Source organism: Microbacterium sp. NPDC079176 (assembly GCF_040686675.1).
GTDB lineage: Bacteria > Actinomycetota > Actinomycetes > Actinomycetales > Microbacteriaceae > Microbacterium.
Window position 1 is genome coordinate 278,780 of the sequence record NZ_JBFBLM010000006.1, and the last position, 56,164, is coordinate 334,943.

At 65.5% G+C, this 56,164-nt stretch carries 55 protein-coding genes (2 of these 55 cut by a window edge); 37 read left to right on the forward strand and 18 right to left on the reverse strand.

Going from position 1 to position 56,164, the window contains the following annotated elements; all coding sequences use genetic code 11:
* The 3 genes in view from smc to AB0P11_RS16260 are tightly spaced (at most 44 nt apart) and all read left to right on the forward strand, a layout consistent with a single transcriptional unit that may run on beyond the window.
* Positions 1–427 carry the final stretch of a chromosome segregation protein SMC gene (gene smc, locus AB0P11_RS16250; protein WP_363522980.1) on the forward strand. Its footprint begins 3,113 nt before the window's first position, so 427 of the gene's 3,540 nt are visible here — the last part of the coding sequence; its start codon lies beyond the left edge, outside the window; the stop codon is at positions 425–427.
* 24 nt (positions 428–451) lie between these two features.
* Positions 452–1,324 carry a signal recognition particle-docking protein FtsY gene (gene ftsY, locus AB0P11_RS16255; protein WP_053095919.1) on the forward strand — a complete coding sequence of 291 codons (873 nt, stop codon included), beginning with the start codon at positions 452–454 and terminating at the stop codon, positions 1,322–1,324.
* 44 nt (positions 1,325–1,368) lie between these two features.
* Entirely contained in the window at positions 1,369–1,869 is a 501-nt protein-coding gene (locus tag AB0P11_RS16260; RefSeq protein ID WP_053095921.1) for a DUF2004 domain-containing protein, read from the forward strand.
* A 16-nt stretch (positions 1,870–1,885) separates the two neighbouring features.
* Here the strand turns inward: AB0P11_RS16260 and lipA are convergent, their stop codons facing one another.
* Positions 1,886–2,875: a lipoyl synthase gene (lipA, locus tag AB0P11_RS16265; RefSeq protein WP_053095923.1), complete on the reverse strand. Its 990-nt coding sequence runs from the start codon at positions 2,873–2,875 to the stop codon at positions 1,886–1,888.
* The gene (gene lipB / locus AB0P11_RS16270) at positions 2,872–3,525 is read right to left on the reverse strand and encodes a lipoyl(octanoyl) transferase LipB (protein ID WP_363522983.1); all 654 of its coding nucleotides are present in this window, start codon (positions 3,523–3,525) and stop codon (positions 2,872–2,874) included. Before lipB ends, lipA begins: the two co-directional genes overlap by 4 nt.
* Before the next feature lie 93 nt (positions 3,526–3,618).
* On the opposite strand from lipB, the gene AB0P11_RS16275 reads away from it, so the two are divergent.
* Both AB0P11_RS16275 and ffh read left to right on the forward strand, forming a co-directional pair.
* A complete protein-coding gene (locus tag AB0P11_RS16275; protein ID WP_053095926.1) occupies positions 3,619–4,239 on the forward strand; it encodes a TetR/AcrR family transcriptional regulator in 621 nt (206 codons plus the stop codon).
* Positions 4,240–4,252: 13 nt separating this feature from the next.
* Positions 4,253–5,806, forward strand: coding sequence for a signal recognition particle protein (gene ffh / locus AB0P11_RS16280; protein ID WP_053095928.1), 1,554 nt, complete (start codon positions 4,253–4,255; stop codon positions 5,804–5,806).
* A 9-nt stretch (positions 5,807–5,815) separates the two neighbouring features.
* Here the strand turns inward: ffh and AB0P11_RS16285 are convergent, their stop codons facing one another.
* Positions 5,816–6,724 (reverse strand): EamA family transporter, encoded by a 909-nt coding sequence (locus AB0P11_RS16285; RefSeq protein ID WP_056278667.1) that lies wholly within the window; start codon positions 6,722–6,724, stop codon positions 5,816–5,818.
* Between the two features lie 78 nt (positions 6,725–6,802).
* On the opposite strand from AB0P11_RS16285, the gene AB0P11_RS16290 reads away from it, so the two are divergent.
* Complete coding sequence (locus AB0P11_RS16290; RefSeq protein ID WP_363522986.1) at positions 6,803–7,738, forward strand: LysR family transcriptional regulator; 936 nt, start codon at positions 6,803–6,805, stop codon at positions 7,736–7,738.
* Positions 7,739–7,740: 2 nt separating this feature from the next.
* Here AB0P11_RS16290 and glpK read toward each other — a convergent pair whose 3' ends face one another.
* The 3 genes from glpK to AB0P11_RS16305 all read right to left on the reverse strand — a co-directional run bounded on the left by glpK (position 7,741) and on the right by AB0P11_RS16305 (position 11,839).
* The gene (gene glpK / locus AB0P11_RS16295) at positions 7,741–9,255 is read right to left on the reverse strand and encodes a glycerol kinase GlpK (protein WP_053095934.1); all 1,515 of its coding nucleotides are present in this window, start codon (positions 9,253–9,255) and stop codon (positions 7,741–7,743) included.
* 29 nt (positions 9,256–9,284) lie between these two features.
* The gene (locus AB0P11_RS16300) at positions 9,285–10,037 is read right to left on the reverse strand and encodes an MIP/aquaporin family protein (RefSeq protein ID WP_053095936.1); all 753 of its coding nucleotides are present in this window, start codon (positions 10,035–10,037) and stop codon (positions 9,285–9,287) included.
* 92 nt (positions 10,038–10,129) lie between these two features.
* A complete protein-coding gene (locus tag AB0P11_RS16305; RefSeq protein ID WP_053095938.1) occupies positions 10,130–11,839 on the reverse strand; it encodes a glycerol-3-phosphate dehydrogenase/oxidase in 1,710 nt (569 codons plus the stop codon).
* Between the two features lie 100 nt (positions 11,840–11,939).
* Between AB0P11_RS16305 and AB0P11_RS16310 the strand changes: the two genes are divergently transcribed.
* Positions 11,940–12,911, forward strand: a complete 972-nt coding sequence (locus AB0P11_RS16310; protein ID WP_053099094.1) for a sugar-binding domain-containing protein — start codon at positions 11,940–11,942, stop codon at positions 12,909–12,911.
* A 2-nt stretch (positions 12,912–12,913) separates the two neighbouring features.
* Here AB0P11_RS16310 and AB0P11_RS16315 read toward each other — a convergent pair whose 3' ends face one another.
* A complete protein-coding gene (locus AB0P11_RS16315; RefSeq protein ID WP_053099095.1) occupies positions 12,914–14,065 on the reverse strand; it encodes a glutamate--cysteine ligase in 1,152 nt (383 codons plus the stop codon).
* 209 nt (positions 14,066–14,274) lie between these two features.
* Between AB0P11_RS16315 and rpsP the strand changes: the two genes are divergently transcribed.
* Genes rpsP through trmD form a run of 4 tightly spaced genes read left to right on the forward strand, consistent with a single transcriptional unit; the run spans position 14,275 to position 16,280 of the window.
* Positions 14,275–14,709: a 30S ribosomal protein S16 gene (gene rpsP / locus AB0P11_RS16320; RefSeq protein ID WP_053095939.1), complete on the forward strand. Its 435-nt coding sequence runs from the start codon at positions 14,275–14,277 to the stop codon at positions 14,707–14,709.
* 6 nt (positions 14,710–14,715) lie between these two features.
* Positions 14,716–14,946, forward strand: coding sequence for an RNA-binding protein (locus tag AB0P11_RS16325; protein WP_053095941.1), 231 nt, complete (start codon positions 14,716–14,718; stop codon positions 14,944–14,946).
* The gene (gene rimM, locus AB0P11_RS16330; protein ID WP_053095943.1) at positions 14,939–15,550 is read left to right on the forward strand and encodes a ribosome maturation factor RimM; all 612 of its coding nucleotides are present in this window, start codon (positions 14,939–14,941) and stop codon (positions 15,548–15,550) included. The genes AB0P11_RS16325 and rimM overlap by 8 nt, the downstream gene beginning before the upstream one ends.
* Positions 15,551–15,569: 19 nt before the next feature.
* Entirely contained in the window at positions 15,570–16,280 is a 711-nt protein-coding gene (trmD, locus tag AB0P11_RS16335) for a tRNA (guanosine(37)-N1)-methyltransferase TrmD (RefSeq protein ID WP_053095944.1), read from the forward strand.
* Here the strand turns inward: trmD and AB0P11_RS16340 are convergent.
* Complete coding sequence (locus AB0P11_RS16340; RefSeq protein ID WP_363522991.1) at positions 16,277–16,849, reverse strand: histidine phosphatase family protein; 573 nt, start codon at positions 16,847–16,849, stop codon at positions 16,277–16,279. The genes trmD and AB0P11_RS16340 overlap by 4 nt on opposite strands.
* An 88-nt stretch (positions 16,850–16,937) precedes the next feature.
* On the opposite strand from AB0P11_RS16340, the gene AB0P11_RS16345 reads away from it, so the two are divergent.
* Entirely contained in the window at positions 16,938–17,675 is a 738-nt protein-coding gene (locus AB0P11_RS16345; protein ID WP_285362930.1) for a class I SAM-dependent methyltransferase, read from the forward strand.
* Entirely contained in the window at positions 17,672–18,148 is a 477-nt protein-coding gene (locus tag AB0P11_RS16350; protein ID WP_053095948.1) for a pyrimidine dimer DNA glycosylase/endonuclease V, read from the forward strand. The genes AB0P11_RS16345 and AB0P11_RS16350 overlap by 4 nt, the downstream gene beginning before the upstream one ends.
* Here the strand turns inward: AB0P11_RS16350 and map are convergent.
* On the reverse strand, positions 18,128–18,910 hold the full coding sequence (gene map, locus AB0P11_RS16355; protein ID WP_363522994.1) for a type I methionyl aminopeptidase: 783 nt from the start codon (positions 18,908–18,910) through the stop codon (positions 18,128–18,130). The two genes, AB0P11_RS16350 and map, sit on opposite strands and share 21 nt — an antisense overlap.
* A 121-nt stretch (positions 18,911–19,031) precedes the next feature.
* On the opposite strand from map, the gene AB0P11_RS16360 reads away from it, so the two are divergent.
* From AB0P11_RS16360 to AB0P11_RS16425, 14 genes are all read left to right on the forward strand, one after another.
* Positions 19,032–19,520 carry an MFS transporter permease gene (locus AB0P11_RS16360; protein ID WP_072591208.1) on the forward strand — a complete coding sequence of 163 codons (489 nt, stop codon included), beginning with the start codon at positions 19,032–19,034 and terminating at the stop codon, positions 19,518–19,520.
* A 179-nt stretch (positions 19,521–19,699) separates the two neighbouring features.
* Positions 19,700–20,047 (forward strand): 50S ribosomal protein L19, encoded by a 348-nt coding sequence (rplS, locus tag AB0P11_RS16365; RefSeq protein ID WP_053099097.1) that lies wholly within the window; start codon positions 19,700–19,702, stop codon positions 20,045–20,047.
* Between the two features lie 118 nt (positions 20,048–20,165).
* Positions 20,166–20,900 (forward strand): signal peptidase I, encoded by a 735-nt coding sequence (gene lepB, locus AB0P11_RS16370; protein ID WP_053095952.1) that lies wholly within the window; start codon positions 20,166–20,168, stop codon positions 20,898–20,900.
* Complete coding sequence (locus AB0P11_RS16375; protein ID WP_053095954.1) at positions 20,897–21,556, forward strand: ribonuclease HII; 660 nt, start codon at positions 20,897–20,899, stop codon at positions 21,554–21,556. The genes lepB and AB0P11_RS16375 overlap by 4 nt, the downstream gene beginning before the upstream one ends.
* Before the next feature lie 47 nt (positions 21,557–21,603).
* On the forward strand, positions 21,604–21,930 hold the full coding sequence (locus AB0P11_RS16380) for a DUF2469 family protein (protein WP_042541663.1): 327 nt from the start codon (positions 21,604–21,606) through the stop codon (positions 21,928–21,930).
* A 101-nt stretch (positions 21,931–22,031) separates the two neighbouring features.
* On the forward strand, positions 22,032–22,394 hold the full coding sequence (locus AB0P11_RS16385; RefSeq protein WP_363522997.1) for a YraN family protein: 363 nt from the start codon (positions 22,032–22,034) through the stop codon (positions 22,392–22,394).
* Positions 22,391–23,920, forward strand: coding sequence for a YifB family Mg chelatase-like AAA ATPase (locus AB0P11_RS16390; protein ID WP_082586578.1), 1,530 nt, complete (start codon positions 22,391–22,393; stop codon positions 23,918–23,920). Before AB0P11_RS16385 ends, AB0P11_RS16390 begins: the two co-directional genes overlap by 4 nt.
* The gene (locus tag AB0P11_RS16395; RefSeq protein ID WP_363522999.1) at positions 23,917–24,489 is read left to right on the forward strand and encodes a DNA-processing protein DprA; all 573 of its coding nucleotides are present in this window, start codon (positions 23,917–23,919) and stop codon (positions 24,487–24,489) included. Before AB0P11_RS16390 ends, AB0P11_RS16395 begins: the two co-directional genes overlap by 4 nt.
* Before the next feature lie 11 nt (positions 24,490–24,500).
* Positions 24,501–25,952, forward strand: coding sequence for a site-specific integrase (locus tag AB0P11_RS16400; RefSeq protein WP_363523001.1), 1,452 nt, complete (start codon positions 24,501–24,503; stop codon positions 25,950–25,952).
* Between the two features lie 182 nt (positions 25,953–26,134).
* Positions 26,135–27,772, forward strand: coding sequence for a hypothetical protein (locus tag AB0P11_RS16405; RefSeq protein ID WP_363523003.1), 1,638 nt, complete (start codon positions 26,135–26,137; stop codon positions 27,770–27,772).
* Positions 27,757–29,946: a site-specific integrase gene (locus AB0P11_RS16410; RefSeq protein WP_363523005.1), complete on the forward strand. Its 2,190-nt coding sequence runs from the start codon at positions 27,757–27,759 to the stop codon at positions 29,944–29,946. Before AB0P11_RS16405 ends, AB0P11_RS16410 begins: the two co-directional genes overlap by 16 nt.
* Before the next feature lies 1 nt (position 29,947).
* On the forward strand, positions 29,948–30,373 hold the full coding sequence (locus AB0P11_RS16415; protein ID WP_363523007.1) for a hypothetical protein: 426 nt from the start codon (positions 29,948–29,950) through the stop codon (positions 30,371–30,373).
* A 338-nt stretch (positions 30,374–30,711) separates the two neighbouring features.
* Positions 30,712–31,980, forward strand: coding sequence for an ATP-binding protein (locus AB0P11_RS16420; protein WP_363523008.1), 1,269 nt, complete (start codon positions 30,712–30,714; stop codon positions 31,978–31,980).
* Between the two features lie 237 nt (positions 31,981–32,217).
* Positions 32,218–32,913, forward strand: a complete 696-nt coding sequence (locus AB0P11_RS16425; protein WP_363523009.1) for a site-specific integrase — start codon at positions 32,218–32,220, stop codon at positions 32,911–32,913.
* Between the two features lie 173 nt (positions 32,914–33,086).
* On the opposite strand, the gene AB0P11_RS16430 is transcribed toward AB0P11_RS16425, so the two are convergent.
* From AB0P11_RS16430 to AB0P11_RS16450, 5 genes are read right to left on the reverse strand one after another with little or no spacing between them, the layout of a single operon-like run.
* Positions 33,087–34,082: a bile acid:sodium symporter gene (locus AB0P11_RS16430; RefSeq protein ID WP_363523010.1), complete on the reverse strand. Its 996-nt coding sequence runs from the start codon at positions 34,080–34,082 to the stop codon at positions 33,087–33,089.
* Positions 34,079–34,612 carry a signal peptidase II gene (locus AB0P11_RS16435; protein ID WP_363523011.1) on the reverse strand — a complete coding sequence of 178 codons (534 nt, stop codon included), beginning with the start codon at positions 34,610–34,612 and terminating at the stop codon, positions 34,079–34,081. Before AB0P11_RS16435 ends, AB0P11_RS16430 begins: the two co-directional genes overlap by 4 nt.
* A complete protein-coding gene (locus AB0P11_RS16440; RefSeq protein ID WP_363523013.1) occupies positions 34,609–35,217 on the reverse strand; it encodes a cadmium resistance transporter in 609 nt (202 codons plus the stop codon). Before AB0P11_RS16440 ends, AB0P11_RS16435 begins: the two co-directional genes overlap by 4 nt.
* Positions 35,217–37,133 (reverse strand): cation-translocating P-type ATPase, encoded by a 1,917-nt coding sequence (locus AB0P11_RS16445; RefSeq protein WP_363523067.1) that lies wholly within the window; start codon positions 37,131–37,133, stop codon positions 35,217–35,219. The genes AB0P11_RS16440 and AB0P11_RS16445 overlap by 1 nt, the downstream gene beginning before the upstream one ends.
* Positions 37,130–37,489 (reverse strand): metalloregulator ArsR/SmtB family transcription factor, encoded by a 360-nt coding sequence (locus AB0P11_RS16450; RefSeq protein WP_363523015.1) that lies wholly within the window; start codon positions 37,487–37,489, stop codon positions 37,130–37,132. The genes AB0P11_RS16445 and AB0P11_RS16450 overlap by 4 nt, the downstream gene beginning before the upstream one ends.
* A 109-nt stretch (positions 37,490–37,598) precedes the next feature.
* On the opposite strand from AB0P11_RS16450, the gene AB0P11_RS16455 reads away from it, so the two are divergent.
* The 9 genes from AB0P11_RS16455 (at position 37,599) to AB0P11_RS16495 (ending at position 46,065) form a co-directional block, all read left to right on the forward strand.
* Complete coding sequence (locus tag AB0P11_RS16455) at positions 37,599–37,910, forward strand: thioredoxin family protein (protein WP_363523017.1); 312 nt, start codon at positions 37,599–37,601, stop codon at positions 37,908–37,910.
* A gap of 407 nt (positions 37,911–38,317) precedes the next feature.
* Positions 38,318–38,599 carry a metal-sensitive transcriptional regulator gene (locus AB0P11_RS16460; RefSeq protein ID WP_363523019.1) on the forward strand — a complete coding sequence of 94 codons (282 nt, stop codon included), beginning with the start codon at positions 38,318–38,320 and terminating at the stop codon, positions 38,597–38,599.
* A gap of 31 nt (positions 38,600–38,630) precedes the next feature.
* Complete coding sequence (locus AB0P11_RS16465; RefSeq protein WP_363523021.1) at positions 38,631–38,960, forward strand: cation transporter; 330 nt, start codon at positions 38,631–38,633, stop codon at positions 38,958–38,960.
* Between the two features lie 139 nt (positions 38,961–39,099).
* Entirely contained in the window at positions 39,100–41,136 is a 2,037-nt protein-coding gene (locus AB0P11_RS16470) for a heavy metal translocating P-type ATPase (RefSeq protein ID WP_363523069.1), read from the forward strand.
* Between the two features lie 51 nt (positions 41,137–41,187).
* The gene (locus AB0P11_RS16475) at positions 41,188–41,649 is read left to right on the forward strand and encodes a DUF6153 family protein (protein ID WP_236571366.1); all 462 of its coding nucleotides are present in this window, start codon (positions 41,188–41,190) and stop codon (positions 41,647–41,649) included.
* A gap of 82 nt (positions 41,650–41,731) precedes the next feature.
* Entirely contained in the window at positions 41,732–42,331 is a 600-nt protein-coding gene (locus tag AB0P11_RS16480) for a DUF305 domain-containing protein (RefSeq protein WP_363523023.1), read from the forward strand.
* A 60-nt stretch (positions 42,332–42,391) separates the two neighbouring features.
* Positions 42,392–43,258: a sialidase family protein gene (locus AB0P11_RS16485; protein ID WP_363523025.1), complete on the forward strand. Its 867-nt coding sequence runs from the start codon at positions 42,392–42,394 to the stop codon at positions 43,256–43,258.
* 538 nt (positions 43,259–43,796) lie between these two features.
* Positions 43,797–45,584, forward strand: a complete 1,788-nt coding sequence (locus AB0P11_RS16490) for an SIR2 family protein (RefSeq protein WP_363523027.1) — start codon at positions 43,797–43,799, stop codon at positions 45,582–45,584.
* Between the two features lie 169 nt (positions 45,585–45,753).
* Positions 45,754–46,065 carry a hypothetical protein gene (locus tag AB0P11_RS16495; RefSeq protein WP_363523029.1) on the forward strand — a complete coding sequence of 104 codons (312 nt, stop codon included), beginning with the start codon at positions 45,754–45,756 and terminating at the stop codon, positions 46,063–46,065.
* Positions 46,066–46,247: 182 nt separating this feature from the next.
* Here AB0P11_RS16495 and AB0P11_RS16500 read toward each other — a convergent pair whose 3' ends face one another.
* The 3 genes from AB0P11_RS16500 to AB0P11_RS16510 form a co-directional block, all read right to left on the reverse strand.
* Positions 46,248–46,406, reverse strand: coding sequence for a hypothetical protein (locus AB0P11_RS16500; RefSeq protein ID WP_363523031.1), 159 nt, complete (start codon positions 46,404–46,406; stop codon positions 46,248–46,250).
* 370 nt (positions 46,407–46,776) lie between these two features.
* The gene (locus AB0P11_RS16505; protein WP_363523033.1) at positions 46,777–50,517 is read right to left on the reverse strand and encodes a hypothetical protein; all 3,741 of its coding nucleotides are present in this window, start codon (positions 50,515–50,517) and stop codon (positions 46,777–46,779) included.
* An 828-nt stretch (positions 50,518–51,345) separates the two neighbouring features.
* A complete protein-coding gene (locus tag AB0P11_RS16510) occupies positions 51,346–52,122 on the reverse strand; it encodes a hypothetical protein (RefSeq protein WP_363523035.1) in 777 nt (258 codons plus the stop codon).
* 553 nt (positions 52,123–52,675) lie between these two features.
* Between AB0P11_RS16510 and AB0P11_RS16515 the strand changes: the two genes are divergently transcribed.
* Positions 52,676–53,119 (forward strand): helix-turn-helix transcriptional regulator, encoded by a 444-nt coding sequence (locus AB0P11_RS16515; RefSeq protein ID WP_363523037.1) that lies wholly within the window; start codon positions 52,676–52,678, stop codon positions 53,117–53,119.
* Positions 53,120–53,220: 101 nt separating this feature from the next.
* Here the strand turns inward: AB0P11_RS16515 and AB0P11_RS16520 are convergent, their stop codons facing one another.
* On the reverse strand, positions 53,221–56,164 hold the 3' portion of the coding sequence (locus AB0P11_RS16520; protein WP_363523039.1) for a DEAD/DEAH box helicase family protein. 146 nt of this gene lie beyond the right edge of the window; the window shows 2,944 of its 3,090 coding nt (coding positions 147–3,090); its start codon lies beyond the right edge, outside the window; its stop codon occupies positions 53,221–53,223.

A 56,164-nucleotide genomic window follows, 5' to 3' on the forward strand; every position in this document is an offset into this window, starting at 1 on the left:
CGGAGAGGTCTTCCCGCTGCTGTTCCCCGGCGGATCCGGAAGCATCTCGCTCACAGATCCCGAGAACATGCTCACCACGGGCATCGAGGTGTCGGTGCGTCCGGTCGGCAAGAAGATCGAGCGGCTCTCCCTGCTCTCGGGAGGTGAACGCTCCCTCGCCGCGGTCGCGCTGCTCGTCGCCATCTTCAAGGCGCGCCCGAGCCCCTTCTACATCCTCGACGAGGTCGAGGCGGCGCTCGACGACGCCAATCTCGGCCGCCTGCTCACCGTGTTCGAGCAGCTTCGCGAGAGCTCGCAGCTGCTCGTCATCACCCACCAGAAGCGAACCATGGAGATCGCGGACGCTCTCTACGGTGTGTCGATGCGTCAGGACGGCGTCTCTGCGGTCGTCGGGCAGCGCGTGGGCGACCGCGCGGCCGCCGTCTGACGGCGCTACCCGTAGGCTGGAGTCATGGCGGAGAAGTCGTGGTCCCTCACTCGCGCGCTGCGCGGGATGTTCGTCAAGCCCACTATCGACGAGACGACGTGGGAGGACCTCGAGACCGCCCTCATCACGGCTGACTTCGGTCCCGACATCAGCGAGAGGGTCGTCGAGGAGCTTCGAGAGAAGGTCGAGCGCTACCGCACGACCGATCCGCAGGATCTCCAGCGGATGCTGCGCGAGACGCTCGAGGAGCACTTCGCGAAGTTCGACACCACCCTGAAGCTCACCGAGCGACCGGCGGTCGTGCTCGTCGTGGGCGTCAACGGCGTCGGCAAGACCACGACGATCGGCAAGTTCACCAAGTTCCTCCGCGGGTTCCAGCGCAGCGTGGTGGTCGGCGCAGCCGACACGTTCCGTGCGGCGGCCGTCGATCAGCTCGCCACCTGGGCGCAGCGCGGGGGAGCGGCGATCGTCCGTCCCCAGCAGGAGGGCCAGGATCCGGCATCCGTCGCCTACCAGACGATCGAGTTCGCCCAGCGTGAGGGCATCGAGATCGCGATCATCGACACGGCCGGTCGTCTGCACACCAAGGGCGGGCTGATGGATGAGCTGGGAAAGATCCGTCGCGTGATCGAGAAGCAGGCGCCGATCAGCGAGGTCCTTCTCGTGCTCGACGCGACGACCGGGCAGAACGGAGTGATGCAGGCCGAGGCCTTCCTCCAGCATGCCGGCGTCACCGGTCTCGTCCTGACCAAGCTCGACGGATCGGCGAAGGGCGGTTTCGTCCTCGCCGTGCAGGAGCGCACCGGCATCCCCGTCAAGCTCCTCGGGCAGGGCGAGGGCATCGATGATCTGACCGGATTCACCCCCCATGTCTTCGTCAAGTCGCTCGTCGGCTGACGACGGGACTACCGCCGCGAGCACGAGGCTGGTTTCATAGCGTTATGGCGATCGAACACGACTACTTCGGACTCCTGTCCTCAGGGCCCGACGGCTCGATCTTCTGGTCCGAGACGGTGGAGCTCGGTGACCAGAGCGTCACCGTCGACCTCACGGCTCCCGACCAGGACGATGTCTCTGCCGACGCGCTCGACATCGCCGCTTCGCTCATCGCGGGGATCGAGAACGTCGACGCGGTCTCGCGGCGGGGCATGCTCGCGGAGGTCGACGATCGCACGAGCGAGGTCACCGAGTACATCCTTCAGCAGCAGGAGGCGTATGGTGACGAGCTCGAAGACGTCCTCGTCGACGTGAGCGGTGACGCCGCCGTCGACATCATCCGATCGCTCCGGCTCATGAGCATGACGATCCTCGCCGACGAGCACGGTGGGTCCGAGCCCTTCGCCGTGTTGGAGTACGCGCTCGACGCCACCACCACCGACGACGTCCTGCTCGTGAACCTCGGCTCCGACGGCAGCGTGCAATCCGTGATGAGCGCGGACTGACCGTTCCCGCCTCAGTTCAGACGGCTTGGGCGAAGCCGAGGTCTGCACTCTCGGCGATGTGCGCCAGGTGCGGCGGGATCTCGCGTCCTTTCGACACCATCGACTGCGCCCACAGCCGGCCGGCGCGGTAGGACGAGCGCACGAGGGGGCCTGCGAGCACGCCGAGGAAGCCGATCCGCTCGGCCTCCTCCTTGAACTCCACGAACTCCGTCGGCTTGACCCAGCGTGCGACAGGCAGGTGACGAGGAGACGGCCGCAGATACTGCGTGATGGTGATGATGTCGCAGCCGGCGTCGTGCAGGTCGTTCAGCGCCTGGACGACCTCCTCCGGTTCCTCGCCCATTCCGAGGATGAGGTTGGACTTGGTGATCAGTCCCGCGTTGCGTGCCTGGGTGATCACATCGAGCGAGCGCTCGTACCGGAATGCAGGGCGGATGCGCTTGAAAATGCGCGGCACGGTCTCGACGTTGTGGGCGAAGACCTCGGGGCGTGCGTCGAAGATCTGGCCGAGGAAGGCCGGATCGGCGTTGTGCTCGTTGGCGAGCAGCTCTACTCCGGTGTTCGGGTTGAGCTCGTGGATCTTCCGGACGGTCTCGGCATTCAGCCAGGCTCCGGTGTCCGGGAGGTCGTCGCGGGCGACGCTGGTGACCGTCGCATAGCGGAGGTTCATCCGCACGACGCTCTCGGCGACCCGGCGCGGCTCGTCCGTGTCGTAGGCGTCGGGCTTGCCGGTGTCGATCTGGCAGAAGTCGCACCGACGGGTGCACTGCGACCCGCCGATGAGGAAGGTCGCCTCTCGGTCCTCCCAGCATTCGAAGATGTTCGGACACCCCGCCTCCTGGCACACGGTGTGGAGGTCCTCGCTCTTCACCAGCGAGTGGAGTGCGGTGTACTCGGGCCCCATCTTCGCCTTCGTCTTGATCCATTCCGGCTTGCGCTCGATGGGCGTCTCGGCGTTGCGGATCTCGAGGCGGAGGAGCTTGCGTCCCTCGGGTGCGGCGGTCATCTGGAGGCTCCTACACGGTCGGCGGTCGAGTAATCGGCGAGGAAGGCGGCGGACACGGAGGCGCTGATGTCGGCGGGGGAGACGTCAGCACCGACGACCTCGCTCACCGTCGTCACGCCCGCGTCGGTGATCCCGCACGGGATGATGCCGCCGAAGCCCGCGAGAGTGTTGTCGCAGTTGATCGCGAAGCCGTGCATCGTGACGCCCTGCTGCACACGCACCCCGATCGCCGCGACCTTGTCCTCCGAGAGCGGGCGGCGGACCCATACGCCGCTGCGTCCCTCGACCTGGTACCCGTCGACGCCGAGCGGACGGAGCACGTCGATCAGGATGCGCTCGAGGCGGCGGACGTGAGCGACGACGTCCATCGGCTCGGGCAGTCGGACGATCGGGTATCCCACGAGCTGGCCGGGGCCATGCCAGGTGATCTTCCCGCCGCGGTCGACGTCGATCACCGGAGTGCCGTCGTGGGGGCGCTCCTGCGGCTCGGTCCGCTTGCCGGCGGTGTACACGGCCTCATGCTCGAGGAGGATGAGCGTGTCCGGACGGGTGCCGGACACGACGTCGGCATGGATGCTGCGCTGCAGATCCCAGCCCACGGTGTAGGGGACGTACGTCGGGGCGAGACCCGCCGTCAGTATCTCGAGCATGGAGACCACTCTCGTCAATAAATGGATTGCGTCTAAGAATACTCCTCCGCACTGACGGCGGCGCGCCGCAGCGACGCGCGGTAGCGTGTTGACATGAGCAGCACGAGCCGAGCAGGGCGGCCGAAGGCGTCTTCGCGGGAGACTCTCGCCGAGGCTGCCTGCGAGCTGTTCCTGGAGCAGGGGTACGACGCCACCTCGGTCGCCGACATCACCCAGCGAGCCGGAGTGAGCCGCTCGAGCTTCTTCAACTACTTCTCGTCGAAGAGCGACGTGCTCTGGTCCGGTCTCGACGACCGCATCGGTCGTGCGGTCGAAGATCTGGTCGCGGTGCACGAAGATCGCGACGGCGCGCACGTCAGACGCATCCTCTCGGCTCTCGTCGACGACTTCGCACCCGACAGCCTCGCACTCGCGATCAACAACTCGTCCGCGATGGGGCTCGACGACGAACTCGAGCAGGACGCCGCACGGCGACAGGCGCGCCTGGCTGCGACCCTCGCCGATCTCGCCCGGCGCTCCGGCGTCCCCGCGCTCACCGCCGACATCGCGGCAGCGACGTGGGCCGCCGCGGTTCTCGCTGCGGTGCGAGCCTGGGCCGAGAGCGGCGCAGGTCGCGGTTCGGTCAGCGATCGATTCGCCGACGCTGTGCGCGCGATCGCGCGGTTGCCGTGGACCGCGGCAGCGAGCGCGGAGAACGGGTCAGGATTCGCGTAAACTCGGTGTCACCATGGCTACCTTTGGCACGCTCTCCGATCGGCTCACCGAGACCTTCCGCAACCTTCGCACGAAGGGAAAGCTCACTGCGGCCGACGTCGACGGCACAGTGCGCGAGATCCGGCGCGCGCTGCTCGACGCCGACGTCGCTCTCACGGTCGTCAAGGACTTCACCGCGAAGGTGCGCGAACGTGCCCTCGGCGACGAGGTCAACAAGGCACTGAACCCGGCCCAGCAGGTCGTGCAGATCGTCAACGAGGAGCTCGTGCAGATCCTCGGAGGCGAGCAGCGTCGTCTCCAGTTCGCCAAGACCGCGCCGACGGTCATCATGCTCGCAGGACTCCAGGGTTCGGGTAAGACGACGTTCGCGGGCAAGCTCGCGAAGCAGCTCGAGGGGGAGGGGCACACTCCTCTGCTCGTCGCGGCGGACCTCCAGCGCCCGAACGCCGTGAACCAGCTCCAGGTGGTCGCCGAGCAGGCCGGTGCCACCGTCTACGCACCCGAGCCGGGCAACGGCGTGGGCGACCCGGTCAAGGTCTCGCGCGACGGCGTCGAGCATGCGCGACGTCACCAGCACGACGTGGTCATCATCGACACCGCCGGACGCCTGGGCGTGGATGCCGAGCTCATGAAGCAGGCATCCGACATCCGCAAGGCCACCGACCCCGACGAGGTTCTCTTCGTCATCGACGCCATGATCGGCCAGGATGCGGTGAACACCGCTCGTGCGTTCCAGGAGGGTGTCGACTTCACCGGCGTCGTGCTGTCGAAGCTCGACGGAGATGCCCGCGGTGGTGCGGCGCTGTCCGTCGCCTCCGTGACCGGACGCCCGATCATCTTCGCATCGACCGGTGAGCGCCTCGAAGACCTCGAGCCGTTCCACCCCGATCGCATGGCCAGCCGGATCCTGGATCTCGGCGACATCCTCACCCTCATCGAGCAGGCCCAGCAGGCCTTCGATGAGGAAGAGGCCGTCAAGATGGCCGAGAAGCTCGCGACCGAGCAGTTCACACTCGAAGACTTCCTCGACCAGCTTCAGCAGATGAAGAAGATGGGATCGATGAAGAAGATGCTGGGAATGCTTCCCGGCATGGGGCAGATGAAGCAGCAGCTCGAGGACTTCGACGAGCGCGAGATCGATCGCACCGAGGCGATCATCCGCTCCATGACTCCCGGTGAGCGCCGCAATCCGAAGGTCCTCAACGGCTCGCGTCGCCTGCGTATCGCCCGCGGTTCGGGAATGACGGTCACGGATGTCAACCAGCTCGTCCAGCGCTTCGATCAGGCCGCGAAGATGATGAAGACCGTCGCGCGCGGTGGCACCCCGAACATCCCCGGCATGGGGTCGATGCCCGGCATGGGCAAGCCCGGCGCGTCGTCGAAGCGCGGCAAGAAGGGCAAGTCCTCCGGCGGTTCACGTTCGGGCAACCCCGCCAAGCGCGCCGCCGAGAACGCCGGCCTCGCTCCGACGTCGACTCCGACGGGTTCGGGTTTCGGTCTCGGGGGCGCGAAGGCGCCGAGCGAAGCCGACCTCGCGGAGATCCAGAAGCTCTTCGGCAAGAGCTGAGGCGTCCCTTCAGAGTCGGCGCGCGGGCAGCGCCGGTTCGGGAACACGTGACGACCGGCGGGGTCGCCGGAGCGCGGTCAGCTGTCCTCCGACGAGGGCGACCAGGACGAGAACGACACCGACGACCTGAGCCGTCGTGAACCTCTCGCCGGCGACGAGTGCGCCCAGCAGAGTCGCCACGACGGGGGAGAGCAGAGCGAGCAGCCCGGGTGCGATCACCGGCAGCTGCTGGATGCCTCGAAACCACAGTATGTAGGCGAGCAGGCCGCCCACCGATCCGAGCCAGACGTACCCGAGCGCTGCTCCGCCGTCGACGGTCGGGGGAGTGCCTTCGAACAACAGGGCGAGGGGCAGCAGGACCAGCCCGCCCGCAGTCAGCTGCCACCCCGCGTAGGCGACGGCCCCCACGCCTGCCGGGCGCCCCCAGCGCTTGGTGAGGATCATGCCCACCGAGGTCGCAGTCACCCCGCCGAGTGCCGCCAGGATGCCGAGGGCATCGAGCTGGGCTGCTGGTCCGAGCACGACGAGAGCGACGCCTCCGGCACCCACGGCGGCAGCGATTGCCGTGACAGGGCGGATGCGGTCTCCGAGCAGCAGAGCACTCAGTCCGAGGATGGTCAGCGGTTGGACACCCGCGACGGCGGCGGCGACTCCGCCGGGCAGCCTTTCCGCGGCGATGAACAGGAGCGGGAAGAATGCGCCGATGTTGAGGGTTCCGAGTGCGAGAGATCTCAGCCACCAGGCTCCGCGCGGCAGAGCGCGACCGATCGCCAGTGCGACGAGTCCCGCAGGAAGCGCGCGGAGGAGTCCTGCGAAGAGGGGATGACCGGTCGGGAGCAACTCCGTCGTCACGAGGTAGGTGGTGCCCCACGACAGAGGGGCCAGCGCGGTGAGCAGCAGCAGGGCGAGGCGGTTCATTCCTTCAGCCTGAATGCCCATTAGCCATGAGTCCAACGCATGGTTCTCACCTGACACATGAACTGCGATCATGAATGCATGGATCTGCAGCAGTTGAGATACGTCGTCGAAGTCGCGTCGTCCGCCAGTTTCACGCGCGCCGCCGAGCGCTGCTTCGTGACGCAGTCGGCGCTGAGCCACCAGATAGCTGCTCTCGAGCGGGAACTCGGGCAGCGGCTGTTCGTCCGATCGAGCCGCAGCGTACGCACCACCGAGGCGGGTGAGGCATTCCTCGTCCATGCGAATCGGGCGGTCAGAGCAGCGCACGATGCGCGTGACGCTGCGGCTGCCACGGCCGGCCGCGTCGTGGGCACCCTTCATCTCGGTGTCATCCCCACGGGCAGCGCCGTCCCTGTCCCGCAAGCGATCGCACGGTTCCGCGCCGCTCATCCGGATGCCGCGGTCGAGCTCACGGTCGGCAACAGCGACACGCTGGTGGAGGCCGTTCGGCGCGGCGACCTCGATGTCGCTCTGCTGGGACTGCGAGAGGGCGTCGAGCCTCGGAGCGTGACATTTCGTGCACTCGCCCGCGAACGCCTTGTCGTCGCGGCATCCCCTGCTCACCGCATCTCCGGGCATGTCGGCGTCAGCCTCGCCGACCTCGCGGATGAGGTCTTCGCGGACTTTCCCGCGGGCACATCTGGCCGCGCCCAGGCGGACGCTGCCTTCGCGGCAGCCGGCATCACACGTGACGTGCCCTTCCAAGCGGACTCGTCTGAGCTGATATTGGGTCTCGTCTCCCAGGGGCTCGCGATCTCACTGCTGGCACCGGGGGTGATCGCTACGTCGTCCTTCGACGTCGCGGCGGTCGATCTCGTCGATGGTCCCGTACGGGTTCAGTACGTCGCCTGGGACGATCGCGCCCCGCGCAACGTCACGTCCGCCTTCCTCCGCGTCGTCGAGTCGATGACGTCGCGCCGGAATGATGAAGCGGGCCCGGAGGAATCCTCCGGGCCCGCCCACTCAGGTATCTGAGGTCACTTCACGTCTTCGTCGACCCAGTCCATCGACTTGCTGACGGCCTTGCGCCACAGACGCAGCTGGCGATCGCGCTCTCCGTCTTCCATGGAGGGCTCCCAACGGCGGTCCTCCTGCCAGTTGGCGGAGAGATCGTCGAGTCCGTTCCAGAATCCGACGGCGAGACCGGCCGCGTAAGCGGCGCCGAGCGCTGTCGTCTCCGCCACGACGGGGCGAACGACCGGCACACCGAGCACATCGGCCTGGAACTGCATGAGCGCGTCGTTCGCGACCATCCCGCCGTCGACCTTGAGTTCCGTGAGGTCGACTCCGGCATCCGCGTTGACGGCGTCGAGCACGTCGCGGGTCTGGAATGCGACCGCCTCGAGCGCTGCGCGAGCGATGTGATTCTTGTTCGCGTAGCGGGTGAGGCCCACGATGGCGCCGCGGGCGTCCGGACGCCAGTAGGGCGCGAACAGACCGGAGAACGCCGGGACGATGTACACGCCGCCGTTGTCGTCGACCTGCTTCGCGAGTTCTTCGACCTCGGGAGCGGAGCCGATGATGCCGAGCTGGTCGCGCAGCCACTGGATCAGGGATCCGGTGACGGCGATCGAGCCCTCGAGCGCGTAGTGCGTCGGTCCGTCGCCGAGCTTGTAGCCGACAGTGGTGAGCAGGCCGTTCTTCGAGTGGACGATCTCCTCACCCGTGTTGAAGATCAGGAAGCACCCGGTGCCGTAGGTGTTCTTGCTCTCGCCCGTGTTGAATGCGGCCTGGCCGAAGGTCGCGGCCTGCTGGTCGCCGAGGATGCCGGCGATCGGCGTCTCGCGCAGCAGTGACGAGTCCTCGGCTGCGCCGTAGACCTCGGAGGAGGAGCGGATCTCGGGCATCATCGAGCGGGGAACGCCGAACGCCTCGAGGATGTCGTCGCGCCACTCGAGCGTCTCGAGATCCATGAACATCGTGCGCGAGGCGTTGGTGACGTCCGTCACGTGAACGCCGCCGTCGACACCGCCGGTGAGGTTCCAGAGCACCCAGCTGTCTGTCGTGCCGAAGACGAGGTCGCCGGCATCCGCCTTCTCGCGAGCGCCCTCGACGTTCTCGAGGATCCAGGCGATCTTGGTGCCGGAGAAGTAGGTGGCGAGGGGGAGGCCCACGATGGGCTTGAACCGCTCGACCCCGCCGTCGGCCGCGAGGCGGTCGACGATCTCCTGCGTACGGGTGTCCTGCCAGACGATGGCGTTGTAGACGGCCTTGCCGGTGGTCTTGTCCCAGACCACAGCGGTCTCGCGCTGGTTCGTGATTCCGACCGCGGCGATGTCGTGGCGCGTCAGGTCGGCGCGACTCAGTGCGAGTCCGATGACCTCCTGCACGTTGCGCCAGATCTCAGCGGGGTCGTGCTCGACCCAGCCTGCCTTGGGCAGGATCTGCTCGTGCTCCTTCTGACCGGTCGCGACGATGCTGCCCTTCTTGTCGAAGATGATCGCGCGGCTGGAGGTGGTGCCCTGATCGATGGCGATGATGTAGTCGGCCATTGTGTTCTCCTTTGAAGTCAGGTTCGGGTTCAGGCGAGGTTGAGCAGTACCGGCGCAGCGACGGCGGCGAGGACACCACCGATGAGCGGACCGACGACCGGGACCCACGAGTAGGACCAGTCGCTGGAACCCTTGCCCTTGATCGGGAGGATGGCGTGGGCGATGCGGGGGCCGAGGTCACGTGCCGGGTTGATCGCGTATCCGGTCGGTCCACCGAGCGATGCACCGATGGCGACCACGACGAGCGCGACGGGAAGGGCGCTGAGCGGGCCGAGGCCTCCGGGGACGCCGATCTCGATGTCGCCGTAGTCAGCGAACGCGAAGACCGCGAACACGAGGACGAACGTGCCGATGACCTCGGTGACGAGGTTCCAGCCGTACGAGCGGATCGCGGGACCGGTCGAGAAGACGCCGAGCTTGTTGGCGGGGTCGGGCTCCTCGTCGAAGTGCTGCTTGTAGGCCAGCCAGGTGAGGATCGCACCGACGATCGCGCCGAGCAGCTCAGCACCGGTCGCGACCGCGAACTGAGAGAAGTCGATCTTGCCTGCGACGAGAAGGCCGATGCCGACAGCAGGGTTCAGGATGGCGCCGGAGTAGGCGGAGGCGAGGACACCCACGAAGACCGCGAGACCCCATCCCCAGTTGACCATCAGGAAACCGCCGCCGAAGCCCTTGTTCTTGGCTAGCGCGACGTTGGCGACCACACCACATCCGAGGAGGATCAGCAGCGCTGTGCCGACGAACTCCGAGAGGAAGTAGAGACCGAGATTCACTTCAGTCATGTCTTCATTGACCTTTCTTGAGTGCCAGGGCCCCTTAGCCCTGGCACTTGTTGGGAATTACACCGCGTGGAGGGCGGTGTTCGGATGTCTCGTCAGCCGCGTGCGCGTGACGAGATCTGGAGTCCATGGCGTTCGTTCAGCAGCGCCCGCGTCTGCTCGAGTTCGGCATCGTGCCGTGCGCGATCCCAGTCGAGCAGAGGAGACAGCGCGTCTGCAAGCTCTTCGAGCACATCCGCGTCGGCGTTGCCGGTGAAAGCGATGCTGGTGCGGCGCAGAACGACGTCCTGCAGTCGCGCGACCATCTCGTTCTCGACCATCCATGCCAGCTCGCGCGTCGAGAGGTCGCCTCCGACCAGAGGCGCGTCGTCTCCCTGCTCGATGAACTCCCAGACCTGCGCGGCGCGGGTTCCGTATCGGGCGAGAAGACGCTCGGCGCGATCGCCGGCTCCGGGCAGGTTCTCCTGGATCCAGATGCGACGTGCCTTCTCGGTGCGCGGGAAGTCACGGCCTCCGCCGATGGCGCGTCCGGCGGTGGACACGGTGCGGGTGCGACCGATCAGACCGAGCACCACATCGGAGAGCGATTCGCCGAGGGCTCGGAAGGTGGTCCACTTGCCTCCGACGAGACTCACGAGAGGGGCGGCACCCTTCTCGTCGACTTCGATGCGATAGTCGCGAGAGACGAATCCCGGCGCGGTGTCCTCGTGCCGGGGGAGCGGACGGATCCCCGAGAAGTTGAAGACGATCTGCTCGCGGGTCACGTCGATCGTCGGGAAGACGTGGTGGATGAGGTCGAAGAAGTAGTCGATCTCCTCCTCGGTGCACACCGGGACCTCGCGGGGGTCTGCATCGATGTCGGTCGTTCCCACGAGAACGCGACCCTTGAGCGGGTAGATCAGGACGATGCGACCGTCGGAGTGCTCGAAGAAGATCTCGCGTCCGCGCGTCGCCTCGAGGAGCTCGGGGTGGTCGAGGACGATGTGGGATCCCTTGGTGCCGCCCATGAAACGCGTGTCGTTGCCCAGCGCGTCGTTGGTGAGATCGGTCCACGGACCGGATGCGTTCACGACGACATCGGCGGTGACGGTGAACTCGGTCCCGCTCTCACGATCGCGGAGGACGACCTTCTCGCCGTCCCGCGCGATCGCCTCGACGTAGTTCAGTGCGACGGCGCCGGGGTGTGCGGCGCGTCCGTCCTGCAGGACGTCGAGCGCGAGGCGCTCCGGGTCGTGCATAGACGCGTCGTAGTAGGTGGCCGTGTACTTGATGTTCGGGTCGAGCGAGGGGAGCTCGGCGAGCGAGCGCTTGCGGCCCAGGAACCGGTGACGGGGCACCATGCCGCCGTCGCGGGAGAACGTGTCGTAGATCGTCAGTCCGACCTTGATCAGGAACGCTCCACGCTCCTGGGGCTTGCCGCTCTTGTGCGTGAGGAAGCGCAGGGGAGCGGACAGGATGCCGGAGAAGGTCGAGTAGATGGGGATCGTCGTCTCGAGCGGCTTGACGTAGTGCGGGGCGATCTTCAGCAGACCGTTTCGCTCTTCGACCGATTCGCGCACGAGTCGGAACTCGCCGTTCTCGAGATAGCGGATGCCGCCGTGGATCATGTGGCTCGACGCCGCCGACGCGCCGGAGGCGAAGTCGCCTCGCTCGACGAGCAGTACGTCGACGCCCTGCAGCGCCAGATCACGGAACGCGGAGATCCCGTTGATCCCGGCTCCGATGACAAGGACGCTCGTGCGTCCGGACTCACGGACGGCGCGGACTGCCGCGCGTTCCGGTGATGAGTGTGTCGACTCGATCATCTTCGACCCTTCTCTGTGCGTGCTCCCAGCTTCGACCTGATCGCCCACCACGCGCAAGCCTGTTGCACATATGTGCAAAGATCGACTCGAGGAGGTCGTCATGCGCCAGTCTGACGCGGGATCGCGCGATTCCAAGCTGATCGCCGCGCTCACCGCGGCACAGCTCTACTACATGCAGGACAAGACCATGGAGGTGATCGCGCAGGAGCTGAAGACCTCGCGATCATCGGTGTCTCGCCTGCTCAGCTTCGCCCGCGAGAGCGGACTCGTGGACATCCGCATCAATTCGCCTCTCGAGCGACTCGGCATGCTGGAGCAGCGCATCCGGGACAGGCATCGCCTCGTGGCCCACGTCGTGCCCATCCCCGAGATCGTCAGCGAGGTCGAGAGGCTCGAGCGGGTGGCCCTGACCGCAGGGCGACTGCTGTCGCAGTTCGTCGACTCGAACATGATCGTGGGTGTCGCGTGGGGATCCACGATCAGCGCGGTCAGTCGTGGTCTCACGCAGAAGGAGACGCACAACACGACGTTCGTGCAGTTGAACGGTGCCGGGAACACGCAGACCAGCGGGGTCGAGTACTCGAGCGACATCCTCCAGCGCTTCGGCAGCGCGTTCGGTGCGCAGGTGCAGCAGTTCCCCGTGCCCGCGTTCTTCGACGATCCCTCGACGCGCGAGGCGATGTGGCGAGAGCGGAGCACTCTGCGGGTGCTCGACCTGCAGTCGAAGATGGACATCGCCGTGTTCAGTCTCGGCTCTCCGGCCGCGGAGGTCCCCAGTCGCGTGTACGTCGGCGGCTATCTCGGTCGCGATGACTACCGGAGCCTCCGGGAGGACCATGCGATCGGCGACGTGGCCACGGTCTTCTTCCGCGCGGACGGATCCTGGAGGGACATCCGTGTCAACGCACGGGCGACGGGTCCGGGTCTCGACCGGCTGCGGCGGGTGCCCCGACGCGTGTGCGTGGTGTCCGGTGTTCCGAAGCTCGCCAGCCTCCGCGCCGCCATCGCCGCCGACCTCATCACGGACGTGGTGCTCGATGAAGGACTCGCGCGCAGGCTCGTCGAGGACTGACCCTACGGCTCGTCGGTCGAGGATTCCGGGCCGGAGCGGAACTCTCGGATCAGATGCTGGACGACTGCACCGAGGTCGCCGCCCGTCGCGTTCGCGATCGTCAGCTGACGCTCGTAGCTCGCGCCGTCCGTGAGGATCGTCTCGATGCTGCCGAACTCACGCACGCAGCCGAGTTCGACCGCGACCGGGGCGAGCTCCTCGAGCACCTCCGCAAGATGCTCCCGCACGGGACGCTGGGTTCCGGCGGCGTCGACGATCACCCGCGCGTCCAAGCCGTAGCGCGCGGCGCGCCACTTGTTCTCCCGGTGGTACCAGGCGGGCATCTGCGCGAGGGGGAGTCCCTCGTCCATCTGACGCGAGAGATGCTCGACCAGGACCTGCACGAGCGCGGCCACTGCCGCGAGCTCCGGCAGCGTGGAGAGCCCGTCGCATGCCCGCACCTCGATCGTCCCCCACCGCGGTGCGGGCCGGATGTCCCAGCGCACTTCGGTGGCGTCCGCCATCACACCGGTGCGCACCATGTCGTCGAGGTAGGCCTCGTACTCCGACCAGTCCTGCAGCGGCCACGGGAGCCCCGCAGTGGGCAGCTGCTGGAACACCAGAGCACGGTTCGAGGCGTATCCGGTGCGCTCACCGGCCCAGAACGGACTCGAGGCGGAGAGAGCCTGCAGATGCGGGAGATAAGCGGCGAGGGCGTTGATGATCGGGATGACCTTGCGCTGATCCTCCACGCCGATGTGGACGTGGATCCCCCAGATCATCATGTTCCGACCCCACCACTGGGTGCGCTCGATCAGGGTGTGGTAGCGCGTCTTGTCGGTCACTTCCTGGTGGTACCACTGCGCGAACGGGTGACTGCCGGCCGAGAGCAGCTCGATGCCGGCCGGATCCGTCGCCGCACGAACAGCGGTGATCGCGTTGGCGATGTCGTCCACGGCATGGGCCACGGAATCGCCGATGCCGCTGGTGACCTCGATCGTGTTGGTGAGGAGCTCGCCCGTCACGGTATGCCGTTCTTCTGCACTCTCATCCTCGAGTGCCGACAGCAGCTCGGGGGCGCGGCCGACGAGATCACCGCTCACCGGATCGGCGAGCATGATCTCCCACTCGAGACCGACGGTGGACCGGGCCGATGGCGCGAAATCGAGCTTCACGAGCACAGTCTGACACGCGCTGTCGGCGACACGGCAACCGTCGTGTCGCCGCGTTTCGCTCCTGGGCCGCGGATCTGGCAGAATAGAAGGTCGGACGACGTGCTCGACCCTCTATCCAGCACTCGTCCTCCCTATTTGAGCTTCCGCCGGGTGTGCACCCCACTCTCCAGGCGATCGGTTCGTTACCTTCCACACAATTCAGGAGAATCGTGGCTGTCAAGATTCGTCTCAAGCGCCTGGGCAAGATCCGTGCGCCGTACTACCGCATCGTCGTCGCCGACTCGAAGACCAAGCGCGATGGTCGCGTGATCGAGGAGATCGGCAAGTACCACCCCACCGAGGAGCCCTCGTTCATCGAGATCGACTCCGACCGTGCGCAGTACTGGCTCTCCGTCGGCGCTCAGCCGACCGAGCAGGTCGCTGCTCTGCTCAAGATCACGGGCGACTGGGGCAAGTTCAAGGGCGACAAGGACGCGAAGTCCACGCTGAAGGTCAAGGAGCCCAAGGTTCCGTTCGAGATCGACGCGTCCAAGAAGTCCGTCGTCAAGCCCAAGGCCGAGAAGAAGGTGGAGGCCCCCGCTGAGGAGGCTCCCGCCAAGGCCGACGCGGAGGCCGCAGAGGCTCCCGCCGCCGACGCAGAGTAATTCGTCGTGCTCGCCGCCGCGCTCGAACACATCGTCAAGGGGATCGTCGATCACCCTGAAGATGTCCGCATCAACGCTTCCACGACGCCGAGAGGCGACCTGCTCGAGGTGCGTGTGCACCCCGACGACCGTGGTCGAGTGATCGGGCGCGGCGGCCGCACCGCAAAAGCACTGCGCACGCTCATCGCCGCTCTCGCGGATGGGCGGCGTGTCCGGGTCGACGTCGCGGATGACTGACGTGGTGTCCAAGGACCGCAACCAGGGCAAGAACCAGCTGCGGGTGGGGCGCCTCGTCAAGGCCCACGGCCTCAAGGGCGCTCTCAAGCTCGAGCTGTACACCGACAACCCGGAACGCCGATTCACTCCAGGAGCCGAGTTCACGTTGCAGGTGCCTGAGGCATCTCCGTGGCACGGCAAGACCGTCGTCGTTCGCGAATACCGCGTGATGAACGGCAACCCCGTCGTCTTCCTCAAGGATGTCGACGATCGCGAGGGCGCAGAGACTCTCGTCCGAGCCATCCTCTGGATCGATCAGGACAACGACGAGGTCGAGGACAACGCGTGGTTCGACCATCAGCTCGTGGGTCTCGACGTCGTCCGTGACGGCGTCGTCGTGGGCAAGGTGGCTCGCGTCGAGCATTTCCCTGCGCAGGATCTGCTCATCGTCAGGTCCGGCGAGCAGGACATCATGGTGCCGTTCGTCCAGGCGATCGTTCCCACGGTCGACATCAGCGCCGGGCGCGTCATCGTCACGCCGCCTGCGGGCCTCTTCGAAGAGCTCCCTGACGCGTCCGATGCGACGGAGGCGGGGGAGTCCTCCGACTCCGACGCCACTGACTGATCCCTCGTTCGGCCCGCCAGTGCGCATCGACGTCCTCTCGATCTTCCCGTCGTACTTCGACGGTCTGACGCTCTCCCTGCTCGGGAAGGCGCAGAGTACCGGCATCCTCGACCTGCGTGTCCGAGACCTCCGTGAGTGGACGTCCGATCGTCACCGCACCGTGGACGACACCCCCTACGGGGGCGGGGCGGGGATGGTGATGAAGCCGGAGCCCTGGGGGCTCGCGCTCGACGAGCTGGCATCATCTGCTCCGTCCGAAGAGGGCAGTCGGCCCACGATCATCTTCCCCTCGCCCGCAGGCGAGGTCTTCACGCAGGCCACCGCACGCGATCTCAGCACTCGCGACCACCTCATCTTCGGATGCGGTCGATACGAGGGGATCGACGAGCGGGTGTTCGAATACGCCTCATCGCTCGGCGAGGTGCGGCTCATCAGTCTCGGCGATTACGTCCTCAACGGCGGGGAAGTGGCGACGATGGCGATGATCGAGGCCATCGGTCGCCTGATCCCCGGTGTTGTGGGAAATCCGGCGAGCCTCGTCGAGGAGTCTCACGAGGACGGACTCCTCGAGTACCCGTCTTACACGAAGCCGTCGGTGTGGCGAGAGCGACCGGTGCCGGACGTGCTGCTGAGCGGCAATCACGGCGTGATCGCTTCCTGGCGGCGGGATCAGCAGATCGAACGGACGCGACGTCGGCGCCCGGATCTGCTGCCGGACGACGACCGCTAGACGATCCGTTCGATCCCCGAGTCGATCTCGAACACCACGCCCTGAGGGTGCCGCAGCGAGAGCGCGGATGCGGGGGCCAGGCCCCGGAGCTCCGCACGCAGCAGCCGACCGATCATCTCGTGACTCGCCAGCAGCGGGATCCCGGACGAAGCCCACCCGCACACCGACAGTGCCCGGCGGGCACGTCCCTTCGCCTGGGCGTAGCTCTCACCTCCGGGAAATGCCCAACCATATCGGTTCTCAGCCCGGTCCTCGCGGGCGGTGGGGAATCGTTCATCGATCTCGGACCAGGTCAGGCCGGCCATCTCACCGTGATGGAGCTCGGCGAGCTCCGGTACCTCCACGAGATCTGCGCCGATCCGATCGGCGACGATGACCGCGGTCCGGAGCGCGCGGCCGAGCGGGCTGGAGCACACGGTGGTGATGCCTCGGTCGACGAGGCGCGCGGCGACGCTCTGCGCCTGAAGGATGCCGTCCTCGGTCAGAGGCGAGTCGAGTTGCCCGTGCAGCCGATGATCGAGGTTCCAGCGGGTCTGCCCGTGCCGCACCAGGAACAGGTGTTCTGGCACATGCCGATCCTCCGGAATCATGGACTCAGGATGGCATAGCCGCGTCGCCTCCGTACCCGGTGGAATCGGCGGCTGATAGCGTCGCACCATGGTCGATGAGGTGCTGGCGAAGTCGTTCGAGACGATCGGGGCGGATTACGACCGCTACCGTCCCGGATTCCCCGTGGAGGCGGTCGAGCTCATCGCACCACAGCGCATCGGGACTGCGCTGGACCTCGGCGCGGGCACCGGGAAATTCACGGAACTGCTGTCGGCCCGAGCGGAACGCGTGATCGCTGTCGAGCCTTCCGAGCAGATGCTGTCGGTTCTGCGAGCCAAGCTTCCGGATGTGGAAGGCCTCATCGGCAGTGCCGAGCGGATTCCGTTGCCGGACGGCACGGCGGATGTCGTCGCCGTCGCGCAGGCGTTCCATTGGTTCGATCGGGAGTCGGCCTGTGCGGAGATCTCGCGCATCCTCACGCCGGGCGGAACTCTCGGGCTGGTCTGGAACCACTCGGATCCGTCGAGTTCGTGGGATCGAGCAGCGCACCGTATCGCGCACCCCGCGGTCGCTGACACGGACGGAACGACCAGCACCGCCGCGGCGGAGCTCCCCGGATTCACGTTCGTGACGAGCGAAGCGATCCACTGGACGGAGCAGATCAGCCGCGAGGCGTACCTCCGTCGCTGGTCGACGGTGAGCACCTTCCTCGTGGCCGACGACCATGCCCGTTCGGTGATGACGACCGCCATCGAAGCGGTGCTCGACGGGGACCCGGACACACGCGGGCGCGAACAGCTCGAGTTGCCGATCATCACCGACGTGTTCGTCTATCGGCGCGCATGAGGATCTGGTCACTGCACCCGCAGTACCTCGATCGCCAGGGTCTGGTGGCCTGCTGGCGGGAGGCGCTGCTCGCTCAAGCGGTGCTCGCCGGGCGAACCCGTGGCTACACCGGTCACCCCCAACTGGAGCGGTTCCGTGCCTATCCCGATCCGCTCGATGCCATCGGCGCGTACCTTCGGGGCGTCGCCGTCGAGGCGGACGTGCGCAGCTACACCTTCGACCGATCGCGAATCGATCGACCGGATGCGAGAGGTGAGTCGATCCTGTCCGTGACCACCGGCCAGCTCGCGCTGGAATGGTCGCATCTCAGCGCGAAGCTCGCGGAGCGCAATCCCGACGTGCTCGGACTCTGGTCCGCGGTCTCGGTGCCCGAACCGCATCCTGCGTTCCACGTCCTCGAGGGTCCGGTCGCCGCGTGGGAACGCGCGCTGCCGCCGGCTGAGCCCCGCGGGTCAGCGAACGCCGAGGAATGACCTGTCGGTGAGGACGATCGGGCCATCGGCCGTCACGGCCACGGTGTGCTCCGAATGCGCGCCCCTGGAACCGTCCACACTCCGCAGGGTCCATCCGTCGGGATCGGTCACGAGTTCGTCCGTGGTCTCGAGCAGCCACGGTTCCAGCGCGAACACCAGGCCCTCGCGCAACGGGAATCCACGTCCCGCGCGACCGTCGTTGGGGACGTGGGGGTCGCCGTGCATGATGCGTCCGACACCGTGACCGCCGAAGTCGGTGTTGATCGAATACCCCTCGCCGTGTGAGATCGCGGCGATGGCGGCCGAGATGTCGCCGATCCGGTTGCCGACCACGGCCGCGTCGATGGCCGCAGCGAGAGCGCGCTCGGTCGTCTCGATGATGCGGAGGTCCTCGTCGCGGGGAGTGCCGACGACGAAGGACACCGCGGAGTCGGCCACCCATCCTTCGACGGAGACGGCGAAGTCGAGCGACACCAGGTCGCCGTCTCGCAGCGTGTAGTCGTGGGGGAGGCCGTGCAGTACAGCGTCGTTGATCGAGGTGCAGATCACCTTGCCGAAGGGACTGGCGCCGAAGGACGGGTGGTAGTCGATGTAGCAGGACTCCGCTCCGGCCTTACGGATCATGTCGTGCGCTCGGCGATCGATCGACAGCAGGTTCGTGCCGACCTTCGTCTCGTCGCGCAGGGTTGCCAGGGTCTCGGCCACGAAGCGACCGGCGGCGCGCATCTCGTCGATCTCGGCAGGGGTGCGCAGTTCGATCATCGGGTGTCCTCTCGTCCTCTCCATTCTCCCCGATCTCCGGGTGACGGGCGTCCGCCTCGAGGCCGCGTGCTCAGAGCGAACACCTGGATCATCGGCCGCACGCCGTCGTACGATTTGTGACATGTGGTTGCGTCAGGCGTTCTTCCGGTGGCTCATTCCGGCAGCGTTCCTCCTGCCGCTCTGGTTGCTCGTGGGGTGGGGCGTATTCCAAGGCGGTTGGGCCATCCTCTGGGTCCTCTTCATCGCGGTCCCCTCCGTGTTCGTCGGCCAGCTTCTTCTCACGCTCCTGACTCGGTCTCGCCCGTCGGTGCGGGTCGAGAGGGCCGTCTCGTGGTGGGATGTCGGCGGTTTCACGCTCTGGCACGGGCTGACCATCGCTGTCGGATGCTTCATCGACGGCGCGTTCGGCTGGCTTCTCGCCGCCGCCGTCGTCGTCGGCATCGGTCTGGTCTGGCTGCAGCTCTGGCAGCTGTGGAACGAGGCGAAGGGAAGCGGAGCACGGATCCGCGAGACCATCTCGTGGTCCACCGTTCCCGGCGTCGACGAGCCCGCGCCGGAGACCCGCGTGCGAGAGGTCTTCGTCATCCGGGAGAAGGACTCGCCGGAGTGACGGAAACGCACGCGACGTTTTGGCCGTGTGCGGCATCCATGGCAGAATGAGTGTTTGTGCCGTGACCGGTTCTGCCTCAGGGGAGCCCACGGACGCTTCGGCGCCGTTCAGCACACACTTCTTCTTATTCCTACTTACAGCATGCAACCGACCTGAGGCGAGTGCAGAGAGAGACGATCATGCAGATCCTCGACGCCGTCGACGCAGCATCCCTGCGTTCAGACGTTCCCGTCTTCCACCCCGGTGACACGGTCAACGTGCACGTGAACATCACCGAGGGCACCCGCTCGCGTATCCAGGTCTTCAAGGGCGTCGTCATCGGCCGCCAGGGCGACGGCGTGCGTGAGACCTTCACCGTTCGCAAGATCAGCTTCCAGGTGGGCGTCGAGCGTACGTTCCCGGTGCACTCCCCGGTGATCGACCACATCGAGGTCGTCACCCGCGGTGACGTGCGTCGCGCGAAGCTCTACTACCTCCGTCAGCTGCGGGGCAAGAAGGCCAAGATCAAGGAGAAGCGCGACAACTGACGCGCAGGCTCTCCACAGCACCCCGGGACACGATGTCCCGGGGTGCTGTGTTCTCCCCGGGGTGTGCGACCCTTGATACTGCCGTCTCCGTGCGGTGCGAGACTGTGAAGGAAACCCCATGACGACTGACTCCGCCGCCGCGTCCGCTCGACCGACGAAGCGGCGTCGTGGGTTCCTCGTGTTCCTGCGCGACGTCCTCGTGATCGTCGTCATCGCGGCGCTCGTCTCCTTCGTCGTCAAGACCTTCATCGTCCGCTCCTTCTACATCCCGTCCGCGTCGATGGAACGAACTCTCCTGGTCAACGATCGGATCCTCGTGGACGAGCTGACGCCGCGGTGGACCGCCTACGAACGCGGCGACGTCGTGGTCTTCAAGGACCCGGGCGGGTGGCTCGACGGCCAGCCGCAGACTCCTGCGCAGCCGCCTCTCGTCGAGGCTTTCGACTGGATGCTCAACGTCGTCGGGATCTCGGCCACGGATTCGCAGGATCACCTCGTCAAGCGTGTGATCGGTCTCCCGGGTGACCACGTCGTCTGCTGCAACGCGCTCGGACAGATCACGGTCAACGGAGCGCCCATCGACGAGCTCAGCTACCTCAACCTGCCAGACGGAGACACCGCAGCGTCGAACGATCCGTTCGACGTGGTCGTGCCGGATGGGTCGCTGTGGCTCCTCGGAGACAACCGCGATCGCTCGCGCGACTCGCGGGCGCATCAGGATCTTCCGAGCGGCGGCTTCGTCCCGATCGAGAACGTCGTGGGCAAGGCGTTCTTCACCACGTGGCCCTTCGACCGTCTGGGCACGATCGACGGCCACCATGACAGCTTCAACGGCGTCCCGGATCCGGAATGACCGTCGTCGCTCCGAAGCTCACTCTGGAGCGCAGGCTGCTGAGCGAGTGCGATCTGATCATCTCCCTCGATGAGGTCGGACGCGGTGCGCTTGCCGGGCCGGTGGCGGTCGGAGCTGCCGTGATGGATGCGGCAGGGGCGCGCCGCCGCGTTCCCGAAGGGCTTCGGGATTCGAAGCTGGTCACCGAGAGGCGTCGGCCCGATGTCGCTGCGCGAGCCGCGGCATGGGTGCAGGCTTCTGGAGTCGGTTGGGCCAGCGCGGCCGAGGTCGACGAGGTGGGCATCATGCGAGCGCTCGGTCTTGCGGCGTCGCGCGCCGTGCAGAGCGTCGTCGATTCGGGAGTTCGCCTCGACGGGGCTCTGGTGCTCCTCGACGGCAACCACGACTATGTCTCGCGGGTGCATCCGGTGCCTCTACGGGTGCGACCGGTCGTCAAGGGCGACCGCGACTGCGCATCGGTCTCGGCGGCATCGGTGATCGCGAAAGTGGCGAGGGACACCTACATGGCGGAGCTCCACGAGGGTCACCCCGCGTACCAGTGGGACCGGAACAAGGGATACGCGAGCCTCGAGCATCGCGATGCGATCCGCAGCCTCGGGCTCTCTCCACACCACCGATCATCCTGGGCGATCGCGGATGTCCCGACTCTGTTCTGAGCCTGCGTGCGGCATCGACGCGTCGCCGACTCTAGGATGGAGTGATCATGGATGAGGAAGCCTTCGACGACTACGACCGCGAGCTCGAGCTGGCGCTGTTCCGCGAATACCGCGATGTCGTCGCGCAGTTCCAGTACGTTGTCGAGACGGAACGCCGGTTCTACCTCGCCAACGAGGTGAACGTCGTGCGTCGTGACACCGAGCACGACTTCTACTTCGAGATCTCGATGAGTGACGTCTGGGTGTGGGACATCTATCGTGCCGACCGCTTCGTGAAGGCTGTGCGCGTGCTGACGTTCAAGGACGTCAACGTCGAAGAGCTTCAGCGCCGCGAGTTCGAGCTGCCCCAGGAGCTGTCGCTCGACGGGGAGTGACCACTTCTGCACAGTCCGGCTTTCTGATGGGCTGTCCCCGCACTCCGTAACGTCCCCACTCCTGAAGCGCGGTCGTCGATCCCGATCGACAGGCTATCTTCATGGCAGCGAAAGACGAGCTCGGTAGATCCGGCGAAGAACATGCGGTTCGGTATCTGACCGGCATCGGATATGTGGTCCTCGACCGCAACTGGCGATGTGCGCAGGGCGAGATCGACATCGTCGCCTGTCGCGGTCACCACCTCGCCATCGTCGAGGTCAAGACACGACGGACGATCTCCCATGGACACCCGTTCGAGGCCGTGGATTCCCGCAAGATCCGACGACTGTGGCGATTGGCTCATGCGTGGGCGGTCGACCATCCCGAACAGGCGGTCGGCCTCGTGATCCGGATCGAGGCGATCGGGATCATCGGAGCCGACCCGCAGCACAGCACTCTCGAACATCTCGTGGACGTGTCGTGAAAACGGCCCGCACGTGGGCGGTCGCGCTCACCGGGGTCGACGGGCACATGGTCGAGGTCGAAGCCGACATCTCGAACCAGACCCCCGACTTCAAGATCATCGGCCTGCCGGACAAAGCGCTCGGCGAGGCGGTTCAGCGGGTTCACAACGCCTGCAAGAACACGCAACTCGATCTTCCGCGCCGCCGCCTCACGGTCAACCTCTCGCCCGCCAGCCTCCCCAAGCAGGGAGCCGGTTTCGACCTGAGCATCGCGGTCGCCGCTCTCGCGGCAGGGGGAGCGCTGTCCACGCGGTCCATCGCGGGAACGGTGCATCTCGGCGAACTCGGACTCGACGGCCGGCTCCGTCCCGTGCCCGGGGTGCTCCCGTCCGTCTTCGCCGCTGCGCGTGCGGGGTTCGACACCGTGATCGTGCCGTGGGGCAACGAGGCGGAGGCGAGGCTGGTGCCCGGAATCGAGGTTCGCGCAGCAGCGAGTCTTTCGCAGGTCGCCGTCTGGCACGGCGCGGAGATCGACGTGCTCGATGCCGATCCGGTCGCCTCGGCGACACTCGCGCCGGAGCATCGCGAGAGGCTGGACCTCGCGGACGTCGTCGGCCAGGACGAGGCGGTCGAGGCTCTGATCGTCGCGGCAGCAGGAGGCCATCACATGCTGCTCAGCGGCCCGCCAGGCGCAGGTAAGACCATGCTCGCGCGGCGACTCCCCGGCATACTTCCGAGTCTCTCCGACGACGAGGCTCTCGAAGTGGCCTCGATCCGCTCACTCACCGGCGACGCTGTGCGAGCTCTCGACGCCACGCCGCCGATGGAGTCGCCTCACCACAGCGCCTCGGTTGCGGCGCTCGTCGGAGGCGGCACGAGGTCTGTTCGTCCTGGCGCCATCTCTCGCGCGCACAGAGGTGTGCTCTTCCTCGACGAAGCAGCGGAGTTCTCGAGAGTCGCGCTCGACGCACTGCGGCAGCCGCTCGAGTCCGGCGTCATCGAGGTGAGTCGATCGGGCGTCACCGCACAGTTCCCCGCACGCTTCCAACTGGTCATGGCGCTCAATCCGTGCCCGTGCGGCAACTACGGGGTGCGCGGTGCGGAATGCACCTGCCCGTCGTTGGCGATCCGGAGATACTCGACCCGACTGTCCGGTCCGCTTCGCGACCGGGTCGATATCGAGCTGCATGTCTCGCGCGTGTCTGCTTCTCGGGCGATGATCGGCGACCGTACGGAGGTGACGAGCGAGCGAGCTCGAGCGAGAGTCATGCAGGCGCGTGAGCGGGCGGCCTCGCGGTGGCGGGGGACACCGTGGGTCCGCAACAGCGAAGTTCCGGGCGCCCGATTGAGGCAACTCGATCTGCGGATCGCCGCAGAGGCAAGGGCGCCACTGGACAGGGCTCTCGAGCGGGGAGCTCTCACTCTTCGAGGCTATGACAGGGTTCTGCGGCTGGCTTGGACCATGGCGGACCTCGCACAGGTCGACAGTCCAGGCCGGGAAGAAATAGGACGGGCACTGTTCTTGAAGAGGGGATACCTATCGTGATCGAGTCTCTCAGAGGCGATGCGGCGGTGCGGCGATCGCTGCGACAGGTGCGACCAGTCGATGACCTGGACGAGGCGCTGGCACGAGTGTCGTGGTCAGTCCTCACCGAGCCGGGGGACGGAGTCGCCGGAGCGCTCATCGCGGAGCGGGGCGCAGTGGCATCACTGGGGCTGGCGATCGGCGGAGGGGCCGTGGCGAGTTCGGAGGTCAGTGAACGGACTCTCGCCGAGGGACGAGCCAGGTGGATGGTCCGCGCGGATGCGCGCAGCGTTCTCGATGCGATCCGTGCAGCAGCCGAGGTCGGCGCTCGGCTGCTTCTGCCGGGGGACGACCTCTGGCCGAGATCTCTCGACGACCTCGGGGTGCATGCGCCGACAGTGCTCTGGGTTCGCGGAGACCCGGCGCTGCTCACGGCTCCGAGCCGAGTCGCGATCGTGGGCGCGAGGGCGGCCAGCGGTTATGGAGAGATGCTCGCCGGTGACTTCGCCGGCGAGCTCGCAGCCACCGGCACGGTCGTCGTATCCGGCGGAGCTCGAGTTCTCTATCCTTCAACTATGTTGCAGGCGTGAGGGGATGGGCGATGGGTCGTTGGCGGGTGTTCGCGCATGGGGAAGAGAATGGGGATGTTGAGGGGCTTCCAGACGCGCTTCGGTCGGTGTTGGTGTCGGCGCGGGGGAGGGTTAGGCGAGAGCGTGAGCCGTTTTTGTTGAGTCCGGATGGGGTGCCGGATGCTGTGATCAACGACTTCTTTCGGTCGTTGGGTCCAGGTGGTGCGTTGAGCGAGTTGTCGGCGCGGACGTACGCGTACTCGATTGCGACGTATTGCAACTTGTTGGCGGAGGTGGGCGCGGATTGGCGTTCGGCTGATCCGTATGACTTTGGTCGTGTGAGGGATTTACGCCGGTTTGGTGATGAGACGCATCCGTTGGTAGCGGGGTCGACGTGGCAGAAGGACTTTCAGGCGATTCGGGAGTTGTATCGGTGGGCCGCCGGGTTTGGGATCGTGTCGCCGATCGTGCCGCGAGCTTCGTTCATGCGGTCGCAGCCGGGGGCTGCCGATTTTGTGCGGTCGTCAGATGTGAAGTGGTTCACGCCGGCTGCGGTGGCGTTCTGGGCAGACGTGGGGTTGCGGGGGCTATTGCCAGATTCGGTGGAGGCGTCGTCGTTTCGCGGGCACAACTCGCAGCGGGATAGTGCGTTCGCGAGTGTCTTATTTCGGACGGGGTTGCGGGTGCAGGAGGCGGGAAATCTGTTGTTGGGGGTGGAGCTACTGGAGAATCCGGGTGGGCGGCGGTTTGTGACGTCGCGGGTGGCGTCGGCGTTGGCCAAGGGTGGGCGCGGAAGAAAGTTTTGGATGCCGGTGTCGTGTGTGTCGGAGGTAGGGGCGTATGTGTGGGGGGAGCGTGCACGGTCGGTGGGGCAGGCGCGGGCACGCGGTGTCTATGACGATCTGGGACGGGGCTGGTTGTTCGTGTCGGACGTGTCGGGTGGTGTGGTGCGATGGCGGGATGGGGCGGGCCGGGTGGGGAAGGGCGCTGTGGATATGTTGGGGGCGGCGGTTCGTCGCCGCTTGCTGGTGCGGGTGGATGGTGAGTGGGAGCCAATGATGGTGTGGGTGACGGATGAGGGTTCGCCGTTGTCGCATCAGAGGTGGAATGCGGTGTTCCGGCGGGCGAATGCCCGGGTGTTGGCGTTGGGGGCGCAGGTGTCGCCGGTGAAGCCTCATCATTTGCGGCATAGTTTCGCGCTGCGGTGGTTCGCGGTTGGGAAGTTGTTGTGGATGGGGCGGACGGCGGGGTTGGAGGCGCGGGAGCGGGCTCGGTTGAGGGATGAGATGCCGTCGGAGTGGTTTCTTGTGCAGACACTTCTGGGGCATCGGAATGTGGAGACGACGAGGAATACTTATTTGGAACCGTTCGCGGATCTGGATATCGAGTTGTTGATGGCGCATGCGGAGGATGAATCGACGTCGGCTCTGTTGGCTCACTTCCTCAGTCGCGACCCGCGGGTTGAGATCATGGGCGCGTTTTGATGACAGGACCACGGACAGGCCCCGCGGGTGCGGGCGGTCTGCGTGTGGAGTTCGTTTGTGCTGTGTCGGCGCAGCGTCGCGTGTTCGATCTCTCGGGGTGGGATGCGTCACCGGGGTTACTACGGGATCTGGGCGCCGCGTTTAGGACGGCGACGAGTTCCGAGGCGGGGACGATGCGGACGATGTCGTCCGCCGCCGCGGCGTTTCGCCGCCTGCGCGCTTTTGTGGCGTTGTTGGCGCAGAGCGAACGTAGACCAGTGAGCGGGCGTGCTCTCTTGGAATCGGATCTTACGCTCGCGAGAGTGCGGTTCAGCGGCCGTGACTTCGGTGTGTTGCGGTCAGTGCTGCGACGCAATCTTGACGCGTGGTCGGAGGAAGTGCGGCGGGAACTCTTCACCCCGGGGAAGGTCCGCGTCTCCACCACGGTGGAGTCATACTCGTTGGCAGATTTCTACTCGATCCTGGCTGCTGCTCGAGAGGAGGTGCGACGCGCCCGCGACCGCATTCGCCCGAACCTGGCGATGTTGCAACGGTGGCGTGAGAGCCCGGATGGTGCGGGCCTGACCCCGGCGGAGATACAGCGTGGGGCGGTCCTCGATCAGGCGGCGCGGACTGTTGACGTGCCTCGGTGGTCGCCGTTGCCGACTGGCAGGGCCGGGCAGCCGAACATGTCGGTGTTGCGCCGGGCGGGTTTTGAAAGTGGGACGGGCGTCCTGCATAGCCTGTTCCTCACCCAACAGGAGATCACTGCGTTCATGGTGCTGATGATCGGGGTGACGGGTCAGAACGCTGGGACGTTGAACCGGTTGACGGATCACGTCCATCACGCCACGGATCCCTCTGAGCGCATTTCGGCGACGATCTTGGAGACCGTGAAGCCGCGTCGGGGGCCTTTTGCGGCGCACACGGACGTGGTGCTGGCGGATCTGCCCCCGTGGTTGCATGAGGGGGCGGGCCGGCGCGACAAGGATCTGCGCACCCCGTTCGGGGTACACGCGCTTCTGGTGGAGTTGGGGGCGCCGGCGCGGGAGGCATCCGGCGACCGCGGGTTGTTTGCTTGGTATGCGACGTCAGGGGGCAAGGGGCAGATGTGGCGGCAGCTTCGCAGCGCGCTGAACGCGAAAGCGACGGCGTTGGACTGGACGAGGTCTCGACCCGTGGTGGGAGCGGATGGGTTGGCGATCCCGGTATCTTTTCAACGAATGCGGTTGAGTTTCGTGCAGCACCAAGACAGGCCGGTCGCGCATACGGCGAACACTCTTGCGGATCAGTATCAGATCCGTGACCGTGGGGGTCTTGCCCGCTACCAGGAGAAGGTCGCGGATGTGCTGGACGAGCAAGTCCGGCACGCGCGCGCGACGACCGCATTGTCATTCCTCACCTCTCAACAGGTCCGGGATGCCCGTACGGACCCGGTGCGGGTTGCCGGACAGGTGGGGGTGCGCGTGGAGGTGTTGGAGCAGGTGCTGGAAGGCAGCGCGGATACGGTGCTGTCGGCCTGCACAGACAACCTCAGCGGACCAACCGGGGCCGGGCAGCCGTGTCGGGCGTCGTTCCTGTTGTGCCTGGGGTGCCCGTGTGCGTTAGCGACCCCGGCACACTGGTCAGCGATCGTGCACACCCATGATGAGCTTGTGAACAGGAAACAAGACATGGTGCAGCTGGACTGGGCGGTCCGGTTCGGGTCCGCACACCAACGGCTCGCGGATGTAATGAATCGGCTCCCGGCCGGCGCAGTGGAGCGGGCACGATCGGCGGTGGCTGACCATGTCTCCGTCGCGGTGACACGCATGTTGGATGGCGAATGGGACAGGACATGACGATTTCACCGGCGACGGCGACCGAGACAGCGCAGGTGCCCGCGAATGGGAATGTCCTCCACTCGAGGCCGATCCGCCCGGGTGCTGCGGCAACCTCAGTCTTCGCTGATGACCGGTGGGATCTGACACCTGCAATGTTCGAAGCGCACACCACGTCCATCTCCATCAACTGGACCCGCACGTTGGCGACGTTCCGCACCCCGCTAAAAAAGTATGTCTGGCATCTGCTCACCCACGTTCCCGACACCGATCAGGTACTGAGACACGGGGCCCGTCCTAGCGTTCAGACCGTCGTGCACACGCAGAAATTCCTCAATCTGTTCACCCGCATGCTCGCCCGCCGCGGCCACCGCGATCTGAGCACCGTGACCCGGGCGGACATTGATGCGTGGTTGGAGGAGATCCGAGCACGGGTGGCGACCCAGTCCGATAACCGGCATGCGTTGACCGCCGTGCGCGCCTGGTGGTCGAGGTCCGAGATCCTGCCGGAAGATATTCGGTTGCCCGCCGATGTGCCTTGGGGTGGCCGTGTTCCTAGTGAGCTGCTGGGTTTCGAGAGCACCCAACTGGCCAACAGGACCCCCCGCATCAACGATGTGACCATCAACGCTCTGGTGGCGTGGTCCCTGCTCATCGTCGAGGATTGGGGTCCGGACGTCGTCCGTCTCCTCGCGGAGCGGGAGCGGCTACGCAACGAGCTCAGCCCGACGACCGCGGCGCGCATCCGACGGGGCGATCCTGCCACGCGAGTTGCCCCCGCGAATCGGGTGGCCACTGCACGCACTCACGCCGATACAGCGGCCACCGCGGACCGGATCATCGCGTTCTTGACCGAGCACCGGCTTCGCCTACCGGGCATTCGCGTCGGCGACGACGTGCGCATTGACGGCATGCACCTGTCGCGGCTGCTCGGGTGGCGGGCGCGCGTCACGCCGACGATACTCACCCGGCTCGCCGCGAGCGGGCACCCGATCGCAGAGTTCGATGAGACGTTGCCCTATGACTCGTTGGTTTGCGATGACGACGGACTTCCCTGGGTGCTGGTCGGGTACCGTGGTGCCCGCAAACTTCGCCGTGTGGTGCGGGTCGCGTGCCTCATCCTCATCACCTATCTGACGGGGATGCGCACCGGGGAGGTGCTGAACCTACGTCGTGGATGCGTGAGCATGCAGGGAGAACTCACGGTTGTGTGGGGGAGGACGTTTAAAGCGGTGCGAGATGAGAACGGGGAGAAAGTCGCGCAGGGCACTCGCCGGACGGCACCGTGGGTGAGCGTCCCGCCCGTTGCGGAGGCGGTGCGCCTGCTGGAACAGATCGGCGACAGTGATCTGCTGTTCCCCCGGGACGAGAGCCCCACCGGCCAAGAGCGATCGGTGACCGGATACACTGCTGCGGTCGATATTGCACTGTTCGTCGACTGGATCAACGACTACTGCCAGCGGCGTGGGCGTCCCGACATCATCCCACCGGACTCACACCGACTGAACTTGTCTCGGTTCCGCCGCACCCTTGCCTGGCACATCGTCCGCGAGCCCCGCGGACTCGTCGCCGGTGCGCTGCAGTACGGTCATGTGCACGTACAGATGATGCAAGGGTATGCCGGGACCCTCGATGCCGGGTTCGTCGACGACTACGCCTTTGAACGGTATCTGTCCCGCCTCGAAGGCCTAAGCGCCGAATCCGAACTCCTCGCCGAGGGCGCCCACGTCTCCGGCCCCGCTGCAGGAGAATTCGTCGCCCGCGTCACGAGCGCCCGCGCCCACTACGAAGGAAAACTCGCCCGGAACGGGCGAGAAGCCGCCGTGATTCTCGGGAACCGATTCCTGCAAGTGCACCAAGGAGACGGCATCCACTGTGTGTTCAACGTCGAGAAAGCACTTTGCCTGAAAACCGCCCCAACCACCCAGGAAGACGCACCCGACCTTCCCCACTGCCGCAGCGGATGCGCGTGTATCGCCCACACCGACAAAGACGTGGTGCACCTCGGAGCGACCATACAACGTTACAGAAGCATCGTGCAGGACCCGCTGGCCCCACCTATCCGCCACCAACGCGACAAAGACACCCTGGACCGCCTCACCCGCATCGTCGACAACCACACTCGTACCGCAGACAGCTCCACCCGCACCGACTACAGCGAGACGGTTACCTCGCACGAAGAGAGCTCGCACTGACATGGACCACACGGACGAACGCACCCTCATCACCACCACCGCACGCGACCTGCTCGCGCGAGAGGTAACCCTGCAACGCCCCACGATCGCGGAACTGCTCCGACGCACCGGCCTGGAGCGCTGGAAGCTCACACACAGGCACCGCGACCTCAACGATGAGTTCCTTGCCGCCGTCGCCCGAAAATGGGGTCACGCGGCCCCGGACATCCACCCGCTGCAGAAGAGACTCACCGCTACCGAAGCCAAAGCCCAACGTCTCGCTGGTGACGTGCGAGAGCTCACCAGAGAGCTACGCCGTTACGCCGCTGTCATCGAAGAACTCCGCATCCAGCTCGACGAAGCCCAACGCGCCCACGTCCAAAACATCCACCGCCTCGACACCACCCGCCTCGACACCGCCCGCTCCAGCCGGCCCCATACCCCCTAAGGTCCCTCACTGGGCCACGTCACATTTCGTACTTTCTTCCTGGCCACACTCACCTCGCACCCTCTTCGTCGCAGCAACTCCGACAAAACCTGCGCACCCGGTCCGGGCTGCCTCACGCCACACCGGACTGATCCTGCAGCATGGGAATGTCACGCAGTCCCGCGGACAGCCCGCGCGCTGTCTCCCGGCCCCTGTGATGGAATCTCATTCGGGTGACGAACATTGGGCATGGACGTGGCTCTCGAGAATTCGCTGTGAGCCGCGTTGGTGACGTGAATGACTGTTTAGGTTGCTGCGGAAAAGTGGGGACGAGGGGGAGAGCGAAGTAGGTTGGGATGATGTTGACGGACGAAGAGATCGCAGCATTCGTGGAGAGCGGGTACGAGATCCGGGCGGTGGAGTTTAAAGGCCCCGCGTCGACGACCTCGTCCGAGTTCGTGGCGAATGTGGCCCGCGCGGCGTTGGCTCTCGCGAATCAGAGGGATGGCGGGTTCATCATCCTCGGGGTGGACGAGAGCAACCCGTCCCGGTCCGGTCTCACCCCAGAGCAGAAAGCGCAGTGGTTGGACTACGACGATGTCGTGGACAAGCTCAACCGGTATGCGGACCCGCCGTTGCGCATCGACCGGGCGGCACGCGCCCTTCCGGACGGGCGGGACGTGGTGGTGCTGCAAATCGCCGAATTCGATGACATCCCGATCCTTGCTGCGCGCGACTACGGGCGCACCATCCAGAAAGGGCAGCTCTACACTCGCTCGTTTCGAAAGCCGGAGAGCTCGGCACGGCAGACTCAAAACGAACTGCGCGGGGTGCTGGATCTGGCGACACAGAAACAGTTGTCGCGGTTCCTCGCATTAGCAGCTGCGGCGAACGTGCCCCTGGGAGATGGTGACCCCGCACCCGCGTTGTACGATGCGGAGTCCGCGGTGTTCCAGGAAGAGGCGGGCATCGACGACATCGTTACATCCGCTTACTTCCACTTCGCGGTCCGTCCCGACGTCTACGACGCCGAGCGGGTCGACTTTTCAGCTCTGGGTCGGATCGTGCGGCAGGCAGCGGTGCACGTCCGCGGGTGGCCGTACCCGTTTGTGGAGCACCCTCAAAACGGGGCCACCTGGATCACCGAGCAGGAGACGATGATGCACCGGGAAGCGTGGGTTGCATTCGAGAGCGGACAGTTCCAGTCCTGGCATGCAATTACCCTCGACGGTCGGCACCGGGCCGACCGGCGTCCCGCCCCGGAACCCGGCCACGGATACTTCGCGTACTGGATGCCCGCGACCGAATTCACCGAGGTGTTGCTGTTCACCCAGCGCCTGCAACACGCGATCGCGCCCACCACGCCGTTCACCGTCACGTTGAGTCTGCGCGGGGCTAAAGGATGGGAACTAGTCGCCGGCGACCCCCGCAGCCTCTCCTTCTCCGGTGAACACCGGTTGCAGACCGATGCATGGGAGCGCACCGTGCACGTCCCCGCCGGGGGAGGGGGCACCGCCCGGGACCTCGCTATCGCCCCCGCTGTGCACCTGCTGCACAGATTCGGGTGGGCAGGAGCAAACCCCCAGATCGTACAAGCCGTCCAGGATTCCGCCTTCGGACCCGTCTGAACACCCCCGACCCGGGGTCGCCAGTCGCCCTCGTCGCGGCGGAGGCCCAACGTGAGCTTCCCGCTGGCGTGCCGATCGTCGAGTGCGCGGCGGGGCAAATGTCGGGACGCATGGTCGATGGGAGCGCGCTGTTGCTGTAGTTGCTCGGTAAACAGCTACGTGCGGAGCCGTTGGTGCCGTTGGCGGTCTGGCCGTTATTGCGCGCCGAGCTCGAGTACGCGGGCCGGAGCTCGTCCGATGCTCGAACACGCGTCAGCGCTACCGCTGCCGTTTCTCTTCCAGTGGAAGGACGGCGATGTTCGCCGCGTGTTTTCGCCCGCCGCATTCAAGAACTTCGTCGCCTACGCCGTGCAAGTGGCCGGCCTCGATACCCCCGAGACGCGACTGACTGCCCACGACTTCAGGCGGCTGTTCGCGACGGACGCTTTGAGGTCGGGACTGCCGGTGCACATCCTCGCCAAAGCGATGGGACACCTGAATCTCTCGACGACTCAGGGATACGCGGCGGTGTTCGACGAGGACGTTGCCCCGCATTTCCGGCAGTTCGTTGATCGCCGGCGGTCGCTGAGACCAGCGGAGGACTACCGTGACCCATCACCGACTGAGCTCGAGGAGTTCCACGCGCACTTCTCCAAGCGCAAGGTCGAACTCGGATCCTGCTCACGCGGCTACGGAACCCCCTGCATTCACGAGCACGCGTGCATCCGCTGCCCGATGCTCCGCCCCGACCCGGCGCAGCGCCACCGCCTCGAGACCATCCTCGCGAATCTGCAGGACAGACGGGCGGAGGCCAAGCGCATGGGGTGGCTAGGTGAACTCGAGGGAATCGAGATCAGCATCCGGGCAGCCGAGGAGAAGCTGGTTCAGATGAGTCAGATTGTCCGGCTGACCCTCGAACGACGTCGTCCGGACGGGGAAAACCCCACGCCTTGACCCCTCGCGTTTCACGGACAGATCTTCAGCCGCAAACGGTACACCACCCGTTTCGGTGCGTTTGGGTTTCGGCAGGGGGTTACGGCGCGTCGCTCCTCGGCGTGTCGCACTTGCGGCAGGCAACTTCCATCAGGCCGCCGAAATCGATCGTTTTCGGTGGGAGCCCGCTCTGATCAATTGTCCAGTGCTGCGGCTAGGCGAGGCTGGGCCGTGGTTCGCGCGATGAGGGGGACCAGGCGGATGAGGATGATCATCGCGACCACCTCGACAAGGGTCTGTGTGACCACCGCGAGCGGGGCAATGCTCATCGAGGCAGGGAGAGCGAGAGCGAGCGGTAGGACGACGAGCGAGTTGCGCGTCGCGGCGGAGAACATCATCGCACGGGTGGCGGGGACGTCTATTCGTGCGACCTGGCTGGCGAGCTTCCCGATCGCGACGGCGAGGACGACGAAAGCGATGTAGAGCGGTACGACTCGCAGGAGCGCGGTGAGTTGCGATCCAACGGCAGCGATCTGGGAACCGATCACCACAGCGAGCGTCACCATCATCAGCGGCACCATCGCGCCCGCCATGATCTTCTCTATGAACCGGCCTCCCCGGTGACGACGCGCAACAGCCTGCACGACCGCTGCGGCGGAGAGGGGGACCACGATCAGCAACAGGAATGCCCGGATGAACGGGCCCATGTCGACCACATCGAGCACAGCGCCGCCCGCGAAGAGGAACAGGAATGCCGGTAGAAGCAGGATCTGAAGCAACATCAGCAGCGGTGCGGCTGCGAGCAGTCGTGCGCTAGCGCCGCCTGCGAGGCCTGCGAACACGATGACGTAATCGATGCACGGGGTCAGCAGGACGAGCAGCACCCCGAGCAGCAGCCCGCGATCGTCGACCACGAAGCGCGATAGGCCCCAGGCGAGCATCGGCACGATGACGAAGTTCGCCACCAGCACCGTGCCGAGAAACCTGATGTCACGGAACGCGCGTTTCACCTCGATGAGCGGGACGCCGAGGAATGTCGCGAACAACAGCAGCATCAGTGCCGGTTCGATCGAATGCTCGAGGCTCGGAGCAACTTGCGGCGTTATCAGCCCGACGGTCACCCCCACGGCGATGGCGCCGATGTAGAGGGCGAGTTGATGGGTGTCCCACCACCGGACAACGGATCTCACTCGGTGCTCCCATCGCCTGCGCGGATCATGAAAACTGCTCCGGTGATCGCTGCGGCGAAGATCACGATGTCAGCGACGTTCCCGATGAACCAGTTCCCGTAGGCAAGGAAGTCCACGACGTGACCCCGGGCGAACCCAGGATCGCGGAAAAGGCGGTCGCCTGCGTGTGAGGCAGCAGCTCCACCGAGCGCACCGACAACGATCGCCCACCCCGGGCGTCGCACTCGGAACGCTAACACGATCGCTGTGAGTGTGGCGGCAACAGCGAGCAGCGCGAACACCCATGTGAAGCCCTCCCCGAACGAGAATGCCGCTCCCGGGTTATAGGCGAGCTGCAAACCCAGCAGGTCACCGATCAGCGGGATGCGGTCACGCTCGGTGAGGGTCGCTTCGGCCCACACCTTGGTTCCCTGATCAATCAGCACGACAACCACGGCGATCAAGAGCGCTCCACCAGTGAGCTGCCACCGCCGTGCCGACGACAGCTTGCGCGCAGCGGGCGGGTGAGCCTCGGTCTGGGAGGAGGTCATGCGAGCACCTCGATCAGACGGACGATGACGCCGGATTCGATCAGGATGAACAGGCCGAGACCGATGAACACGGCGGGTACGAGCCAGTGCTCGACGCGTTCCAGCGCTTCGGTGACGGCCTTGTTGGTGCCGATGAGCCGACCGGCCGCGCACCAGACCGCGACGAGGATGAGGAATACGACGATCATGATCGCGACGTCGCCGGGGGCGCTGGTGCGGAAGATCGGCGTGTAGAGGGAGATGTTGTCGGCCCCGTTGGCGATCGTGATACCCGCGACACCCCACAGCCCGACCGCGGTGATCTTGGCGTCATCGTCATCGTCATCGCCGTTGCGGCGCAGACCCCGGACAAGCGTCCAGACGCCGATGCCGAGCGGAATCAGGCCCAGGAAACCGACCCACTCGTCCGGAATGATCGTGAGGCCCAGCGCGGCTATCACGCTGATCACTACGAGGGTGATGAAGCCGAGATACTGGCCTGCGACTATCTGCCACGGTCGCGGTTTCCCTCGGCTGGAGGCGAGGAACAGCACAGTGAGCACGACGATGTCGTCGATGTTGGTCGCTGCGAACAGACCGATCGCTGATCCAATGGTGGCGAGCATCAGCTCTCCAATCGTGGAGTGCGGGTGCGGGCGGCACGCAGGCCGTTGAGGATCACGATGACCTCAGCGACCTCGTGGACCAGGACGACGGCCGCGAGTCCCAGCACCCCGAAGAGAGCGAGCGGCAGCAGCGCGGTGATGATCAGCAGCGACAGGATGATGTTCTGGTTGATGATCCGTCGACCGCGCCGGGCGTGGTCGAACGCCCGCGGGATGAGGCGCAGATCATGGCCGGTGAAGGCGACGTCGGCGGATTCGATCGCTGCGTCCGAGCCGGTCGCGCCCATCGCGATACCGATGTCCGCACCAGCGAGGGCGGGGGCATCGTTGATGCCGTCACCGATCATCGCGACCGGGCCCGCCTTCGACAGTTCCCCGATCGCGGTCGCCTTGTCTTCGGGGCGCAGTTCGGCTCGCACGTTACTGATCCCAGCCTGTGCCGCCAGTGCACGAGCGGTCCGGGCGTTGTCGCCGGTGAGCATCGTCACGCCGACGCCCTGACCGGTAAGGGTCCGGACTACCTCGGGGACTTCGGGGCGTAGCTCGTCGCGGACGCCGATCGCGGCGACCGGCACTCCGTCACGGTGCACGATCACCACGGTCATGCCCTGCTCCTCGAGGGTTGACACCTGGTCGACCAGCTCGCCGGAGTTCAGCCAGCGGGGGCTGCCGACGGTGATTCTCGATCCGTCGACGGTGCCGTCGATGCCGTGGCCGGCCTGCTCGGTCACATCTGCAGCTGCCAGAGCCCCGGGGGCCGCGGCGGTGATCGCTGCGGCGAGAGGATGCGTGCTGTGCTGCTCCAACGCGGCCGCCCAGGACAAAGCCTGAGCCTCGGTCACGCCGTCCGCGGTGAGCACGGCGGTGACCGCCGGCTCGTTGCGGGTGAGGGTGCCGGTCTTGTCGACGGCAACGTGTCGGACCGTGCCGAAGCGCTCGAAGACGGCGCCGGACTTGATGATCACGCCGAACTTGCTCGCCGCCCCGATCGCGGCGACGACCGTCAACGGCACCGAGATCGCTAGCGCACACGGAGAGGCCGCGACCAGCACGACAAGCGCGCGGGTGATCCACACCTCCGGGTCCCCCAGAAGCGAACCGATGATCGCGACGAGCGCCGCGAGAATCAGAACGCCTGGCACGAGCGGGCGGGCGATCCTGTCCGCAAGACGAGCACGCTCGCCCTTCTCCGTCTGCGCTTTCTCGACCAGCTCCACGATCGTCGTTAGCGAGTTGTCAGTCCCCGCAGCCGTCGTCTCGACTTCCAGCACGCCGACGCTGTTGATCGCACCGGCCGACACCGCATCGCCGGGCTCGACCTCGACCGGGATCGATTCCCCAGTGATCGCCGAGGTGTCCAGGCTGGAGCGACCAGAGCGGACGATCCCATCGGTAGCGACCCGCTCACCCGGGCGGACGACCATGACCTGGCCGACCGTCAACTCTCTTGCCTGCACCTGCACGGTGGTGCCGCTCTGGAGGACGGTCGCTGTCTCCGGCACGAGCTTCAGCAGCGCTCTCAGCCCGCCGCGGGCGCGGTCCATCGCCTTGTCCTCGAGCGCCTCAGCAATCGAGTACAAGAACGCCAGCGCCGCAGCCTCCTCCACGTAACCGAGGATGACGGCCCCGATCGCGCTGATCGTCATCAGCAGCCCAATGCCGAGCTTGCCCTTAAACAGCTTCCGAATCGCCCCGGGCGTGAACGTCGACGCACCCAGCAGCAGACCGATCCAGAACAACACCAGCGCCGGGATCTCGAGTCCAGACCACTCCAGGATCAGACCGGCCAGGAACGCGCCGCCGGAGAATACCGGCACCATGATCTCGCGGTCTCTCCACCAGGGTCGCTCGGCCTCCTCGATTTCCTCGTCCACCGTCGCGACAGGCTCGTGTTCGCAGCCGCACGCCGCGCTCACGCGCCAGCCCCCGTCCCGCAGCAGCCAGCCACCGTGCAGGTCGAATCGACGCACGGTGCGTGTTCGTCGACAGCCAGCGTCACGTCCACGAGCGCGACGAGCGCAGCAGCAAGATGCGGGTCGGCGATCTCGTAGCGAGTCTGGCGCCCCTCGGGCTCCGCGACCACGATCCCGCAGTCGCGCAGGCATGTGAGGTGGTTCGAGACGTTCGAGCGCGTCAGCTCCAGGGACCGGGACAAGACCGCCGGGTAGCTCGGTGCATCAAGCAGCGACATCAGGATGCGGGAACGGGTGGGATCGGCCATGGCCCGGCCGAGTCGGTTCATCACGTCGAGGCGAGAGGCAATAGTCAGCATACGATGACTATACAGTGAGTGATGACTAATTTTCGATAGCCCAATCGACCGCGATCAGTTAGACCAAGTACCCCAAGAATGAGCACCGAAAAAGGAGGATCCTGGAACCATGAAGATCGAGCTGTTACACATCGCTGAATGCCCCAGCTGGATCGAAGCCGGCCGCCGCGTCACCGAAGCCCTACAAGAAACGGGCCACGAAGCAAAAGAACTGCGCTATCGACTTATCCGCGCCGAAGAGGACGCAGCGGAGGTTCCCTTCGCGGGATCCCCCACAATCACCCTGAACGGAGAAGACCTCTTCCCCGGTGCAGACCCCAGCGTCGACCTAGCCTGCCGAATCTACGCAACCCCAGCGGGTCTCGCTGGTCTCCCGACGGTCGCGCAGATCCGAGAGGCCATCCTCACTCATGGCAACTGACTCCGACCAGGTGTGCACATGCTGCGGGCGATCGCTTCCCCGCAGGAAGCTGCATGCCCTCCGCGACGATGGAGTGTTCATCTGTCGTCGCTGCGCCTGGTGGGTGGCCCTGCGCCTACGCCCGGACAAGACGTCGGCATGAGCACGGCATCCCATGGGACCCGAGCGGGGGCGTGAAGGAGAAGTCGTTCCCCGCCCCATCTCCCGCCGAATACGTGTGCCGGAACTCTCTTCCGGCACACGTTTTTGGCACCCGATCTAGCGCTGGATGAATCATTGCGCCGGAAACGATCGTTTTTGGCAGGCGCATCAAGTTCTCGTCGGGCTCGCACCGCTACAAGGACCGAGTCACGCGGGATGCGCGAACCGACCTTGAGTTAGATACCCCCAGGGGGTATCTTTTAACCATGAACGGGTACAGCGACGGCAAGGCAGATCTCGCTAAGCGGTTGAGTCGCGTCGAAGGTCAGGTGCGAGGAATCGCACGGATGGTCGACGAAGACAAGTACTGCATCGACATCCTCACGCAGGTATCTGCAGCGACGAGAGCGATCGAAACGGTGGCGTTGTCGCTGCTGAGCGATCATCTAAGTCATTGCGTGGCCGAGGCCAGCGCCGAGGGTGGCGAGGTTGCGGCAGAGAAGGTCCGCGAGGCTAACGAGGCCATTGCCCGTCTGGTCCGTTCATGACCGCCACATCTTTCTATTGAAGGAGCACACGATGACTGATCGCATTGAACTTGGCCTAAAGGACGCGAACGCTGGCTGCGCGTGCTGCGCCGTCCCATCGAACACCGAGGCGTCCGCACCGGCTGCGGCCTCATCTTCGTCCTCCGAAGAGGTTTTGGTTGCGGGGATGACGTGCTCGCATTGCGTGTCGAGCGTCAGTGAAGAACTGGCGGCTGTGGACGGTGTCGAGTCCGTCGACGTCGACTTGAACGCCGGCGGGGTTTCCCGCGTGACTATCCACAGCGCAGCACCGGTCGATCCTGCCGCTGTGAGGGCTGCGGTCGAAGAGGCCGGGTATACCCTCGCGACCAGCCAGGCCTGAGTCGCTAACCGTCTGCACCCGGGCTCAACCGGGCGCATCCGAGTAAGGAGTTCCGATGAGCCAGCATGACGAACACAGCCATCGCGCCGCACACGAGAACCACGGCGCGGCGCCGACAACGGAGCATGACCACGCGGCGATGAGCCACGATCACGACACTTCGCCAGAACATGGCGGCCATGGTGGGCACGGCGGACATGGTGGGCACGGTGATCATGTGGGCCAGTTCCGGCGGTTGTTCTGGATCATGCTGGTCCTTGCGGTGCCTGTCGTCGGGTTTTCGATGATGTTCTCGATGCTGCTCGGATACCCGCTGCCGGACGCTGCGTGGGTCGGTTGGGTGTCCCCGGTTCTCGGGACGGTCATGTATGTGTGGGGTGGGGCGCCGTTCCTCACAGGCGCGGTGAGCGAGCTCCGGGCCCGCATGCCCGGGATGATGCTGCTGATCGCCCTCGCGATCACGGTCGCATTCCTCGCATCATGGGGTGCGAGCCTGGGCCTGCTGCACCACGAGCTGGACTTCTGGTGGGAGCTGGCCCTGCTGATCGTGATCATGCTGCTCGGTCACTGGATCGAGATGCGTTCCCTCGCTCAGACCACCTCAGCGTTGGATTCCTTGGCTGCGTTGCTGCCTGACGAGGCGGAAAAGATCGAGGGCGATACAACCGTCACGGTTGCCCCGTCTGATCTGCTGGTGGGTGACGTGGTGGTGGTGCGCCCGGGCGGGCGGGTCCCCGCAGACGGGCGGATCGTGCAGGGCTCGGCCAGCATGGACGAGTCGATGATCACCGGAGAATCCCGGCCCGTGCGCCGCAGCGACGGCGACCAGGTCATCGCCGGCACCGTCGCGACCGACTCCGGTGTGCGGGTGGAGATCACCGCGATCGGCGAGGACACTGCTCTCGCAGGTATCCAGAAGCTGGTGACCGAGGCGCAGAGCTCGTCGTCGCGGGCGCAACGGCTCGCTGACAAAGCTGCCGGGTGGTTGTTCTGGTTCGCGCTCGGCGCTGCCGCGATCACCGCGATCGTCTGGACGGTTGTCGGCATGCCCGACGCCGCGGTGATCCGCACGATCACCGTGCTGGTGATCGCGTGCCCGCACGCTCTGGGCCTGGCGATCCCGCTCGTTGTGTCGATCGCGACGGAGCGGGCGGCTCGTGGGGGTGTGCTGATCAAGGATCGTCTCGCGTTGGAGAGTATGCGCACCGTCGACACCGTCTTGTTCGACAAGACCGGCACTCTCACCAAGGGCACCCCCGCCGTCACCGCGATCGACCCCGTGTCCGGCACCGATTCTGACCAGCTGTTGGCCTGGGCCGCGGCTGCGGAAGCCGACTCTGAGCACCCGCTCGCTCGCGCGATCGTCAACGCGGCGAAGGAGAAGAACCTCACGGTCCCTGCCTCGTCCGACTTCGAGTCCTCGCCGGCGGTCGGGGTCCGTGCGCGTGTCGATGGGCACATCGTGCAGGTCGGTGGGCCGTACATGCTCGAGCAGGAGAACGCCCAGGAGCTGGCGGTTGCCGATGAGTGGCGCAATGAGGGTGCGATCATCCTCCACGTCCTCGTCGACGGTCAGGTCGCGGGCGCACTGCGATTGGCGGATGAGATCCGCTCAGAGTCGCGTCATGCCGTCGAGGCCCTCCACGAGCGGGGTGTGCAAGTCGTCATGATCACCGGTGATGCCGACGCGGTGGCCGCCTCCGTGGCGGGCGAGCTGGGTATCGACCGGTACTTCGCCGGGGTGCGACCGGAGGACAAGGCCTCGAAGGTGAAAGAACTGCAGGGCGAGGGCCGCAAGGTCGCGATGGTCGGAGACGGCGTGAACGACGCCCCCGCGCTCGCGCAGGCGGATGTCGGTATCGCGATCGGCGCGGGAACGGATGTCGCGATCGCCTCGGCCGGGGTCATCCTCGCCAGCGACGACCCTCGGTCGGTGCTGTCGGTGATCGAACTGTCACGGGCCAGCTACCGGAAGATGAAGCAGAACCTCTGGTGGGCCGCCGGCTACAACCTGCTCTCCGTCCCGCTCGCGGCCGGCGTGCTCGCCCCCATCGGATTCGTTCTCCCGATGTCCGTGGGGGCAGTGCTGATGTCCCTGTCGACCATCGTCGTCGCGCTCAACGCGCAGCTGCTGCGCCGGCTGGATCTCCGCCCGGACGCAGTAGCGGGCAAGTAGCAAGAAACAGTCAGGGTGACGGACGTAGGCTGAGGAGAACGGGAGGTGAGTATGTCGCTGATCAACGTCGCACAACAGGTGCGTGGACCGCGCACGCTCACCCATACCGTCGTGGCCGTCCTCGCGGTCGCCGTGGGCGTCATCGCCGGTCTGCTGGCGATGCACTCCTTCAACTCGCACGCGACAACTGCCGGCCACCACGACACCGTCGCAGTCAGCACTCAATCCGGAGCGGCCGACCAGCACCACGACACATCCGAAGCCGCCACCCTGCAGGACTCACCGACAGCGGCAGCGGGATGCGCGACGTGTGGGGGCGGGGATCCGATGACGTGGATGGCGTGCGTCCTCGCACTCCTGGTCGCCACGATCCTGCTCGGGCGGATCGGGCTCGGCTGGCGGCATGCCACCCTGATCACGGCACTCGTGGCCGCGACGACCCGTTGGCCCGCCCGTGCCCACGCGCTTCCGCCACCGCCCTCTCTCACGGTTCTCTGCATCAGTCGCACGTGATGACGCGCTAGCCCCCTTTGCGGGCACGCACCCCTGGCACCGGCAATAGCCGGGCCTCATCACCGACCCTTGGAGAACACTCATGAAGATTCGACCCGCAGCGATCGCCGCACTCACCCTCACTGCCCTTCTCGCCCTCACGGGCTGCGCCGGAAACACCGGTTCCGGCAACGGCATGGAAGGCATGGACCACGGCGGCAGCTCGTCCGCACCCACCGACACAGCGGACGCGAACGACGCCGACATCATGTTCGCCAGCATGATGAAGGAGCACCACGCACAAGCCATCGAGATGTCCGACGTCCTTCTCAGCAAAGACGGCGTCGATGAGCGCGTCGTCGCCCTCGCCGAAGAGATCAAGGCCGCTCAGGAGCCGGAGATCCAGACAATGGACCAGTGGCTCGAAGACTGGGGCGCGGATATGGACAGCATGGAGGGCATGGATCACGGCAGCGGCATGATGTCCGAAGAAGACATGCAGGCCCTCGAAGATGCCACCGGTCCCGATGCTGGCCGTCTGTTCCTCGAGCAGATGATCCAGCACCACGAGGGCGCTGTCGACATGGCGCAGAACGAAGTCGACAACGGTCAAAACAGCGACGCCATCGCACTCGCTGAGACGATCATCGACACGCAAACCGACGAGATCGCCACCATGAAGGAGATCCTCGCAACTCTGTGATCCCCGGGGTGGGGTGCGGGGCTCCCGCACCCCACCCCGTGATCTGTTGCGCACACCATCATGCGAACCCTCAAGAAGCTCACGTTGCCCACTTTTCGACAGCGACACCGAGCGGCACTCACGCTCTCCACAACGATCGCGGCCAGCATTGTGCTGGCCGGCTGCACGGCACCCGCCGAGCCCACCACCGGGCACGACCACGCCGCGTCCATCAGCCACGTCCACGCGATCGTGCCTAACCCCTCCGAGGACGGATACCTCCTGGGTGCCCATGACGGGATCTACACGGCCACACCGGATGGGGAGGTCGGCTCGCGTATCGAGACGACCGACTTCGACGCAATGGGCCTCATCACTGTCGGTGATGCTCTCCTCGCGTCCGGGCATCCCGGACCGACCACGGCCCCAGAACTCGGCTCCCCCAACCTCGGAATCATCCGGAGCGACGACAGCGCCAGAACTTGGACGCCCGTCTCATTCACCGACGAGAAAGACTTCCACGTCCTTGCCGCCGGGAAGAACGACACCCTCTACGGGATCGCCTCGGACTCCGCGGAGCTCCTCCGCACTGACGACCTCGGTGAGACCTGGTCGCCGGTCGGAGAAATTCTGGCGTTCAGCCTCGTCATCGACAGTGAAGGGCAACTGATCGCCGCCACCCCAGACGGGGTGCAAATCAGCACTGATGAGGGCACCACTTTTACACCTCTGAACGAGGCGCCTGCGCTCTATCTACTCGCCGTGTCACCTGACGGCAAACGGCTTGTCGGTGTCGGTCGCGGCGGACAGATCTGGGCCAGCACAGGATCCAAAGCCGAGTGGGTTCCCGCCGGCGTCACCCACGGCTCCGCACAAGCGCTCGCGACCACGAACGACGGTGACATCTTGGTCTTCGATGACAGCGGCCTGGCGGCAATAGCCAAGTAAACGAGAGGACGATATCTCCAGCGAAAGACGCTCACCTGTCCCGCTACACGCCGAAACTGTCTGCCGATACGAGGTTTCGGCGAACCATAGCGGCACGCCTCAAGCGCCGACTAACTGCTGCTGCCGCAAACGATCGTTTCTGGCGGATCTGGAGCGCGGTAAGCGCGAGCACGGCTATCGTCCGCTGGCTGGGGCGGTCGAGTCAGTCGGCGAGGGCGCGAGTGCGGTGAACGAGCCAGATCGTCAACGCGATGCCGATGATGATTGGCACCGGTGATCATTTCGCCTGTCCAACCTCCGAGGGGCCAGACCAGCCCGGCAAGGGCGGAGCCGATCGTGCCGCCGATGAAGTTCACGACGACGAACACGGTGTTCAGGCGGCTGCGGGCGGCGGGATCGATGGAGAGGACTGCGACGCCGTGCGCGGGTTTCCGACCTGGCCTAGAAAGCGCTGCGACTCGGATTCGCGTTTGCCGGAATGATGTGACTGGCCGCAGCGCCACGCGCTGGTGTCGGAGGGGGCTGCAAGACTGTCCGCATGGCTGCGAGCAGAGGTGTGTCCCCGCTAGTGTCCTTGGCGACGTCGATGCATTCGCAACCAGGCGTCTATGTGGTGATGCTGGGCTCCGGCGTCTCGACCGGCGCCGGCCTGCTGACCGGCTGGGGTGTGGTGACGGAGCTCGTGGCTCGAGTCGCAGCCGCATCGGCTCCTGACGATGTCGATGCCGTTTCCGCAGCCCGGGCTGACCCGGAGTTGTGGTGGAGTCAGAACGGTGAGGGCGAGCTGGGATACTCGTCTTTGCTGGAGCAACTGGCTCCGTCCGCGGCGGCTCGGCAGGGGTTGCTCGCAGGATTCTTCGAGCCCGGCTCGGATGACGAGACGCCGGTGCGGCAGCCGAGCAAAGCACATCGTGCGATCGCGGAGCTTGTACGCCGCGGATCGGTGAAGGTCATTGTTACAACCAACTTCGACCGACTAATGGAACAGGCCCTGGAAGCGGCGGGTGTGTCTCCCCAGGTAATCTCCCGGCCGGAGGCGGTCAATGGGATGGCACCGCTGGCGCATTCAGACGCGACGGTCATTAAACTGCACGGTGACTATCGAGATCTGGGGACCCGGAACACACCGTCCGAGCTCTCGGACTATCCCGCAGAGTGGACGGGTCTGTTGGACCAGGTGTTCGACGAGTACGGGCTGATCGTGTCGGGCTGGTCGGCGGACTGGGATGTCGCGCTGGTCGGCGCGTTGGAGCAGTCGACGTCGCGAAGATATCCGTTGTACTGGGACCAGCGCAGCAGTCGCGGCGACACGGCCAAGCGGCTGCTAGCGGGGCGTGGCGGGATAGTGCTTCCCTCATCGAGCGCTGATGATCTGTTCGGTGAGCTCGTCGAGAGCTTGGAGGCGTTGGACCGATTGTCGGCGCCGCCGTTGACGACGGCGATGGCAGTTGCCCGGCTGAAACGGTATCTGCCTGACCCGGTTCGACGGATCGATCTTCACGACCTTGTGATGGGTGTCGTAGATGGCGTGGTTGACTCGATCGCCGCTCAGCCCATCTCCTCCGTCGATGGTGCGGAAGTCACTTGGCAGGTGGTGGATGAAGCGATCGATGCCCATGTCCGTTCGATGGATCAGCTTGCCCTGTTGCTGATCGAAGGAGTGTGGCATGACTCCGACGGGGTGCACGACCGGCTCTGGGTCGACGTGGTCCAGCGACTGGTCAATGCCGGCGCGTCGTTTCCGCCGCAGTTCAACCAGGCGCTGCGCTCGGTGCGGCTGATTCCGGCGTTGGTGGCCGTCGCGGTGATCTCGATCACCGCGACCCGGCGAAACCGAGAAGGATTGCTCCTCGCGATCGCGACCGAAGTGGAGGGCCATACTCATCCCGGGTTCGATCAGCAGGCGAACGTCGCGCAGCTCATTCACTATCAGCGGCTTTTCTCGGACGATTGGGCCAAGAATCTGCCGCGCTGGGCGGGTACGAGTGGCTGGGTCTATCCAACCAGCCACCTGTTCGGGACCGAGATCCGTCGCTTCTTCGCGGATCTCATCGCGGACGAGGAAGAGTTCCTGACGGCGTATCGTGGCTTCGAGTATCGGATCGGGCTGATCCAGGAGTACACGCCCGGTCATCATGCGATGAGTGGCGAGTACGTTGGCGAGTGGGCATGGCGGGGTGAGGAGCCCCAGGCCGAGTTGACTTTGCGCAAGCAGGCGGCGCGCGGTCATGCGGGTGCGTGGGATGCGTTCTTCGACGGCAAGTTCACGCTCGATGAGGCGCTCATCGCCCATCGGGCAATCCTGAAGCGCTATCAGCGGTGGTGAAAGTTCGGCTCAGTCTCTCAACTCCCTAGCGATCAAGGCGTCGCAGATGCGGACCTCAGACTGACTACGAGGGATAACCCGAGATGCCCGGCGGGGGCTGCGCCTCGTTCGATGCGATAAAACTGACTAGAGGCGCGACACATGGCGCCTAACTCGCTACTCTCAACTCATGGTGAGTGATGAAGACTTCGACCGCCTCGTACGAGAGGCCCTCCGGCTGTCCACGGAGCTGATGACTTCGCAGACCCTTCGGGACGACGCGGCTCGGCAGATCAGCATGCAGAACATCTCCGATTTTCTGTTTGCCCAGCCGCTTGAGGTTGAAGATCGGGCGACCGCCTATGTTCAGGCGAACGCGCATCTATCGGCCTTCTTGGTCGACTTCGCCGCACGGGCAACCAACTGGTCGGCGGACCAGATGGTGCAGTACGTCGCTCAGCACATCAGTGTGCGGACGGACCAGGACGAAGCCGAGCACTGAAGCACGATCGCATTCCAGGCGATCGTTTCGGCGCTCACTGAGACCGCGGCGCCGCACCTCGATACGCCTTGGGCAGGCTGCTCGATGCGTTCGACTACTGGCGTCTCGGTCGAAGCGCCCCAGCAATAGAGCGCATGAAATCCGCGAGATTTCGAGGAAGTCCGGGCCCCCGCGCCTGTGCGTTACTTCGACTGGTTGCGCCGCTCGATGAGAGCGAGCGTCTCTTCAGTCGTGAAGGTTCTGCCGTCACGCTCTGCGAGAGCGTTGGCATGAAGCCCCTCCATACCGTCCCGGATCTCCTGGAGGCGTGTAAGGCGAGCCTGGTCCTCCGAATTGGTCATGGTGTTGCCTTTCAAATGTTCGAGCGGGCAGTGTGTTCTGTCGATGGGTTACCGCGCGGGGGTGTTTTGCATTCGGCGCGAAGCCACGTTCGGCGCTCCGCGTTCGTTCCAGCACGAGGTGCCTCTGCGTCGATAGTCTTGCTCGGCTCTGACGCTTACGTTTCAGTCAACGTAAGAAAGTCTCCCCGCGACTCGAGTACGAGTTCGAACATCGTCCGGAGGAGCGCGTCGACGATTCTCAAATCGCCTCGCCAATGTCGCCTCCCGATGGTGCTCTCGTCCCGCCCGGTGATTGACCCGCCGAACCTGGCGCGGCTCTGGTCGGGCGTGTGAGGAGGCTCAACAACCTCTGCTTTCGACGTCGGTTCTTCTACTGCAAAAGTGCGACCAGGCGCTTGCCAGTTCGTTTGAATTCTTCTTCCTTAAGCCGTTTCACGCTAGTGCCGATGAACAGCTCGAGGACACGCTTGTGGGCTACGTCCGCGGGGAAGTTCGGCCGCTTCTTGCCGCCTGCCGCGACCAGGGCGTAGTCGCCGCCGAGTGCGCTGAGGATGCCACGGGCGCCGTCGAGACCAATGCGAGTGAGATCGTTGGCCAGCAGAGAGATGCATTGATCGGCCCTCGCACCGGCGGCGCGCAGGGCAGTGATGCGGGGCGATTGAATCTTCCAGCCGCCGTTGATGAGCGCTGCGGCGATGTCGATGGCATGCTGCCGGGTGACCCCGTCCAGGAAGGTGTCGAGCGACTTGACGACGGCGAGCTTCGTCGATGACGTGAGGTCGGAGCTGCGGATGAACGCCCCGATCCATGGGGCGGGGAGCATGGTCGGCGATACGAGTGTTTTGAATCGTGTGGAGGCCTTGATGGTCTTCTCCATCGTCGTCCAATCGACCATCAGCGTCGAAGAGAAAGCGGTCGCATCGTCGGCTAGGAGACCGGCGGTGAGGAGCCGAGCGACGAGGTCACCGCTTTCTGGGGTCAGCGCATTCGCCTCCAATACCCCCGGGGAGAGGGTGGCGACGGTCTTCACGCGGGCGAGCGTCGACGGGATGACATCGTTCGCGCGGAGGATCGCGTGTGCGATTTCGGTGCGCGTGCCCTCCTCCAAGAGCATTCCCCCGTGAATGCGACGCGGCTTCAACAGCACAGCAAGCGATTCATCGACCCCATATGTGTCGATGTATGCGGCGACGTTGGTGGCGGTCGCGGTGATGCGCTGCGCGGTCACGACGTCCGGCCAGGTGCTATCGGGAACCTCGGTGATGTCCGGGATGCGCAGGTCGGATTTGACGGCGAGGGTGTCGGTCAACGTGTCCGGGGCGAGGGTCGCGACGTCCCGGATCAGCGCGACCAGTTGTTTCGTGTCTGCGACGAGGGCGAACTCGGACGGTTTCTTGCGCACCAATGGCAGGTAGCGCTCGATCTGACGGACCGTGAGGGTGTACAGGGTGGCGTTGCTGCGTCGGAGAGCGCCGAGCTGGACGCGCCCGCGGGGCACGAAGACGCGCAGGTTGCTCTCCGAGATCGGGAACAGGCCGGCATCCAATGCCGCCGTGCGGGCATGATCGTTCAGCGGGGCCAGATCCGCGACGATCTGCCCGGTGTCGGTGAGCAGCCCCATCACTGCCCGGGCATGCGCCGCGGAAGCCGGGTGGGCGACACTGGACAGATCGGCGCTGTGGGTGGCGATGTACCGTGCGAGGAGAGCGGTGCTGTTCTGAGTGTCTGCGTTGACAGCACCGAGCACGGCATCCACTACCATCAGCCTGTCCTCCTCCGCGATCGCTGTGGAGGTGGCGGCATAGTGGGCGACGTCTCGCCAGTGCGGAACGAGGGCGATCAGAAGCGCCGGCACCGCGGCGCCCTGCATGGCATACACGTCTAGGAACGCCGTTGTCGTCTCATCTCTGTCCGCCCATTGACGGGCCACCGTCGCCGCCGCCTCGGGGCGGCGGGCGAGGAGGTAGTCGACGACATGAATGTTGAGGATGCTCGCGTCGCTGAACAGGTCGGCGTCGTCCTCTTGGGCGTTCTGTTCGCGGAGGATCTGTCGCACGTCTCGGCGGCTCAGCTCAAACGTGAAGTCGGGAACACCCGGGCTGATGCACCGGTAGATGTACTCGCGTGCCTCTTTGCTGAGGTGGGTGCCGTAGTAGGTGGACGCGTAGAGGGCGAAATGGGATGTCACATACCCTTTCCGCACCAGGTCGCGGGCGAGCTCCGAGGGAAGGATCGCGTCAACGAGGTCAGCGAAGCGCACGTCGGTGCGGCCGCGCAGGACGACACTCAGTCGTGCGCCTTCCTCGGCGGTGAGGGTGAACATGTCCGCGTCGGCGGTGACATCGTCGCGGGCGTTGAGCTGTTCCCAGGTGTGGTGTCGGAGAAATAAGGCTTGTTCGCGGAGTGTCGCTTCGCTTGCGGCTGCCGCCTGAGTGTTGTGGGTGATCCAGTCCGCCGGGTCGACACTTGTGTGCAGGAGTTGTGCGAGGTGCTCGGTCGTGAAGGTGAACGAGGTGGTGGCGGCCCCGTTGCGGGTGATCGCGAATGCGAGTTCGCCGTCCTTGGTGAGGTTCGTCCACCCGTCAGGTGTCGCAAGCGCGTCCTCGAGGTCGGGGTCTAGGGTGATGCTCATCGGGGAGGGGAGCGCCTCATCGAGAAGGTCTCGCAGGCGGGCGATCCGGGTGCCTAGGTCGGCGGCACGCTCATCGATACCGACCGTGTCATGGGTAATCCCGCGGAGCGCCGACAGCTGTCCCAGTGTCTGGGTTGTTGCGGCCGCGACGAGCGTCCGCCAGGCGACGAAGAGGTGGTCGAGGGAGCTGTCACGCTGTCGAATGCTCTCGTAGTCCCTCAGGTGCGTGTTTTTGAACAAGACGACCGCGAACACCAGGTCGTCGGTGATATCGGGAAGAACGCGCTGGGACGCGACAAGCTCATGGCGGTAGATCTCGAACTCGTTGCGGATGTTCTGGATCATACGCATGTCGGCGACGTGGCGCGCGGCGAGGCGGATGAGAGACGCGTTGATTTTGAAGTCGGGGCTCTTCATCGCATCCGACATCACATCTCGGGCGTTGTCGGGGCTGATAAACGGCACCACCGGAATGATGACGTCGAAGAATTTGGTGCGGCTCGCACGTTTGAGTGCTTCCTTCGCGTGATCTTGCGACACGTCCGCCGGTGGGGTTGCGGGGTCGGGAGAGCCGATGCGTTCAAACACGCTGTCCCGGATTGCATAGATGAAGACGACGCGACGCCCCACTTGCCGGGATCCGTTGAGGAGTCCGTTGAGGGCACGCAACGTGTCGAACACCTGCGCGTCCTCGAAACGGTCGATGTCTTCGATGACGACGATGTCACAGTGGGTCGCTTCGAAAAAATAAACGATCTCATCCAGATACGCGTCAAAATACGTATCCGACTGCTTGGTCAGCGTCACCGTCGTGATCGCTGCGTTCACGGACGCGCTCATCAAGGGACGCACCCGCAGAAGCACTTGCACACCCCATGACAGGGCTACGAGTCCCGCGGCGACGATCAGATATGCGAGGACCTGACGCCACGTGCCCTCGAACCACAAAGTGATCAGCGGGTGCAGCGGGCCCAGGAGAAACAGAAGGCCCGCGACGATCAGCCCGATACCCGCCGCCCTCCACCTCTCGCGTGCGCGCGGGGCGACAGCGGCACGCCGGAAACGCGACTGCGGCACCTCCTCGACCGCGGTGCGATACAGGAGCTGCTTAACGATCTCCTTTTGAATCTGATTCACCCGCGAAGTCGGCGAATCCTCCGCCGCGCCGGGACGGTGCGTGTCACTCGTCTGACCGATCGTCGACAACGACAAACCCACGACCCTCGAGCGGTACGCCTCGCTGGTACGGAGTCGACTGAGGATGCTGCTCTTTCCCGTCCCGTAAGCGCCGGTGACGGCGATGTTGCGGGTGTCATCGTGGGCGAGGGCCCGTTCGAGCAGGTCGAAATACACCTGGTGCTCGGACTCCTCGAATCGGGGAGCAAGAGAGCCCAACCTCATCGTTCGGCCCCGTCGGGGGGCACCACCCGGGTGCTCCGCGTCGTCATCGACAGCGGTCGGAATGAGATTCTCGGCCATCACCACATCGTATTCATTCCTCCGCATGGACGACGGCTTTCCGAAGTCGCGCCCCTTCACGGAAGGCAAGGTGGATCTCTCTTGCTGGTACGAGCGCATCGTCGTCGCGGGTGGGATAGAGCGTCTTGAACGGGCGGGGGTGCTCCTGCGGGTGAGGCCGTTCTTCACGCCGCGGACCCGTACGACCGCCACGCAGATCCGCCGCGGAACGCACCAGGGCACGTTTCGGACCAACGGGACCGGGACGGCCTCAGAGTGATGTGTCGTTGGGGCACGGGTGGAGATTATCTTGCTCCGCACTTTCATAACTCGCCGGCACCGTGGAACCCGGAGGCTGTGTGTCCGTCCGAATGCGGCGGGTGTATTCGACGGCATTTCGTGCTCGGGAACGGGGCGTCGCGCGTCCTCGCGGTTGCTGCGTGCGGGGCTGGTGGAGTTTGATGCGTTGTCTCCGAGCGAAGAGCCGCGGGTGGTTCACGAGCTAGTTCCCGCGTCGGCGCGGATCGGGGTGAAGGATCGTGCCGCGATGATCCTTCACCCCGCGCACGAGGACTTTGGTGTGCTCGATGACACCGTTGGCGGGCAGGAAATCGAGATCATTGTGCGGGATCCGCGCTGGTCTTGCGCGACGTTCCTGTACCGGTTCGCCTGTTGCGGCGGCACGGAGATCCTCCTCTGCTGCTTCCGGGGGTGTCGCCGTCGTTACGACGCTTGGTGTAGCCGCCGTCTGGCCTACCCGTCATCGGACACACGCTCCAACCCGCACGCTCGCTAGTGGACTCGCCCGGAGTGGGTGAGGAACCGGGGCGTGTGTTGTACGGGCGAGGGCTAGTCTGCGTCGGCCACGGCGGCCGTTGTTTTAGGTATGTCGGTGTGAGCGGTCTGAGCGGTGATCGGGATAAGGGCGATCACCGCGGTGATGTTCCCTCCGCGCCTCATCCATGTGTGTGGGCTGGTGGGGTGTCCGTTGTGGGTCAGACGGGGGGAGCGGGTGATCATGAATCGGTGGGTGTCCTCCGGTGTCCAGCCTGTGGGCAGAACGGAGATTAGGCGAGGAAGTCCGGGCAGGATGCTGCCGTTGTAGCCGAACTGCCACATCGGGTACCGACGCCGGTGGTGCACAGTGAAGAACCACAGGGTGCCGTTGCGTGCGAGGCGTTGGACCTGGCGGGCCCCGACCTGCAGAAAATCGGCGGCCTCGTCGTCACTGAAAGAATCGATCACCGCCTCGAGCCGGTCACGGAACTCCGGCCGCATCCGCTGCGATCCTCTCTCTGCACCATCCAAGGGCGCCTCGACGGCGTTCTCGTCGCGGATGTGCTCGCAGTCGCCGTTGCGTGTCTCATCGTGGGTGTATTTCGCCGTGGTCTCTGTGGCGCGGTCGGCGGCGGTGTCGAAGACCTTCCCGTCAGCGTCGGTGATGATCTGGACGATCGTGCGCAAAAGGGCGGAGAAGAGCTTTGTGTCGCGCCCGGACTCCAGGATCGTGGTGAACAGACGGCTGAGTTCGTCGATTAGTCCCGCCGCGTCATCGTCGCTGAGCGCGGATTCCCGATGGGACTCGGGAGCCCCCTTCGGAGGGGTCGCGGGTGCGGGGATCATCATTCTGGATCGGGGGTGTGGGGGTGCGCGGAGATACGGAGGGGGTCAGGTCCGTCGATGCGCCATCGTGTGGGTGTCGTCGAGGGCTGCGGATGGTCTGTTGGCGTCGAGCGTGTGGGGTGCGGGTAGCTGCGGTTTTGTTGGAGGGCGCGGGAGCGTTCGCGGAAGCGGGGGCCCACGCGCAGACTTCGGGTGACTCCTCGCTCGAAGGCTAGGTACCCGCGTCGCCGCCACTCCACCGCGGCGTACAGCCGGAAGTCGCTCCCGCGCCGACGCTCCACCGGGTCCCAGTTGGCGGGAAGTTCGGAGGGCATCCCATCGGTGTCCGGGAGGAGGTGCTCGAACAGTTCCCGGAACGTTGGCCCTTGGCCGTGGCGGCGACGGTACTGGGCGATGAAGACCCCGGCTGCCAGGCCCCATTCATCCGCGGTGGGGTCGGTGGTGAACTCTTCGAACACGTATGTCCACGCCGCAGGCGGAGGGTGTTCTTCGCCGCGCCACCAGATCACTCCAGGCCTGCCAGTCATCGTTACCGTCACATTCGCGGTCGCACGCTATGGGCCTGCCCTGCGATGCGACCGGGAGGTTCGGAGGGCCGGCAGCACACGTGCAGAGCGGAATAGATCCGGCGGTAGACGATTGTTTCGTATGGCCACCGAAATTATGTCATACCGGTAAGGCCATACCGGGAAGCCTTGTTCGGGACGCTGGGAGTGTGGTCAGGCGTGCGGATGATGTGGATGAGCAGTGGCGTATTTTCGTCCAAAGTCTCGCCGTGCAGCTGCGTCGGCGCCGCGTCGAGTCTGGGCTCAGCCAGGAGGACGTCGCATACCGTGCGGGATTGAGCCGGTACATCTATCACCAGTACGAGAAAGGTGAATCGCGGAGGGGGTCTCCCGCGAACCCAGGGCTGCGATCGATCATGGCGATCGCGCAGGTCCTCGACGTGTCAGTGGACGAACTCCTCCCGCGCCCCCTACCCGATCTTCGAGGACGCTGACCGAAGCGCTGCCCTTAACCCGTGTGACGCGTTCGCTCCCGGCACGGCCCTGTCGGTCGCTCTCTGGTGCGGTCGGTGTCGGGGTGTGGTGGCGGTCGGGATTAGGCCGAGCAGTAGAACTCGATGGTGGCGAGGCCGCCGACGGCGTTGTGCACGAACGTGAGAAATTCTCGGACTTGTCCGGCGCTGATGTCGACGGTAGGTGCGGCGAGGCGGTGTTCGAGGTCGTTGATGCTCAGTCCGGGCTGCACGATGACGATGGTCGCCTCCAACAGGGGTGGGGTGTCGGCGATGGATTCCTCGGTGCGGGCCGGGTCGAGGCCGCAGAGGGCGCGAATGTCGGACAGGTCGCCGGCGATGAGGCGGAGCGGTGGTCGTTCAGTGCCGTCGAGGCGGCGGGCAACACGGTTCCAGAATCCGCGGTCGGTGACATGCCGGCGGCTTTTCGCAGCCTGTTGGGTGACGACTTCCATGTCAGTGACCCGAACAGCAGGGGTGGTGGAGCTGGAGAACTTCGAGTGCCACATCTCAAGACGGATGCGTCCGGTCGTGGTGCGTTCGATGACGATATGGTCGGCGATCTCGCCTCCTCCGTCGTTGTTGAACACCCACCGGGACACACCGGGGGCGGTGGGGATCGTGAGGCGGTCCTCGACCCACTGGTGGATGGAGATGAGGCCGGAGGCGGGGCGGACTTCTTTTGTGATGTCGACGCCTGTCCAGGTGATCGGGGTGAAGGGGATTGGGGGGAGGGAGCGTTCAGCGCCGGGGGAGCGGAAGGTGGTGGGGCCGCTGATGGTGGTCCCGTCGAGGAAGTACACCAGGGGTGGGTCAGCGTCGAAAAGCTCCGGGATGGTGGCTTGGTGGCCGGTACCACGGCGCAGGATCTCGTCGCCGCGGATGGTGGTGAAGCGGCCGTCGATGGTTTGTGTTCCTGCCCAGATCGTCACGGTCGGCTCCGTCGGGTCGAACACCCGCACCGACAGGTGCGCCGCGTCCTGGGGGTCTGTGGGGCTCGGTTCGATGTCCAGAGATTCGATGGTTCGCCCGTCGGGAAGGGCCCAGGACGCACCAAACAGGCCTGGGTTCAGTTCGGCGGCGAGGGGCTGGGCGCCGAACGTGTCGGTGCGGATGCCTTTGGACACGTTGGGCAAGAGCGGGCCGGAGTCGGTGATGCGCGGCGACCAGTACCGACCGGCGAGGTCGATGGCGAAATGTTCGTATTCGCGCAGCCCGAGGTACCGGGTCTCCCAGTACTTCGCTTTCTCGGCGGCCAGGCCTGCGGTGGTCGTCGCCCCGGAACTCACCCGCACCTGAGCCATGGCGTGGCCGAGGGAGCGGGAGTGGGTGTCTGCGTCGCGGAGACCTCGGTCGATGCCGCTGCCCGCGAACGTGGAGTAGGCGGGTGTTCCGGGCAGTGGGGCGAAGGTGTTGCGGACGCCGACGGATGACACCGAGACTCGTTCGACGGAATCGAATGCCGCTTGGAGAGAGGCAGGATTGCCGTTTCGTACCTCACCGGTGGGGTCGAGGGTGTCGCGGATGGCGTTGAGGAGCCCGTCGTCTTGCGCGTTGACGAATAGCAGGTGCGGGCGGCGAGTGTCGCCACTGCGAATCCAACTCACCACGGCGAGGTCGAAGATGTCGCGGCGCAGCTCGGTGCCCGCGTACCAACTGGGTTGGTCGGATTCGGCGGTGATCACGATCAATTGCGTGTGGAGGTCGTTGAGGCCCGCGTACACAATCTCTCGCCCGAGGATGCGTTCCCCTGGCCGCAATGGCGCGGGGACGCCGTCGCTGAAATCGGGCTCCCATGGGTTGAGTACGGGAACCTCGTACATGCTCGCGCGTGCCAAGGGGCGGATCGCCGACAGCGAGAACGTGAACGGTGCGTCCTCGAATGCGGCGAGATAGGCTCGATCGGCTTGTTCACGATGAATGTCATCGTCGATCAGCGTGGGCAGGATCTGCGCCCAGTCGGCGTCCTCCACATACAGGGACCTGAGCGCGCCCGTGAGGGCAGGGTAAACATCCTCGTCATGGACGGTGACTAGAACAGAATGTTGGGGGTAGGCGGGATTCGTGCGGGCGAGGCGCCCGATGAACTGGATTGTCGCGGGCTCGGACTTGTGCTTGTCGTGATATCCCACCACCCGCAGGCGGGGCACGTCTATGCCCTCTCCGAGCATATCCACCGCGATCACCGCACGTAGCTCACCGCTGTTCCATCGGGAGAGCATCGATTGTCGGTCAGTGGTGGAGGTAGTGCCAACTATGATCTCCGCAGTTAGCCCCAACCGCGCATACAGCGTCTGCAGCGTTGTGGCTCGAAGCACACTCCCGGCCCGGATCAGGGCGACACTCGTCGCATGTTCCGCCTCGCTCATCGTCGCGACCACTCTCTCAGCGATCGCTGTATCTTTCGCCGTCTCTGTGAGCGGCGCGGGGATCTCGAGGATCACCGGGGTGATCGGATTGAACAGATTGTCAGCGATCGCGGCGCGCAGAGGGAAATGGTAGACGTGAGTCCCCGGGAGAAGTCGACCGTCCGCACGGCGCGGGGTGGCCGTTAGCAGAACCGCGCGCGCGTTAGTGAAGTAGTCGAGTAGCGCCCGCCACGTCGCAGCCGGGGTGTGATGCGCCTCGTCCACGATGACCAGATCGAAAAAGTCGGCAGAAGGGAGCCACTCGGGCTCCATGTTTTGCGGACTGATGGAGTTCGGCAGAGCAACCACAACGTCAGACGACGCCAGGGCTTCCCAGTCAATTCGTCGGCCAGTCACCTCCGTGACCACCGGGCGGGGGTAGGACGAACTGACAGCGCCCACTTTCTCAAGATCCGGCTGATCACGGAACGCCGTCGCAAGCTGAAAACGCAGCTCTCTACTCGGCACCACGACAAGCGCCCGATGTGCACGAGCAATATGCGGTAACGCCGTCGCTACGCCAGTCTTTCCCGACCCCGTCGGCAGGGACACCAACAAGCGCTCACTCGGATCCAACGTCCAATGACTCGTGATAGCCGCCAACGCCCCCAACTGCGGG

Bases quoted from the DNA above. Each gene is read 5' to 3' on its own strand.
- ftsY (WP_053095919.1), top strand. From the start codon at position 452: ATGGCGGAGAAGTCGTGGTCCCTCACTCGCGCGCTGCGCGGGATGTTC.
- AB0P11_RS16260 (WP_053095921.1), top strand. From the start codon at position 1,369: ATGGCGATCGAACACGACTACTTCGGACTCCTGTCCTCAGGGCCCGAC.
- lipA (WP_053095923.1), bottom strand. From the start codon at position 2,875: ATGACCGCCGCACCCGAGGGACGCAAGCTCCTCCGCCTCGAGATCCGC.
- lipB (WP_363522983.1), bottom strand. From the start codon at position 3,525: ATGCTCGAGATACTGACGGCGGGTCTCGCCCCGACGTACGTCCCCTAC.
- AB0P11_RS16275 (WP_053095926.1), top strand. From the start codon at position 3,619: ATGAGCAGCACGAGCCGAGCAGGGCGGCCGAAGGCGTCTTCGCGGGAG.
- ffh (WP_053095928.1), top strand. From the start codon at position 4,253: ATGGCTACCTTTGGCACGCTCTCCGATCGGCTCACCGAGACCTTCCGC.
- AB0P11_RS16285 (WP_056278667.1), bottom strand. From the start codon at position 6,724: ATGAACCGCCTCGCCCTGCTGCTGCTCACCGCGCTGGCCCCTCTGTCG.
- AB0P11_RS16290 (WP_363522986.1), top strand. From the start codon at position 6,803: ATGGATCTGCAGCAGTTGAGATACGTCGTCGAAGTCGCGTCGTCCGCC.
- glpK (WP_053095934.1), bottom strand. From the start codon at position 9,255: ATGGCCGACTACATCATCGCCATCGATCAGGGCACCACCTCCAGCCGC.
- AB0P11_RS16300 (WP_053095936.1), bottom strand. From the start codon at position 10,037: ATGACTGAAGTGAATCTCGGTCTCTACTTCCTCTCGGAGTTCGTCGGC.
- AB0P11_RS16305 (WP_053095938.1), bottom strand. From the start codon at position 11,839: ATGATCGAGTCGACACACTCATCACCGGAACGCGCGGCAGTCCGCGCC.
- AB0P11_RS16310 (WP_053099094.1), top strand. From the start codon at position 11,940: ATGCGCCAGTCTGACGCGGGATCGCGCGATTCCAAGCTGATCGCCGCG.
- rimM (WP_053095943.1), top strand. From the start codon at position 14,939: ATGACTGACGTGGTGTCCAAGGACCGCAACCAGGGCAAGAACCAGCTG.
- AB0P11_RS16345 (WP_285362930.1), top strand. From the start codon at position 16,938: ATGGTCGATGAGGTGCTGGCGAAGTCGTTCGAGACGATCGGGGCGGAT.
- AB0P11_RS16350 (WP_053095948.1), top strand. From the start codon at position 17,672: ATGAGGATCTGGTCACTGCACCCGCAGTACCTCGATCGCCAGGGTCTG.
- map (WP_363522994.1), bottom strand. From the start codon at position 18,910: ATGATCGAACTGCGCACCCCTGCCGAGATCGACGAGATGCGCGCCGCC.
- AB0P11_RS16360 (WP_072591208.1), top strand. From the start codon at position 19,032: ATGTGGTTGCGTCAGGCGTTCTTCCGGTGGCTCATTCCGGCAGCGTTC.
- rplS (WP_053099097.1), top strand. From the start codon at position 19,700: ATGCAGATCCTCGACGCCGTCGACGCAGCATCCCTGCGTTCAGACGTT.
- lepB (WP_053095952.1), top strand. From the start codon at position 20,166: ATGACGACTGACTCCGCCGCCGCGTCCGCTCGACCGACGAAGCGGCGT.
- AB0P11_RS16375 (WP_053095954.1), top strand. From the start codon at position 20,897: ATGACCGTCGTCGCTCCGAAGCTCACTCTGGAGCGCAGGCTGCTGAGC.
- AB0P11_RS16380 (WP_042541663.1), top strand. From the start codon at position 21,604: ATGGATGAGGAAGCCTTCGACGACTACGACCGCGAGCTCGAGCTGGCG.
- AB0P11_RS16385 (WP_363522997.1), top strand. From the start codon at position 22,032: ATGGCAGCGAAAGACGAGCTCGGTAGATCCGGCGAAGAACATGCGGTT.
- AB0P11_RS16400 (WP_363523001.1), top strand. From the start codon at position 24,501: ATGGGTCGTTGGCGGGTGTTCGCGCATGGGGAAGAGAATGGGGATGTT.
- AB0P11_RS16405 (WP_363523003.1), top strand. From the start codon at position 26,135: ATGTCGTCCGCCGCCGCGGCGTTTCGCCGCCTGCGCGCTTTTGTGGCG.
- AB0P11_RS16410 (WP_363523005.1), top strand. From the start codon at position 27,757: ATGGGACAGGACATGACGATTTCACCGGCGACGGCGACCGAGACAGCG.
- AB0P11_RS16415 (WP_363523007.1), top strand. From the start codon at position 29,948: ATGGACCACACGGACGAACGCACCCTCATCACCACCACCGCACGCGAC.
- AB0P11_RS16420 (WP_363523008.1), top strand. From the start codon at position 30,712: ATGTTGACGGACGAAGAGATCGCAGCATTCGTGGAGAGCGGGTACGAG.
- AB0P11_RS16425 (WP_363523009.1), top strand. From the start codon at position 32,218: ATGCTCGAACACGCGTCAGCGCTACCGCTGCCGTTTCTCTTCCAGTGG.
- AB0P11_RS16435 (WP_363523011.1), bottom strand. From the start codon at position 34,612: ATGACCTCCTCCCAGACCGAGGCTCACCCGCCCGCTGCGCGCAAGCTG.
- AB0P11_RS16440 (WP_363523013.1), bottom strand. From the start codon at position 35,217: ATGCTCGCCACCATTGGATCAGCGATCGGTCTGTTCGCAGCGACCAAC.
- AB0P11_RS16450 (WP_363523015.1), bottom strand. From the start codon at position 37,489: ATGCTGACTATTGCCTCTCGCCTCGACGTGATGAACCGACTCGGCCGG.
- AB0P11_RS16455 (WP_363523017.1), top strand. From the start codon at position 37,599: ATGAAGATCGAGCTGTTACACATCGCTGAATGCCCCAGCTGGATCGAA.
- AB0P11_RS16460 (WP_363523019.1), top strand. From the start codon at position 38,318: ATGAACGGGTACAGCGACGGCAAGGCAGATCTCGCTAAGCGGTTGAGT.
- AB0P11_RS16465 (WP_363523021.1), top strand. From the start codon at position 38,631: ATGACTGATCGCATTGAACTTGGCCTAAAGGACGCGAACGCTGGCTGC.
- AB0P11_RS16470 (WP_363523069.1), top strand. From the start codon at position 39,100: ATGAGCCACGATCACGACACTTCGCCAGAACATGGCGGCCATGGTGGG.
- AB0P11_RS16475 (WP_236571366.1), top strand. From the start codon at position 41,188: ATGTCGCTGATCAACGTCGCACAACAGGTGCGTGGACCGCGCACGCTC.
- AB0P11_RS16480 (WP_363523023.1), top strand. From the start codon at position 41,732: ATGAAGATTCGACCCGCAGCGATCGCCGCACTCACCCTCACTGCCCTT.
- AB0P11_RS16485 (WP_363523025.1), top strand. From the start codon at position 42,392: ATGCGAACCCTCAAGAAGCTCACGTTGCCCACTTTTCGACAGCGACAC.
- AB0P11_RS16490 (WP_363523027.1), top strand. From the start codon at position 43,797: ATGGCTGCGAGCAGAGGTGTGTCCCCGCTAGTGTCCTTGGCGACGTCG.
- AB0P11_RS16495 (WP_363523029.1), top strand. From the start codon at position 45,754: ATGGTGAGTGATGAAGACTTCGACCGCCTCGTACGAGAGGCCCTCCGG.
- AB0P11_RS16500 (WP_363523031.1), bottom strand. From the start codon at position 46,406: ATGACCAATTCGGAGGACCAGGCTCGCCTTACACGCCTCCAGGAGATC.
- AB0P11_RS16505 (WP_363523033.1), bottom strand. From the start codon at position 50,517: ATGGCCGAGAATCTCATTCCGACCGCTGTCGATGACGACGCGGAGCAC.
- AB0P11_RS16510 (WP_363523035.1), bottom strand. From the start codon at position 52,122: ATGATGATCCCCGCACCCGCGACCCCTCCGAAGGGGGCTCCCGAGTCC.
- AB0P11_RS16515 (WP_363523037.1), top strand. From the start codon at position 52,676: ATGGGCCTGCCCTGCGATGCGACCGGGAGGTTCGGAGGGCCGGCAGCA.